We start from the raw sequence: 57231 nt of genomic DNA, 5'->3' as shown, positions 1-57231 counted from the left end.
GCGTGGTAGATGATCGTTAGGAGGGTAGTCATGCCCGATCGAAGGTCGTTGCCCGCTTCGCGTCGGTCCGTCCTGGCTGCGGGGCTTCTGGGACTGCTCGCGTCCGCGATCCGCGCGCGTGAGGCAACGGCAACCCTGGCCGTGCCACTGATCGACACGCTGACCCTGGCCGTGGTCGACGATGCCGCCACGTTTGGGCCGTTCCTGCCCAATCTCGATCTGCCGGGGATGACGGTTGTTCGCGCCGGCAATGGTGGCCCGCCGCACGCGCCACGCATGCTGCCGCGCGTGTTGATTGGCGAATTCGGCCTTTCGATCCTGGCCGAGTCCCGCAGCGCGGACCAGGTTCGCCGCGTTCTGGTCGACTTCGGCTATTCGCGCGAGGTACTCGCCAACAACCTGGCCCTGCTCGGGATTGATCCGTCTCGCATCGACGCCGCCGTGTTGAGCCACGGACATCTTGATCATTATGGCGGATATGCAGCGCTGTTCGGGGAGACCGCGCCGGGCGGGCATCGCCTCCCTCTGCTGGTCGGCGGCGAAGAAGCCTTTTGTGAACGGGTAGCGCTGATCGGGGACCCGCCGCCGGTCATGGGTACGCTGGATCGCGCCGCACTGGAGAAAGCGGGTTTTGACGTTCGCGTACGCGCAACACCGACGATCGTCGCCGATCACGCATTCACGACGGGTATGATCCCGCTCAACAGCTTTGAGCGCGCCGCCATCCCGACCCAGATGCGACCAGGCATCGGCTGCGATCGCAAACTGCTTTCCGGGGCCAAGCAGGCAGCCACTCAGTTGGCCGACGACGGCGAGCACGAACTTGCCACCTGCTACGCTGTAAAGGGCCTGGGCTTGGTCGTTATCGCCTCTTGCAGCCACCGTGGGGTCATCAACTCGGTGCGCCGCGCGCAAGCCGTGTCAGGGATCGAGAAGGTCCATGCGGTCGTCGGCGGTTTTCACCTCGTCCGGCCCCGAACCGATGCGGAGGCCCGGCGGACGGTTGCGGAATTGGCGCAGATCAACCCGACCTACATCATCCCGATGCATTGCACCGGCGAAGTGTTCATCGCCGAGGCGCTTCGCGTGATGCCCGACAAGGTGGTGCGTCCCTATGTCGGGTCGCGCTTCACCTTCGCCCGCGAAGCATAGACCCGTCCGGCGCCCGCCGATCCGTCCAGCGGCCTATCAGGCACCGCCGCTCGCGCGCAGCTGCCGCTCCTCATCGACCATGTAATCACGGATCTCCGGCACCGCCGCGCGGCTCTTGGCGAGTTGCACCTGGTAATTGACCATGCCTCCGGTCCGGAAGGCCGCGGCCGCGCCGGCGAGGTAAAAGGTCCACAGGCGAAAGAACCGTTCGTCGTACAGGGCGACGATCTGCTCCTTGCTCGCCACCGTGCGATCATACCAATGGTCGATCGTCCTCGCGTAATGCGTCCGCAGGATCTCGACGTCCGTCGGAAACAGCTTCGTGCCCTCATAGCCGCGCACGATCTCGGACAGGGCGGGATTATAGCCGCCGGGAAAAATGTATTTGGCCGTGAACTTGTCGGTGACACCGGGGCCGCCGATCCGGCCGATCGTGTGCAGCAACATCACCCCGTCGTCGGTCAGCAGCGAACGGCATTTCCTGAAGAAGGTGGCATAATGCGCGGGGCCGACATGCTCGAACATGCCCACCGACACGATCCGGTCGAAACTGCCGGTTACCGCGCGGTAATCGATCAGCTCGAACCGGACCTTGTCGGCAACGCCTGCCTCTTCGGCGCGCCTCCTGGCGACCTTGAGCTGCTCTTCGGAAAGCGTGATTCCCAGCACTTCGACGCCGGCGACCCGGTGCAGGTACAGTGCCATGCCACCCCAGCCGCACCCGATGTCCAGGACGCGCATGCTTGGCCGAAGCAGCAGCTTGGCGCCGATATGGGCCTTCTTGTCAGACTGCGCCTGTTCCAGCGTGTTCGCCGGATCGGTGAAGTACGCGCAGCTATATTGACGATCGGCATCGAGGAAGAGGTCGTAGAGGCGATCGGACAGGTCGTAATGATGCGCGACGTTCCGCTTCGACCGGCGGGCCATGTTGATCCTGTCGAAACGGTGCACGACCTGCCCCAGCAGGCGGATCGGCGGCGAAGGTCGCAGGCCACCACCTCGCTCCCAGGGGCTGTTGCCCTTGAGCAGGGTGACCAGGCCGCGGATGTCGCCCCGGTCGATCACCAGTCGCCCATCGATAAAGGCTTCTGCCGCGCCGAGCGCCGGATGCCGGACGATCCTCCCCGGCGTTGACGTGTCCGTGAACCGAATGGCGATGTCGGGCCAGGCGGGATCGGGAGCGCCAAAGTTCCGGCTGGTTCCATCGGCATATGTGACGGAAAGCCGCCCGCGTTTGACCTGCGCGGCCAGGAAACGATCAATCAGGCTCATAAGCCTGGCTAACAAAGCTGGACCGCGACTACCATGCGGAAAACCGGTCGGTCAGCCTAGGCGATATCGAAACAATCCGGTGTCCGTCTGGCGTTCCAAGCTTGTCGGGTGACGAACCGGCGCTTCAGGAAAAGCGGTTGTCGGCAAGGTCGTCCGCCATATCGATCAATCGGCCGCGAAGGCGAGCGCCCGCCAGCACATAGGTATTCCCCCCCGCAGACCAGGCCACCAGATCGGTTCCCCCGATCCTGTTCACCTTGGGCTGTCCCGGCGCGCCGGTGTCGGCATGGGTTGCAAACAGGAACAACGAACCGCCCTGCGCCGACCTGATCGACACCTGCACCGCAGGGCCGAAATCCGAGGGGAATAGCTGCACGTCCGCGATCTGCCAGCCATGAGGTAGAACGGGAATGCGGATGCGGGTTGCGGTTCGGATGTCCTTGGGATCCAGATCCGGCGTTTCCACCTGCGACACCATCGCCTGCCGAAGCAGCGCGACCCGCCGTGCCTCCAGCGCTTCCTCATAATAGCTCGGCAGGGTTGGCCTTCCCGGCCTGGGCGAACTCGGCATCACCGCAAGCGCCAATGGCCAGGCCGCCAGCATGGCTGCGGTGCCTGCGATCGCTGCGTGTCGCCATCCGGCCCGGCGGGGCTCTGCGCGGCGTTGCAGCCGTTTGGCGAGGAGGACTAGCCGGTCGGACGGCAGGGCCGCGCGTTCGGCAAGCGCCCGCATCACTTCACGGCTGCGCAGGTCGAGCAATGTCCGCCGGCAACTGGGCGCATCGTCGAGCAGGTGGGTCAGAACGTCGATGCGACCTTCGGTGTCGAGCTGGTCGTCGATGAATGCCTGGAGCTCCGCGTCCGTGATCTCCGCCGTCATCGGTCCTGCCCCTTGCCCACCAGCCGGAGTGCGGCGGGCGGCTGTTCCTGCTGTTCCTGGGCTTGGCGGAGGCACCGGCGTGCGCGCGATACGCGCGACATGACCGTGCCGACCGGCACGCCGAGCGCGTCCGCTGCCTGCTGATAGGTGAGCGCTTCCACGGCGACGAGGTGCAGCGCCTCTCGTTGCGGCACCGGCAATTCGGCAAGGGCAAGGTCCACTCGCCTCAGCTCTTCGCGTCGATCCTGAACCGGGCTCGCGGCCGATGGATGTTTCAGTTGCCCGAGATAATCCTGGCGAACGGCTTCGCGACATACATCGCTGATGAATTGATTGTGGATGATACCGAACAGCCAGGGCCGCATAGATCGGTTCACGTCAAAAGATGCCAAGTGGTTCAATGCTGATACCAGCGCATCGTGGACCAGGTCCTCAGCCGCCAGTGGGTCGCGGGTCAGTGATCGCGCATAACGAAGCAGCGCCGGCAGCAGGGCTACGAAATCCGGGCCTTGGTCGCCTACCATTGAAGCATTTGGGAGTCAGATCAGTTCTTGCGCCGCCACCAACGATCTTCTGTGTACGGGCGTGCCACTAGTCCGGGTCAACTCCGGAAACTAACCGCGCATAAGCCATTCCGAGATAAACGCCGCCACGATCCTGGGAATAAAGGGGGCACGCCGGCCGTATACTCGGAACGCGAAGGGCGAGGGGCGGGCGCATGGGAACACTTCGGGGCCACTTCCTACGAATGGGCCGTGACGCCCGCACTTATCAGGCGTGCAGGAGGTTGCGGAATTACAACCCCGACAAGTTCGGGCGCTGGTGGAGAGTTGCGGTCGACTGTCTTTGGGCTGGAGCGAGGAGCCCGACGGTGCGGGCCAACTATCTCTGCGGCTCGATCATCGGAGCGCTCCAGGCAAAGAAGCTCGGCTTGCGTAAGATTTACCTGATCGAATTCGGCGTGGCGACAGGCGGTGGCTTCAGGTCGCTTGTCGCGGTGGGGGATCTGATCCGATCGCACTTCGGCATCGAGGTCGAGGTTGTCGGCTTCGACAATCGGGACGGTCTTCCCGCCATCACCGACTATCGCGATCATCCGGAGATCTGGTCGTCCGCGCAGTTCGCGATGGACGACCTTTTCGACGGGCTTGATGATTTTGCGAAAGCGAACGGCGCCAGGCTCATCATTGGCGACATTGCCGACACATTGCCCGCGTTCCTCCGCGAGATGGGGGCGTCAGAGGCGAATGGTGCGGCGCTGGCGTTCTGCTCGATCGACGTCGATCTATACAGTTCGACGGTGCCGATTACCGCCTTTCTCGAACAGGTAGAGGCCAGCCGATTGCTGCCCGCGACTGTCCTTTATGTGGACGACGTGTTCGTCAACTGGACCTATTCGCGGTTCGCGGGCGAGGGGCTTGCGATAGACGAGTTCAACAATCGCAACGACAAGAGAAAGATCGAGCTCAAGCACAAAGGGCACAAGCTATTCGCGCTTCACGCCTTCGATCATGAGGCCAGGAGCGAGGTTGGACGGGTGAAAGAGCCGTTCGAGATCTATTACAAGGCCCTGTGCAACGCAGTGGGACGCAGATGATCGAGCCTGCACTGTCAACTGGCCCGGTCAGTGCGGCCAGCGTCGCCGGTACCAAGGCGCTACGTATGATCCCGTGACACCTCCCGCTGTCACGCGAGCGGTTGCTGAAATGGGGTTGCCGAGCAGGTAGAGTGGACGGCCTCGGTCCACGTCACGCGCAACCTGGATGAACACCGTGCGGTACGTCGCGCGGAGTAACCAAGCGTGTCTGGCGAAAGGAGGCATTGCGGCATTCGTGCAAGCGGTTACACCGCCTGCCGTGCGGATGTTCGCTGCCTTTAAGACGCTCCTTGTCTCGTTCCTTGCCTGCCTTGTCCTGTTCGGCGCGGGTCTGAGCACATTGCACGCGCAATCCGCTGCGTTCGATCTGTCGGGCCCGTCGCTTCGGGCAACGGTCACTCACGCCGGCGTCACGCTGCCCTTGTCCAAGGTTCCCAACCTGACGGCCGGTGATCGGGTGCGGATCGCCGCGGAGCTGCCGACCGACCAGAGCGCGCGCTATCACCTGGTGCTCGTATTTCTGCGCGGCGCGACTAACCCGCCGCTCAAGGGCTGGCTATTCGACGCAGAAACCTGGAAGCTTAAGAAGGCGACCCTCGACGTTGCCGTCCCGCCCGGTGCGCAACAGGCGCTGGCGCTGCTCGTGCCCGATGTCGGCGGCGCGGTGGACGCGGTGTTCAAGGCCGTGCGGGAAAAGCCCGGCGCCTTTGTTCGCGCGTCGCAGGAACTGAACCAGGCGATGCTCGACCGGGCACGACTGGAAGCGTTCCTGAACCATGTGCGCCGGGGCGAGGCGCAGGGCCGCACGGCCGCCGTGTCGCCGCAACTGGCCCAGAGCCTGGCCGTAAAGCTGGACGCCGATTGCCTGCTGCGCCAGCCGGACACGCAGGCAGCCTGCCTGACGCAGGGCAGCAACGCGATGGTCCTGGCTGACAGCCAGACCAGCTCGATCGCACAGACCCTGGCCGGCGCGCCCGCCGATATCGCGCTTCAGCTCAGCGCGACACCGCAGGGCGGCTTTGGCTATTACAGCCCCTATATCGGCGTCGTGCGGGACCTGGCGCGCATCCTTGGTGCGTTTCAGTCGGCGCAGCTTCAGTTCATCCCGGCGCTGAGCGTGCAGCAGGGCGCGGCGACGAAGCTCCTGCTCAACACCGCCCCGTCCTTTCGCAAGCCGCAATCGGTGTTGGTCGCCGCGCTGCCCACGGTAGCCGAGCCAAGCCTGCCGCCGCTGAAGTCGAAGGTGGAGGGCGGGATCTGCATCAGTCGGCCGGGAATGTTTCTTCCCGTGGGCGGTGCCCCGCTCGTCTTTGCGACGGATTATGCGCGGCAGGTGGCGTTGTCGGTTCCGCTGAAGAGCGGCCGCACGCTCGACTTTCCGCTTCTCGCCGACCCCGCGCGGGGCGGTTACGCCCTTGCCGAAGAGCAGATCAGTGCCGCGGGGATGGATGCGGTGATGACCGGTACCGTGCACGGCCTATGGGGTTTCCAGCCCTTCCAGAGCGCGCAGTTCCGCTTGGAGGCGCCGGTAAACCCGTGGCGGGTGATCGGCGAAGCCTCGCTGGTCGCCGGGCGCGACGGCAACTTGTTGTTGGGCGGAGGTGCGGCCTCCTGCGTCGCTGACGTCGTGATGCAGCGCGGCACCCAGACCAGTCCCGTTGAATGGGCAGCAGAGCCCGGTGGCGGCGTTTCGGTAAAGGTGCCGCTGGCCGGTGTTGCCGCTGGGCCTTTCACGATACTGGTTCGCCACTTCGGCGTGGAGCAACCCCAGCGTTTCGATCTGCGCGCGTTTGCGGAAACCAGCTCCATTGCGGCGTTCGCGATCCAGGCCGGCGATAACGAAGGCTTGCTGACCGGAACGCGCCTTGATCAGGTTGCGTCCCTCGACATCGGCGGTGTGACTTTTCGCCCGGGAGCACTGCGCCGCGTGAACGGCAAGGACGAACTCGTCATGGCGGGCGATCCGTCCGGCGTCGCTGCCCTGCGCGCGGGAGAGACGCGCGCGGTGGAGGCCACCCTGTCCGACGGGCGGGTGCTGCGATCACGCGCATCGATCGGTGCTTCCCGTCCGAAGATCGCGCTGCTGTCCAAATCCGCCGAGCGGGTAGAACCGGCTCCGGCCTTGGCCGTGACACTCGACGATCCGAACCTGATCCCCGCGGACTCCCGCCTGACGTTCTCGTTCAAGGCAGTGGGGCCGACCCGCTTGGCTGCCGGTGACCGGGTGGAGATCGCGATGGGGGAGGGCGACCCCCTTGCTGTCCCGCTGCAACTCCAGGACGCACAGGTTGCGATCGCCACGGTCGGGCCCAGCACCGCACTTGGTTCTTCCGCCTTTGGTCCACTCCGTTTCAGGGTCGTGCAGAACGGAGTAGCCAGCGCCTGGCAATCGGTTGCCAAGGTGGTCCGATTGCCGACGATAACTTCGTTCAAGTGCCCGGCCGGTTCGGGCCCGTGCACGCTGCAGGGCACCAACCTGTTCCTGATCAACAGCCTGGGTGTCGGCGGGAACCGGATGCTGGTGGCTGACGGTTTCACGGGATCGACCTTGCAAGTGCCGCGCGCGGCAGATGGGCGAGTGACCCTGGCCCTGCGCGACCAACCGGACGCGGTCGCATTCCTCGCCATGAAGGACTGAACGCTCGGGCCCTGCGGCGTCGGGGCAGTACGGCTGAGGCCCGGGCGAAAAGGGCATATCGGTACGCCGTCGTGCAAGCCGCTAAGGCCGGCGCGGAACTGACCTTGTCGGGCGCGATCCTGGTCTTTTGGAACCTCGCGCCGCCGGACAGGCGCGACCTTGCGCGCCGGTTCCTGCGGGTGCTGGTCGCTGGATACAGCGCCCTACCTGCCGCTGCAGCCATATCGGGGCTGGGTCGCGCGATCGGAGCAGACCGTTCGTGATCTGGGCAAGGCGCCGGGAGCGGCCATCCGCCATTTCGGCCAGCGCCACGTCCATCCCTGCACCGCGTCCAAGTCCTCAACGTCACGGTGCAGTTGCCGCCGATCTCCGCCCTCCACGACTGGACGCAGCGGCAATGCAGACTTCGAAAGTCTCGCCGGAAAGCTTCAGGTGGCAGCCTGATCTTAGGCGACGTCGATCGGATGGGTGACGATGATGGTGGGCGGGGCGGCCCACAGGTCGCCGGCAGCCTTGCCGAACGCCTTGAAATGGTCAGACGCCATATGCTGCTTCACCGCCGCATCATCGACGTACAATTCGTTGAAGACGACGCGCCGCTCGCCCTCCGGCTCTCGCCACAAATCATAGCGCAGGGTGCCTGCCTCCTCGCGAGAGGCCGCGGCACAGGTCATTGCCGCCGCTAGGAAGGCATCATCTGCGTCGGGCTTCACCGTCACGAACGCGACCACTTTGACGGGCATTCCGATCTCCCTTCGTGCCAGATGGCGGGGTGTGCCCGGGCATAACGGCAGTCGAGAGCTAAATGTCCGCCGGCAATCAGATACGGCAAGCCATGCCCGCCAGGAATTCCGCACCGGGCGAGGGAGGCAATCGCCACGCAAGCGCGGGCAATGCCTCCCTGATCACAAACTGTCCCGGCGAAGCCGCCGGCCTGGCTTACCCGGTTGCAATGCCGAGCTTGCGCCGGCCCCGCGTCGGAGCGGCAGCTTCGGGCGCTTGCGATGCTGGGTCGCCCGTCGCTGGTTCCCCGGCCTCGACCCGCGGCTTGCGTCCGAGCCCGATCTTCTTGGCCATGTCACGACGGGTTTCCGAATAGGTATCGGACACCATGGGATAGTCTGGTTTGAGATTGTAACGCGCCCGGTATTCGTCCGGGGTGAGCCCGTGCGTGCTCAGGTGACGACGCAACGTCTTGTACGGCTTGCCATCGATCATCGAGATGATGTGGTCCTTGGACGCAAGAGACTTGCGCACCGACACTGCAGGCATGTGCTCGGGATCGGTTGTAACTTCCGGCTCGGGCGCCGGAGCGGTCAGGCTCGAAACCGCATCATGCATGCGCTGGAGAAATGAAGGCACTTCTTCGGAACTGGCCCGCGTGTTGGGATTGGACAGCCAAGCGATCGTCAGTTCGGTAGCTAGTTCGACGTTGGTGCTGTCCTGCGTATCGGCCATCATTTCCCTCCAGAATGGAGGAGTGTCGATCAGCCATGGCGATCCGCGCGTCAACAAAGACTTGCCGTGCCAAACGCCGGTTCTGACCGGATTTGGTTCGCTTTTTGCGTCTGCCCCGACAATTTCCGCATTTAGGAGTCAGTGCCGGACTGCGGAGGGACAGACGAAACGGTTGTCATCGGGCCCGGCACAACTTGCGTCCCCTCACCACCACTTGGCCGGACCTGCCGCGATCAGGCGGCAACCCGAGCCGGCATCTCCGGACAATATCGGTCGAGAAAGCTCTGGTGCGAAGGTAGGTCCTGCACCGACCGGGCGATGCTGTCGCTCAAGCTTTTCATCACCGCCTTGAGTTGATCCGGTGGCATCAGCTTGATCAGCGGGTGGTGGGTGGCCGGCTCCAGCCTCTGGCCGAGCATCACCTGCAACCAGGACGCGATCCGGAACAGGTCGTGGTTCGCCTGGAACGTATTCGCGCTATCCCGGAACAAGGCAAGCCGGTCCGCGAGGGTGTCGGGGATGCTCATTTCGCGCCGGTCGCGCCAGAACGGCTCGTCACGCTCGTTCAGATGATAATGAAGGATGATGAAGTCGCGCACGCCCTCGATCTCGAGCGCGGCCTGTTCGTTGAAGCGAGCAACGGTGGCCGGGCTTGGGCGCCCAGCGGGGAAAAGCTGCAGAAAGCGCGTCAGCGCGATCATGATCAGGTGGATGCTGGTGGACTCCAGCGGTTCCACGAAGCCGCTGGCAAGGCTCAGCGCGATGCAGTTGCGGTGCCATGCCGCCCGGCGCCGTCCCGTGCGGAATTTGATCAACCGCGGCTCGATCAGATGCTCTCCTTCCACGTCGCGGAGCAGGCGCTCACGGGCGGCATCATCGTGGAGATAGTCGGCGCAGTAGACCAGGCCATTGCCCACCCGGTGCTGCAACGGGATCTTCCAGCGCCAGCCCGCATCATGCGCGATCGCGCGCGTATAGGGCACGGCAGGCTCCGTTGACCTGGTCTGCATCGCAAGCGCGCGATTGGTCGGCAGCCAGTGGCTCCAGTCCTCGAAACCGATGCCCAGCGTTTCGCCCATCAACAGTGCGCAAAATCCGGTGCAGTCGAAGAACAGGTCACCTTCGACCCGGGTGCCGTTCGCCATGACCAGCGCAGCAATGTCGCCGCTTTCGCCATCCTGCTCGACCCGGTCGATCCGGCCCTCGATGCGGGTCAGTCCATTCGCCTCACACCGGTGACGCAGGTAACGCGCGTAACGGCCAGCGTCGAAATGGTACGCGTAATTCAGCGCTGTGCTCTGCCCCGTCGCGAACCGCTTGGCGGCCGCCGCCTCATGCTCCAGGCAGTAGGCCCCTAACGGCTTGGCCAACCCCCTCTCGCGCGCTTCCAGCCAGAAATGCTGAAAATCGCTCATCCAGGTCGATTTGCCGACCTCGCCGAATGAGTGGATGTAGCGGTCACCCTCGCGTGCCCAGTTCTCGAACGAGATGGCGAGCTTGAAGCTGGCGCCGGTGGCACGCATGAACTCCTGCTCGTCGATTCCGAGCAGCGCATGAAACGCGCGGACGGTCGGGATGGTGGACTCGCCCACACCGACGGTGCCGATATCCTCGGACTCGACCAGCGTTACGTCGGCCAGCGCGCCCAATTGTCGCGTCAGGATCGCAGCGGTCAGCCATCCGGCGGTGCCCCCGCCAGCAATGACGATACGAGTTGGGGTCGCCGGTGTGGTCATCGGTTGATCCGTCGCAGGAGCTTAGCGCGCAACTGGCGCGCGGATCGGTCATCGAGCGGCGCCAGCGCGCCTGCTGCCCCCTGTGGCAGGTGGGCGATCGGGCGCTCGGCGGGGCCGAACACATAATAGTCGAACAGCGCCGCCCAGGCCTTCTTCTCGCCCTCCGGTCGATCGCGCAGGCTCAGCAGCCCGTGCAACAGCGTGTTCATGGGCGAGTCCATGAAACCGGGCGCCTCGTTCCACCAGAAATTGATCATCATGTTGAAGTCGGACAGCGCTTCCACATGATGCCACCATAGGGCCGGATAAATGACCGCGTCACCGGGCCCGAGTTCCGCAACCTGTGCCGCCTCCACCGCCTTGGCGAAATTGGGGAAGCGGTCGAGATCGGGCGCGCGGAAGTCGACGATCGACACCACTTGCCCGCCCGGCGTCGGTTCCAGCGGGCCGGGATACAGGTTCCCGATCTGGTCGGGCGGGAACAGGGTGAAACGCCGCTGGCCTACCGCAACACAGGCGATGTTGTTCGACATGTCGTGATGGGCAGACGCAATGGTGCGGTTGCCTATCCAGATGCTACGCAAGGCTGTCGCGAATGCCGGCCCGTCAAGCGGCAGGTCGTTTCCCGCCGCCGCCAGACCCGGAAAATAGCCGTCCAGATCGGTCGAGCCGACGTAAAAGGACGGGGATCTCGCATTGCCGAGATTGGCCAGCATCAGGGCGATATACTCGTCCAGCTGCACACGCGCCGCCTCAAAATCCAGGCGGGTCATGCTCTCGTCGTAGAAGTAACGACCGCCATGATCCGGCGATGCCGTGTAGCCGACGCCGGGCCGGCCATTATAGAACGACAACAGATACTCAGCGGCGGCCTGCGGTCCTTCCCGACCCGCGGCGACCAGCGGCCAATCGCGTGCCAGCCCGCGCACCACGACCGGCTCTCCTGCTGCGATCATCGCGCTGAAGTCGAGCGCAGCCGCCTCGGCGGCGTCAATCTCGCGAACGCGACGGGGCGTGATCGGCCGGGAGGCAGTCGGCTCGTTCACGCCGCCGATCGCTTCCTGTTCTTCAGCTCGATCAAGCGCTGTACGTTGCCGAGCGATGATGCGGCCAGCACCGCCCCTTCCAGCAGGCCGCGGCGGTGCAGCCTTTCGAGCAACTCGCCCGAAAGGTCGGAGAGCGCCTGCCGGTTGATCGTGAGCAGATCGGGGATCTTGTAGGTGCGCTCATCGTCCAGGCTCACCTCGATCGTGATCTGCTGGAACAGCCCGGCTTCCTGCCAGGCGGCATAGATCGCCGGCGCGGCCTCCAGGCCGTCATAGATCGTGCCCAGCACGCCGATCATATGGTCGAGAAGGGGAGCGTTGCCGCCATGTTCCCGAAAGACAGGCAGGCCATCGCTTGCCCCGACCCGCGGGTCGTCGAGGTCGACATGGATCATCGGCCCGTTCGTTTCTGCATCTCCGGGCTCCGCCTGGCCGAGCGCGATGGAGAAGGGCCCACGCCGCTGGAATGCGGGCACATAGGCGCTGTTCCACCGGTCGCCGTCGAGGAACAGGTTCTCGTCACGATCCAGGCCAAGCAGGGCATAGGCCTGAATCACATCGCCCTCTTGCCGGAAGATGATCGGGAAAGACCTCTGCACTTCCTCGAACTCGGCAGGGAAGATCGGCAATTGATTGACGCTGTCGCCGAACTCGGCCCCGGCGCGGATCGCAACGCGCAGGTCGGCATGGTCGACATTGTTGAGCAGAACGCGGTTCATCGACTCGGGGCATCTCTGGCTGGCCAACGGCATCTCTTGATGCTGCACGGGATTTTGATGAGCAACTAGCAACTGAGCGCTAGCAATTGGCAGAAAAAAGGCCGCCCGTGAGAGCGGCCTTAGGGGAGACTAGTTCAAACCTGACGCTTAGAAGCGGTAGCGCGCGCCGAGCAGAAGGCGTGGCTTGTTCTCTTGAGCGAAGAAGGTCTGATTCTTCGAGCGGCCATAGCTGCGGACCGACTCGCTGGTGAGGTTGATCCCTTCCAGCGACACCGCGATCCGCTGGTTGATGTCCCAGCTCACGTTCAGGTCCACCGTGCTATAGGGCGCGAAGAAGACCGGGTTGCGGTCAGTCGTGCCGCCGCGGCCTATTTCCGACAGGAACTTGTCGCGCCAGTTATAGGTCAGGCGAGCCGAAATGCCGTTCTTGTCGTAGATCAGCGACGCGTTCGCACTATCCGACAGGCCGAGCAGCGCGAACTGATCGGCGGTTGGGGCGGCGAGCACGTCGATGCCGACGTTACCACGAACCAAGGTATAGGACGCGGCGACGCCGATGCCGGTTTGGCCGAAGAAGTACTGGCCCGCGAATTCAGCGCCGTAGATCTCCGCATCGCGATTGTTGATCGGCGACGCGATGGAGAACACCGCAAGCGGGTCGTTGGCGTCAGGCGTGATGTCGACGGCGCGCGACAGGCTGTCGAAATAGCCCTGGTTGACCGCGGTTCCCGTGCTGTTGGCGCGGATGTCCGCATCGGTCTGCGTGACGTTGCCGCCGTTCTGGATCAACCTGGCCGTGTAGCTGAACAGGTTGATGTCGGACTGGTCCAGGCCCAGGCGGGTCAACGCGGACGTCGCTGTGCCCGAACGCGATCCGGGGGCGCCAGTCGTCGCATCGCGCAGGCCGAACAGGTTACCCGTCGAAAGCCCGGTGCCGACGAAGTTGCGGACGCGCTTGTCAAAGAACCCCGCCGAGAGATAGCTCGACGGCTTGAAGTACCATTCGGCGGACACGTCGAAATTGTCCGATACCAGTGGCTTCAAGTTCGGGTTGCCGGTCGAGCCGTTCGGCTGGCCGCCGAACAATGTTGCCCGGCTTCCTGCGCCGGCAGTCGAGCTGACGAACTGCTGGCCATAGGTGGGCCGCGCGATCGTCCGGCTGAACGACACACGGGTGATCACGTTCTCAAACGGCGAGATCTGGAAGTCGATCGCCGGCAGCAGGTTGTCGTAGCTGCCTCGGCCCGACAGCGGCGTTGCCGACGCCGACCCCGGCACGTTGAAGTCGTTGTCCGACGTCCAGACGATGGCGGCTGGCCCGTTGACCAGCGAGAAGGCGCGAACCTTCGTCACTTCGTACCGTGCACCGACGACCAGGGTCGCGTCCGCCCCGGCAATCTGGCCCTTCCAGGTCAACTGCCCGTAAACGGCTGCGATCTTCTCGCGGATGCTGTCGTCGTTTGCCGATCCGGCGGTGACGGGGTTGCCGCGACCGGCATACAGCGATGAGAAGAGGTCGGTAAGCGCGATGGCATTGCCGCGGAACGCGTTCAGGCCAGGGCCCGTGACGCCCGGTTCGAAATGGTCGAACTTGCAGACCAGGCAGAACGTCTTGATCAGGTCACCCGCCTGCGCAGCAACTTCGCCCGGATTACCGATGCTCCAGTCGCCGAGGGTCTGCGATGTCTGCGTCCGCGTGGAGCGCAGCTTGGAGTCGATGTAGCTGCCGCCGAAGTCGACCCGGCTGCCTTCGCCCAGATCCCAACCGAGCCCGAGCTGTGCCTGGTTGATGGTCTGGATCTGCCGAGCCGTGTTGGTACGCGCCACCTGAGTGCCGAGGTCGCCGACATCAAGCTGGTTGTTGCAGTTGCCGACAAGGCCGCCAGCAGCCGAACCATTGCGATCGAAGCAATCGTTGATCGTTTCGTTGATCTGCGGGAAGCCGCGTGACCAGTCGATGCTCTGGCCATTCACCACATTGGCACCCATCGAGAACAGGGTGGAACTCGCCCCGTTCGATCCGTTGGGCAGCGCCTGCGACTTGGAATGCTGCACGTCCGCGACGAGCTTGAACGTGTCCGTCACGTCCCACGCGGCGTTCAGGCCATATTCTTGAAGCTTGTCCTTGGTGGCGCGGAACTGCTGCTCATATCCCGTGTCCTTGGGATCGGGCACCGCCTGCGAGATCACCGCGGCGGTCGGAACCGGGCTGTCGTCGAAGGTGACGGTGCCGAACGGGCGATTGAGCCAGTTGGTCTGATCCTGCCGCGCTTCGCTCTGCTTGTTCTGCGCCCACAACACGTCGGCTGTCACCAGCAGCGTCTCGACGGGGCGGAATTGCAGGACGCCCGACGCGTTGATGCGCTCGCGGGTGGACTCAGAGAAGTGATAGCGCGCGTCGTTCGGGAATGCGATCAGGCTCCCTGCCGCCGGCCGGTTGTTGACCACCGTGTTGGCGCCGATGATATCGCCCGGATTATCGATCGTGCGAATGTTCCAGGCGTTGGACGTGGAGCTTGCGGCCGCCGAGTTACGCTTCTGGTAGCTGCCGAACACGGCGACGCCGAATGTGTCGCCCTCATTCTTCCAGTTCAGCAGGCCGGACACTTCGGGCGTGACCTTTGCAAGGCCATCCTCGTCCTTTTCGATGCTGGTATCGTACGACGCCTTGGCCCCGATCGAGCCCGAGAATCCGGCCTCGCGCGAATCGAGCGGCTTGCGGGTGATGACGTTGATGGTGGCACCGATGCCGCCCGTCGGGATGGCCGCGCGACCCGTCTTGTAGACCTCCAGCGTGCTGACACCTTCGGAGGCGAGGTTGCCGAAGTCGAAGGAGCGGCCGGTCGCGGTTGTGAAATCGACGCTCTGGTCGCCGCCAACGCCTTGCAGGTTGGTGGCCGGAAGCTGACGGCCGTTGAGGGTGACCAGGTTGAAATCACCGCCGAAGCCGCGAGCGGTGACTTCGGAGCCCTCTCCGTTCACGCGGTTGATCGACACGCCGGTCACGCGCTGAAGCGATTCGGCAAGGTTGGTGTCGGGGAACTTGCCGATGTCCTCGGCCGAGATCGCGTCAACGATGCCGTTGGAGTTACGCTTGATGTCGATGGCGCGGTTCAACGATGCACGGATACCGCGAACGACGACGTCGTCCTCAGCGCTTTCCGTCGCTGGGCTGGTGGTGGCGCCATCCTGGGCTGCGCGGGGCGCATCCTCGGAGCCCGGCTGCGCATTGGTGGCAGGAGCGTTCGTGTCATCGCCGCCGCCAACCACCTGAGCGGCGGCCGGGCTGGCAATACACAGCGCAATCGCGCCCGCAGACGTGCTGCGGACAAGCGTACCCACGAGTTTGGTAACCCCCATACATCCTCCCCTTGCGGCGTTGGCGCCGATTATCGTGAACAGCCGTAAGCCTTCCCGTTATGTGGAAGCTAGCACGAAAACCCGCCGTGTCAACGATGTCATGTTAGCGCGAACGTGGGCGCCGGACCTGACACAGATTTCCTGATCGTGGTTTCTACGAGTGGCTCAGGCCGGTGCGAATGTCACAAAGACGTTGGCGGTCAGGCGTCCATGGCGGGGGTTCTCCGTCAGCAGTTCTGGCGACGGAATCTGCCCGGAATGCAGCACGCAACTGCGGTATGCGACGAGGCGGTTCATGGCGGCGGATACCTGGCCGATCTGTTCAAACCATGGGCTGCCATCGCCGACATAGCCGGTCGGGGCACCTTCGGCAGAACGGATGGCGTTGTATCCAGGCAGCCGGCTCTCGTTCAATTTCTCAAAGCCTGTTGCGCGATGCCGGTAAAAGGCTGTTCCGCCAAAAGAGCTGTCGCAAAGGTAATGCAGAATAGCGAACTGCATCGGGTTGACCGAATCGACATGGGGCGCGCGCTGAGGGGCCGCCAGCGCGTTTTCAGGCAGCGTCACGATGGAAAATGCGCCCTGCGCGCTGATCGGCCGGATCGGCCCAAGCGCGAACGCCTCGGCCAGCGGCCGGGTCAGGACGTTGACCACGGCTTGGATATACTCGTTGGGCAGCGCTGCCCGCAGGCCGGGGTACCCGCCGGCAGGGCCGAAAGCCGGGCTGAAAATGGCCGTTGCCGCGAGCTCGACCAGCTCGTCGGGATTGGCAAAGGCCGCTTCCGCGTGGAGCAGCGGTTCATGGTCGGCGCCGATCAGCCTTGCGCTTAGTCGTGCGCCCGGCGCGAACCTGAATTGCGTCATCGCCTCACTCCGCCATCGCCCGCGTTGCCCAGTGCTGGTGGCGTCTCTTCTTCCATAGTGCAGCAGCGCTGTCATGGTGGTGAGTGAGCGGTCTTGGGCAACTGCGCGCACAACGGCGCGCATCCCTGGGACGCCCTGGACGTTGCAAGGCTGACCTCGCGAGCGGAACAGGATGCTGGAACTCAAGGCCGTCGCCCACACCTATCCCGACGGGACCTGCGCGCTAAATCAGGTGACACTGTCGATTGGACGCGGACTGTTCGGGCTGCTGGGCCCGAATGGCGCTGGGAAGTCGTCGCTGATGCGCGTCGCGGCGACCCTGCAGCCGCCCTCTTCGGGTGAGGTCTGGTTCGATGGGTTCGACGCGCTTGCGCATCCCCGCTCCTTACGGCGGCGGCTGGGGTACCTGCCCCAAGACTTCGGCGTGTACCCCGGCGTATCGGCGCAGGCGCTGCTCGAACAGATCGCCGTGCTAAAGGGGATCACCGACGCCGCCGATCGCAGCGGCAAGGTTGAACGGCTTCTGCAACTGGTCAATCTGTGGGATGTGCGTGACCGTGCCGTGTCCACCTTTTCGGGCGGCATGCGGCAGCGCTGGGGACTTGCCCAGGCGCTGATCGGCGGGCCGGACCTGCTGATCCTGGACGAGCCGACGGCAGGCCTCGACCCGGCCGAGCGCAATCGCGTCCACGAATTGCTGTTCGGCCTGGGCGCGCAGGCGACGGTGATCGTGTCGACCCATATCGTCGAGGACGTGGCAGACCTGTGCACGCGAGTGGCCGTGCTCGCAAAGGGCGCGATACAGGCCGAGGGTACACCGGCGGAGCTTGCATCGGCCCTGCAAGGGCGCGTGTGGCAGGGGCCGGCCGACGCATTCAACGGTGGCGCGACGCTGCTGTCGCGGCGGCTGTCCGGCGGACAACTGGTCGCGCGGGTGGTGGCTGAGGCCTGCCCGGGACCTGGTTTTAAGCGCGTGTCGGCGACCTTGGAGGACGCGTACTTCGCTGCGGTGGACGCCCGGGGCAGGGCAGGGGCGTGATCGCCCGTCTCGCCTGGCTGGAATTGCGTCAGCAAATCGGCAGCCGCGTCTTCTGGATCGTGTTCGCCGTGTCGGTGCTGATGGTGGGCGGTGCCATGGCGATCGACGAATTGCGCGTCGGGCTCCTGACGACGGGTGCGCGCACCGGTGCGGCAGCGATCGTGCGAACTCACCTGGTCTGGAGCTTGTTCTTCCTGTTCACGGCTGCCGCCCTGGTCGGCGAAGCGGTTCTGCGGGACCGAACCAGCCGCTTTGCGGATCTGGTCGGCGCGACGCCTGTTGACCCACGGGCTTATGCACTCGGCCGCTTGGCGGGCAGCATCGGAGCGCTGCTGGTGTGCTTCCTGTCCGTCCCTGCCGCCATGGCCATGGGCGGCCTGCTGCTGGGCGCGGGCACAGGACCTGTCGCAAGCTATGCCTTTGCCCTGTTTGCGCTGGCTGTGCCAAACCTGCTGTTCGCCGCCGCACTGTTCTTTGCGCTTGCGTCGGCAATGCGCTCCATGGCCGGCTGCCTGATCGGGGCGGCATGCATCCTGACGATATACGGATTGGTAGGTGATAGTGGGGCCGCGGCGGCGGGCCTTGCAGATCCGTTCGGCTTTGCCGCCGTCCATCGGGCAACGCTGGGATGGAGTGCTGCAAGGCTGGATGCGGCCGCTCCGCCGCTGGCCGGCGTGTTGCTGGTCAACCGCGTGCTGTGGATCGGGATGGCCGCGTTGCTGGTCGCGGTGGGGCTCGGATTGTCGGGGAGGGGCGGGCGGAGCTCACCGCGCGTGCACCCGCGCCCTACGGAACGAGTCACTTCTGTCAGCCCTCGCGCAGAACTGATACCGCGCCAGCGATCACAACGGACATCCGCGTGGCGCGAAGCCGCATTCCAGCTGTGGTGGCAGGTTCGGTTCGAAAGCGCGCGAGTGTTCCGCACCCCCGTTTTCGCCGTACTCGTCGGGCTAGGACTGGCGAACGCCGTGGCGGCTGCATCGCGGGTACACGGTACGCCGGCCATGGTGGAGGCGCTGCTGCGATCCTTTCAGCTGGTCCCGGTCGTGGTGGTCCTGTTCTTCGCGGGCGAACTGTTCTGGGCGGAACGCGAGCACAGGGTGGCGCCCCTGATCTCGGTCACTTCCGCCCGCCCTTCGGTGCTGATCCTCGCCAAGCTGCTTGCCCTCGCGATGATACTGTTCCTGCTGGGGGTGGTGAGCGGCGGGGCGGGTGCGGTGACGCAAGGCCTTCTTGGCGTCGTGCCTTCGCTGACTGCCTACCTGACGTGGTACGTTCTCCCGCAAAGCTTCGACTGGGTGCTGCTCGGCATATTGGCGCTGTTCCTCCAGTCGATCGCGACCAACAAGCTCGCCGGCTGGGGCTACATGGTCTTCTACCTGATCGGCTCGCTCGCGCTCAACAAGCTCGGCTGGCAGGATCCGCATTTTCGATTCGGAAGCTACCCGGGCGCGCCACTGCCGCCGGCGCTTAGCGGGGCGCAAGGCGTCGGATGGTACCGGCTCGGCTGGGGATCGGTCGCGCTGGTCATGGTTGTGCTGACCTGCAATCTACCTCGCCGCCACCCATGATGCCCCGACGGACGACCGTTGCTCCCCAGGCGAGCGTCGATTGCGAGTTGCGGTTCCTCAATCCAAGGGCAGGTTCAGAGAACGGGCGCGGACGTGCGGCGAACGTCGTCATCGGGGTGCGGCCCCTCGGGACTATGAAGGAAACCGTGGCTCGCCTGCGCCGACAGGTTGGCGGCCGGATTTCACGGTAGCGCGCACTGACCAACTGTCCATGCTCGGTCGCGCGAGTCCCAGCGGTCCTCGTCCGGTTCGGGTCCGGTGAACACCGATACCTCCAACTTCAGCCCCTTGTGGACGAGGTAAGCCGTGGCGACGCCGAACGCCACGTGCCTGCTGTCCAGCCAATGATGCGAGATCGGAGCTGCCGGCTTCGCAATGCCTGAGGAGCGGTCGCGGCGAGAAGCAGGTCACGCATACCGGGTCGCGGCTGCGGCCACGGTCCCTAAGTCACTGCTTCTCGCGAGCAGAGCGACGACTGGCCCTAAAAGGCCCTGGCTATGCGGGCGGCTGCGGTGTTTTGGGCTGAATGACCCTGAACTCGCCGGCCAGGTGCATCATGCTCATCAGATACAGCATGCCGTCGAAATAGCGCTGCTCGCCCGTCGGCAGCGGCGTGTCCCAAAGCTCCTGCAGGAACGCCTTCGACACCGGGCCAGGCGACGCTGCCAGGCTGCCCACCGCCGTGGCCGAAAGCATGCCGATCGAATGCCGGTCGGACATCGGCTGCCCGCTCAGGGTGTCACGGTCGCGAAAGGTCTTGATCCCTTGACCAAAAAGGAAGGCCTGGTTGCGATCGCTCAGCGTCCGCTGGCGGGCGTCCTTGCCGAACCATGCCCAATCGACCGACCAGTTGCTGACCGTGCGCCAGCTGTCATAGGCGAACTCGACCGGCTTCCCGTCGCGGCCGATGACCCGGGACCCGTCGAAATTGCTGCGTTCGGGAGACAGCCCGGTTTTCGGATCTGTGACCCTGACCAGGAAGTCGCGGCTGACGTCCGCAGCCTTGGCCCAGAACGCCCGATCCGCCTGCGGCCCCCAGCGTGCCCAAAGCTCATAGAAGTGGGGCAGGTGATAAGAGGCATCGGTCGTGTTGATGTTCGTTTCCGGCACGAACCGGATCATGTTGTGCGACTCTTCCACCATGGGGCCGACCGTCATCGTGCCTGCCGGGCCAGCGGCGCCGAACCAGGCGGGGGGCCATTGCTCGCCTTTCTTTGCCGCTTCGGCCGCTTCGCGCCGGTTGTTGGGGCTTGGCCACGGGGCAGCGGGCGGAACAAAGGCTGGCCCGCCGGGGTGGATGCGGAACGGCGGCTTGCCCGCCATCACCGCGCGGTGGCGCATGCCGGTCAGGATCTTGTCGGCTTCGGCCCGGTAGTTGTAGATCCCTGTGCCGTTGCCCCACCGATTGGCCGCGAAGTACAGCGCCGTGGCGTAGAATTCTTCCCCGTCGGGCGCCGCGCCGACCGAGCGGGGGGAGCCGTCCGTGCTCATCGACCAGGCGAAATATCCCAGCGACGGATTGGCGGGATCTGTCACCTGCATGTGCGTCTTGGACCAGTTCCACAACGCATCGAACTCGCGTTTCTTGCCGAGTTGTACGGCGATCATCATGCCGTAGCTCATGCCTTCGGAACGGGCGTCGTTGTTGGCCCAGTCGGTGACATAGGCGAGGGTGCTGTTCGCGTTCGCACCGGTCTCGAAATAGACCCGCTCTTCCTGGCCGTCGCCGTGGAAGAAGCGGTTGAACGCCTGCTCGATCCTGGCGTGCGTTTCCGCCGGTGTCTTGCCGAGATGCTCGGCGAACATGTTGCGGTAACGGCCGCTTGCAAAGGCGCCCTTGCCGGCGCCGGGGAAGCGCGGAACATTGCCCAGCGGCGCGTTGACATGGGCCTGCTCGCCCCAGGCGTTGGTCGATGGCGCGGGCTCTGCGGCCGGCTGTTCCGTCGTTTGCGCCAGGACGGGACAGGTCGCCAGCAGTGCCCCAAGCGCAATCCCGTAAAGGCTTGTTCGTCCCGCCATATCGGTCTCCACCCCTCTGGCCGCTTTTCGAGCCCGAGGGCGTGATGGCATGCTTTTGACGGGAGGGGCACCCTCCTTTGCGCTCGCCAGGGCCGCCGGTGATCAGCCCGCGATCTGCGTCACATGATCGCGATAGGTACGCAGCGGTCGGCCCAGCAGCTCGACCAGGCGCTCGGTATCGCCGCCGTCGGGGATCATGCCATCGGTCCCGAAGCGTTCGGCCATCAGGCGCATGTCATAGGCAGACCAACTTGGCATGAACTGGCGCAGATTCTGCTCGAAAGCGCCCGTGTCGTCCCCGGGAAAGACGATGGTGCGCCCGAGCACGTCGGACCAGATCGCGGCAGCGTCGGCGCCCGTCAGCGTGTCCGGGCCGACCAGGTTGACGCGGGTCAGCGGCAGGGGCGTGGGCGACTGCTCGCGGCGGACCAGTTCGATCGCGGCAACCTCGCCGACGTCGCGGGCGTCGACCATCGCCAGGCCCTTGTTGCCGATCGGCATCGGATAGATGCCATGGCCGGTCACCACGTCGCGGATCGTGATCTCGTTGTCCATGAAATAGGCGGGGCGCAGGACGGTGGCGTTGATGCCCATCGCCTCGATCATGCGCTCGACGGCGAACTTGCCGGCGAAGTGCGGCACGTTGACGTAGATGTCGCTGTGGATCACCGACAGGTAGACCACCCGCTCGATACCCGCTTCCCGCGCCAGATTGAGGGCGATCAGCGCCTGGGTGAATTCGTCCGCGACGACGCCGTTGAGCAGGAACAAGGTAGACGCGCCCGACATCGCGGCGCGAACCGAGTCCACGTCGAGCAGGTCGCCCGGCGCGATCTCGACACCCGCCGGCAGATTGGCGTTTGCTGTATTGCGGACAAGCGCGCGCACATCCGCACTCCGGCGCAGCAGTTGGTCGACGACGTTGCGGCCGATGGTACCGGTGGCGCCGGTTACGAGAATGGTCATGGGGGCACTCCTTTGGTTGAGCTGGTTGGCATCCTGGAAATTGGTGACCCACGTTCGCGGCAACAGTCTGTATATCTGGACGCACCGTCTCACGGGTGGAACGTATGGACCTTCTTGCGCTTGCCGACTTCAACCTCGTCGCTCGCCATGGCGGCTTTGGAAAAGCATCGCGCGCCGCCGGCCGGCCCAAGGCGACGCTGTCCCGCCGTGTGGCTGAGCTGGAGGCCAGCCTGGGCCTGCGGCTGTTCGACCGGGGGCGGCGTGACCTGAAGCTGACGGAGGAAGGGCGCGCGTTGTTCGAGCGCGCCGGGCAGCTTCTCACGGATCTGGAGGAAACCGCTGCCGCCATCGCCTCGGGCGGTGAGCGACCGCGAGGGCGGCTGCGGATCAGCGCGCCGCTGCTGTTCTGCCAGACCGCGATGGGCAGGCTTGCCGCCGATTTCGCCCTCCGCTACCCGGAGGTGTGGCTCGACGTGACCACGGAAGACCGTGCGGTGGACATGGTCGAGGACGGCTTCGATCTCGTCATCCGCGTCAACCCCGATCCGGACGAGAGCCTGGTCGGCCGCGCCTTTCTGCGGGATCGGTTGGTGGTGGTCGCGGGGCCGAGGCTGGTGAGGCCTGAAAACGGCGTCGCCGCGCCTGCCGTGGTGCGGGCGGGCGGGGAGCGCGGGCCGTGGCTGGTGAAGGCGCCGGCCGGTCAGGAGCGTATCGGGATCGAGCCGGTGCTCACCCTGTCATCGCTTATCATGGTTCGCGACGCGGTGCGGACGGGGGTGGGCGCGGCGCGACTGCCAATTTCCCTGGTCAGTCACGATCTGGCCGATGGAACGCTGGTGGAGTGGGGCGAGGTGGACGCGCCGGAGATCGCACTGTGGACGCTTTACCCCACGCGGCGACTGCTCAGCGCGCGCGTGTCGGCGTTTCTCGATCACCTGAAACGCGCCTTTCCCAACGGGACGCCGGACGAACTCGCCGCCTTTATCGGCAGGTGAGCCGTCCGCCTGAAGCGCCTCCGATCGCGGCGCCGTTCACCACGCGATCAACGGCGCGCGATGGACCCATGTGTCGTCCGCGACTTGATCGACCACGAAGCGCGCGACATCCTCCCGCGCGATCGTGCCGCCATGAAATCCGGACAGGTCCTCGATCGCGCGAACCGAGCGGCGGCCACGCTTGTTGTTGAGAACGGCGGGACGAACGAGCACCCAGTCGAGCCCGCTGTTGCGGACCAGCGCCTCCTGCCGGTTCTTGTCGGCGTAGACGCGGGCCAGCAGCAGAGGAAAGACCAGCCGGTCGAACAGGAAGCCGCCGTGCCCCGCACTGTTCCCGGCGCCGATGCCGGTGATGGCCACCAGCCGCGACACGCTTTCGGCCTTCATCGCGGCGATCAGCGCCCGTGTCGCGGTCGAGAGGGTGGTCACCTCACGAAACGGGCTCGCCGGTGTGCCGAGCGCGCTCACCACGGCGTTCTGGCCTGCAAGCGCCTGACGCAACGACGCCTCGTCGCGGGCGTCGCCGGTCACGATCCGGGCTCCCTTCAGGTCCACCTTGTCCGGCGAGCGGACAAGGGCGGTGACCTGATGGCCGCGCGAAAGAGCGTCGGCAACGATCAGCCGGCCTGTCCCGCCGCTTGCACCGAGGACCAGGATCTTTCGTGCTACGGGTGATGAGTTCGCCATGACCGCCTCCATCTGTTCGACTGAAGGCAAGGTAGCGATCCGGCGATGGGCGATAAGCCGCGCAGTTTGGACAGAGCGTCTCGTAAGCGGAACAGACGCTCCGCTGGGGGCGAAGTCAGATAATCAGGAAATCGGACGCGTTCACCGTCACGCCGAACGGCAAGAGGGCGAACGCCACCGCAGCGACTGCGCCACTACCGTCCGCATCGTAGCTGATCACGCCGGTGGTCGGGTCAAAGAGGACGTGCGTATCGGGTCGAGTCGCGACTGCTCCGATCTCGAACATCGTTGCCGACAGGGCACCATTGGCGCCCAGCGCCTGAAAAACGGCGTTTTCAAGGACGATCCTGTCGGTGCCGCTCTCGAAGTCGGTAAGCGTGTCCACGTTCCCGGCCCCGGGCACCGTGTCGAAGACGAACTGGTCGCTCCCCCCGCCGCCCGTCAAAATGTCGCTGCCGCCCTTGCCGAACAGAACGTCGTTGCCGCCCAGGCCGGACAGGATGTTGGCGCCGGAGTTGCCCTCCAGTCGGTTGTCCGACGCGTTGCCCGTTCCGTTGAGGCTGGCCCCGGTTCGCAGGACCAGGTTCTCGATCTCGGCCCCAGTTGGAACGAGATGTCGCTGTTGACCGTGTCGGTGCCGCCGCCAGCCTCCTCGACCAGCACATCGCCGGCATTGTCGACGAAATAGGTGTCGTTGCCAGCGCCGCCACGCATCAGGTCGGCACCGGCATTGCCGTTCAGCTTGTCGTTCCCCGCACCACCATCGAGTATGTCGTCGCCGCCAAGGCCGTTCAGGACATCGTTTCCGCCAAGGCCGACGATATGGTCAGCAGCAGCGGTTCCGTTCAGCGCGTCCGCGTCGCTGGTGCCGCTGATCTCGTTGATCTGGCTCGCCTCGATCGACACGGCAAAGCTGCCGAGGTCGACGGCATGATCCACTGTGTTGCCCGCCTGGTCCCTGGCGCTTCCGGGGACCAGGGTGATCAGGTGCTGGCCATTGTCGGCCGCCGTGAAGCCACCTGGCGAGACCAGCCTGTAGGTGGCCGCCACCGTGCCGTTCCCCAGCACCTGCACCGACACGCTCTCGACGGAAATATTGCCGGGACGGGTGACCAGCAGGTCGTCGGTTCCGATCGTGCCTAGCGCCAGTCCCGATCCCGGATCGGTATAGGTGACGATCACATCTGCCGTGGTGGCGGCCACCGTCACGTCCGCGACCTGCGCGCTTGCCTGGGGAGGCGCGGAATCCGCCGCTCCCGACACCTTGCGGATGACGAACGAGCCGATCAGCGCATTGTCCCTGTCGTCTGCTCCACTCGCGTCAAAACGCAGGTTCAGCGTGCCGTCGGTCACGGTGACCACTCTGGACAGGTCGAGTGCTACGTTCTTGCCGCCGCTGGCCGAATAGATGTCGAGGTCGGACACGATCTCCTGTCCCTCGGCCAAAATGTCGAAGACACGCTTGCCGGGCGCGGTCCAGTATGACTCCGCGAAGCTCAATTCGACCAGATAATCCCCGGCCGCGAGCCCGGCGATGTCGTAACCAAAGCTCTTCCCGTATCGGTAGGTCTGGTAAAGGGAGTCGTCGTCCGTTCCCGCGATCTGGCTGGTGAAGCTGGTGATCTTGGCGGGGCCGATAAGGGAGGCGATCGGGCTGGATGCCGTGTCCGGGGCGTAGGTCGTCGCGCCGGAAACATAGCTGCCTCCGCCCGCATTTATCGCCGCGACGATCCCGCCCGCGGACCAGGGCGGGGCGATGTTGACGGCGAAGCTCGCAAGCGACGGCGCCCCGCCCACGCCATTGCCGGCGTGATCGGTCACGGCATCGGCGGCCAGGGCGATGGTGTAGGTTCCATTGTCCGCGTCATTGAACCCATCGGTCGATCCGAGCCGATAGGTGGCCGTGACCGATCCGTCGAAGTTGGTCACGAGCGACACCGCTTCGACGGCCACATTGGTCGGCCCCGAAACCAGCAGGTCCTCGACGCCGATCAACGCGAGGTCGATGCCCGTTCCCGTGTCGACATAGGTGACCTCTACCTGATGGGCCGCGACCGGGCTCGTCAGGTCGGTGACAGCCGCCACCGCGGTCGGCCCCGTCACGTCGCGCGAGACGCCCTCACCCAACACGGCGAAATCGGCGAGTTTAGGACCACGCCGGGCTTGAACACGGCCAGCGCAGTTGGCCGGTCAGGGCCCAACCCGTCCGCATCCCAGAACAGGGTCGCGCTGGGTGCATCGAAGACGAATTGGCCATGCCCTGCGGTAGCGCTGCCTCCGGCCGCGAACCAGTCGGGATCCAGCGACCCGCCGCCTGCCATGCCGAAACCGATGCCAAGGCCGAACGCGAGCGAGTCGATCCCGACACGGTCGATGCCGGGCGCGAAGTCGGTGACCTGATCGGCCGCGGTATCGTGGGGCACGTCGAACACGAACAGGTCGGACCCGGCGCCGCCAGTCAGCACATCCTGCCCGATCCCGCCGATCAGGATGTCGTTGCCACCACCGCCGAGAAGCGTGTCGTCGCCGGCATTGCCGACCAGCCTGTTGTTGCCTGAATTGCCTTCGATCCGGTTCCTCAGCGCATTCCCGGTGCCATCGATGCCCGCGCCCGTCCGCAACAGCAGGTTCTCGACATTGTCGCCCAGGTGATAGCTGATCGTGCTTTGAACCGTGTCGGTGCCGCCGCCGAACCCTTCATACACCTGGTCGCCCGGGTCATCGACGGAATAGGTGTCGTTGCCCGCCTCCCCCCACATTTCGTCCGCGCCGGCGCCGCCGTCCAGCCGGTCATTGCCGCCGCCACCGACGAGGCGATCGTTGCCGCCAAGGCCATTCAGGGTGTCGTTGCCGGCGAGGCCGTACAGGGAGTCTGCTGCTGCCGTACCGTTCAGTACGTCCGCCGCAGCCGTTCCGGATACCGACCCCGGCATCGGCGAGGGTGGGCTTGGATCGGCATACGGGCGATCGGTCACCCAGTTAGTGATTGCGGACTCGCTGACGAGTTTCAGGCCGCCCGTGAAGCTGCCGATCCGGATGTCGGTGTTTTCCTGGTTGCCCTCGGCCCAGGACGCCTTGTCGATCAACTCGACCACGCCGTCGATCCGGGTCTGGCGGCTCAGGGTGAAGCTGTACGTGCCCGGCGCCAGGGTAATCGTGCCGCGCAGCGGCGTGATCTCCGTATAGGTCGCGCCTGCCGGCAGGGCGGCCGCGAAGTCCGCCGCCAGGCTGTGCTCGAAATCCTCCGCGTCGATGGCGCTTTGCTGCCAGAAGTCGAAGGTCTGGCCGGCGACCGCATTCCTGACCGAGAAGGTCAGCTGCATCGCCTCCCCCTCGTTGATCACGGACGGGGCATCGATCGCGCGCGTCATCGCGATCCCGTCGGGCAGTGGTGGGGGCGGGCTGATGTCCGGAACGGGCGTGCTGGGGTCGAGGTCGTATTTCTCGAGAACGTCCAACTGAACCTTGTCGACCGGGTTCGCCAGGTTGTCCGGCTCTACCGAGTACATGTAATCGCCCCAGCTCGGCCCCGCCGCCCAATAGGTCGCGCCGACCCACACGGCGGCGTTCTGCTCCATGAACTGCAGCATGCGATCGAGCGCGACGACCGCGGTGGGATCGTTGGACACGCCGAACTCGCCCAGGAACAGGGTGTGGCCGGTGTCGATCGCCCATTGGGTGACGGCGGCGAGCCGTCTCACCCCGACGTCCTCCGACGCGACGGTGCGGCTCGTCCCGGAATTATTGGCGTCGAGATACTGGTGCACCTCGAAGCTGTAATTGTTGAGCGGATCCACCACGCCCGCGCCGACCACGGTATCGTTGTCGGACGAAATCCAGTCATGCGCGCCCGTATGATAGGCCCCTGGCACAAGGATGCGCTGTTCGGCGCCGGCATCGCGGATCGCGGCGATGGCAGCGTTGGCGGAAAGGACCCATTGGCTCGATGACTGGGAATTGGGCTCGTTCATCAGCCCGAACAGGACCTGCGAACTGTCCCTGAAAGTGGTCGCGAGCTTTCCCCACAGGTCGGCAAAGGCCGTATCGGGGGTGGCGGCGCTGCCGATGACGTTGCCGTAGCCAGAACCGAAATTGTGGACGTCGAGAACGACGTTGATGCCCTTGCTGCCGGCGTAATCGACTACCGCCTTGATCTGGGCCAGCTCCGCCTGATCCAAGGGGCCGTTCTGGGTGGGTTGCAGCCGTTCCCATTTGAAGGGGAGGCGGATGACCCCCATTCCCTTTGATGCGAAGTAGTCGATCTCCGCGGTTGTGGGGTACACGGCGTTGGTGGCGAATTCGGCGCCGGCCAGGTTGACGCCGATCATCGGGAACGGCCCTTGATTGCTGGATTGAGCTCGGCCGCAGGACGCATGACACTCCCATCATCGACAGGGCGCTCACGGCTAGTCACCGCCGGCCGCCAGATCATCTGCAAACCTCGTCGGAGAGACCGCCTGTATGTGGCGGGTAAACCCCGACCCTGATTATCATCCGGAGCAGGCGCGATCAGTCCGGACAATTACCCGGGGACTTGGCGGCGCCGGGGCAGTCCCGTCACGACGGCAGGGCCGGGTGATTGCACTTGGCGGCCATGGCTCTACTGACGCCGGTTCCCATGACGCTTTCCACATCCGCGCCCGCCACCCCGCCCTATGCGGGGCGAAGCTTCGCTGCTTTCCTGTTCGACATGGACGGCACGCTGATCACCAGCATCGAGTCCGCCAATCGCGCCTGGACCCGCTGGTCGCAGATGCATGGGTTCGACCCGGCCTATGTCATCTCCATCATGCATGGCGTGCGCACGGTGGAAACGATGAAGCGGCTGGGCGTCGACGATCCGGAAAAGGAAGCCGCCTGGATCACAAGCACGGAGATCGACGACACGGAAGGCGTCAGCGCCATTGCGGGCGCAAAGGCGTTCCTGGCCGGCCTGCCGGCAGATCGCTGGGCCATCGTGACATCCGCATCGCGCCCGCTGGCCGAAGCGCGGCTTGCCCGGGCCGGCATCGCGCTGCCGCGGATATTGGTCACGTCGGAGGACGTGGAGCGCGGCAAGCCCGATCCCGCCTGCTTCCTGCTCGGCGCGAAGAAGCTGGGCGTCGATCCGACGGAGTGCCTGGTGTTCGAGGACACTGTCGCCGGGCTGACGGCAGCAGATGCCGCCGGGGCCGCCGGCCTGGCGATCACGGTCACCCACAGCCATCCGATCGGCACCGGTCATCCGGCGATCGTCGACTATCGCGGGCTGGCGATTTCGGCCGACGCCGCCGGGCTCACCATTACCGGCTCAGCTCCGACCGACGGTTAGCCCCGTCGTTCGCGCCGACTCAGGCTGCGGACCGAGACCGGACGTCCCGGATCATGAGCCAGCCCGTCAGCATCAGGGCGACGCCCGAGGCGAGGAAGACATAGTCCCAGACCGACTGGCCCAGCCGTTCATAGACGTGGTGGATGTTCAGGACATGATGGTCGATCAGACCCTCGACCAGGTTGAACAGACCAAAGCCGAACAGGATCGATCCGAACAGCGCCGTGCCGGACAGCAACACGTCCGGCCGCTTGATCGCCTTCCATAGCAGGGTGATGCCGATGGCGGTCGCCATCCAGACCGCGGCGTGGAAGATCCCGTCCCACACCATGTTGACCTTGGCGCCCACCAGCGTGTCGGTCGCGATGCGGGCTGACAGCATGTTGTGGATCTGGAGGATCTGGTGAAAAACGATCCCGTCCACGAACCCACCCATGCCGATCCCAATCGCCATGCCCGCGGTGGTGAGTGGCCCGGTGGTCTTTGCTGGTTGTGACATGAGTCTCGCCTCACAGTAGATATTTGCGGGCCGCGAGAACGGCGGCGACCAGCACGGGCACGGGTAGGGCCAGCGCCGCGACGTTGCCCAGGAAGTCGGCCCCGAAGATCGCGGCCCGAACCTCTTCCGCGGTCCGGCTGTGGCAAAGCGTGCACGCCCAGGCCGGCGCTGCCGGAAAGACCAGCGCAAGGGGGATCAGGGGAGCGGCGATCTTCATGATGTCCGTACCCACACGTCCGCCGGCCGGTTCCGTTCGTCGGGGCAAGCCGGCCGGGATGACGGCGCGGCATCTGTGTCGTTCGATATCCAACACTTTCCTACAGGAGCCCAGATTGGCTACCGGGCGGTCCATGGTGGCGATGCGGCACGTTCGGTGGTGGTGGGCAGCTTTGGTCTGCTTGATGCTCGGTTGGTCGACGATGGCCGCGGCGCAGGCAACGCCCGTCGCCACGCTGTCGCGCCAACTGGGGCAGGCCGAGGCTGACCTGACGACCGTGGATCGCGCGCTGGACGCGCGCGTCGATGCGGAGGAGCGCCAGTTGCTCAGGAGCCGGGCCCTGGCGGCGAAGGCGACGGCCGATGACGTGACCCGCCAGCTTCAGGAGCAACTGACGCTGGTGGACGCGCGCGCCGGCCAGCTTGGCGCCGCAGCCGACGCCGAAGCGGCCGACATCCGCAACCAGCGCACAAGCCTGGCCCGCCAGCACAGCGCACTCGATTCGGCCGTGAAGAGGGGCCGCCTGCTGGGGATCACCGCTGCCCAGCTGGTTGACGAGATCGAGCAAAGTCAGGTGGAGCAGTTCGGGCAGAGGCTGTCGACCCGCGTGCCGTCGCCGCTGTCGCCGGCATTCTGGCGGGCGGTGCTGGTGTCCGTGCCCCGCGATACCCGCCACATCGCCCAATTCGCGTCCACGGGATCCCGGCAGGTCGCGGCGCAATGGCGGGGCGGGGTTCCCTGGCAGGCGCTGGTGGGACTGCTGCTTGCGCTGATGTTCCTGTTCCCCGGCCGGTCGGCCGCCCAGCGCTTTGGGCAGCGCTGGCTGGTGGAAGGCGCGCCGGGCCATCGCGTCCGGCGGTCGGGTTATTCGCTGTGGCGGATCATCACGGGCACGCTGTCCCCGCTTCTGGCCGGCCTGGTTTTTGCGCAGGGACTGCGCTGGTCGGGCTTGCTCGCGCCGAGCTGGAGCGGGCTGCTCGATGGGCTGGTGATCGCCATTACGTTCAGCGGCATGATCGCGGCGATCGGGGGCGCGCTGCTGATGCGGCGGCAGCCGTCCTGGCGTGTCGCGCCGATCGCCGACCCGACGGCGGAGCGGCTTCGCCCCTTTTCGCTGCTGCTCGCCGGGCTCGCCTTCGCGACGATCATGATCGATGCGTTCAACCGCGCGGTTGGGGCCAGTGGCGCGGCGCGGATTGCGACGCAGGCCGCCGAGGCGATGCTCCACGCGCTGTTGATCGGCGCTACCCTGTTTGCCCTGGGCCGCATCCGTGCGGCGCAAGGGGAGGGCGTGGACGGCGAAACCCGACGGGCCGGGCTGGGCGCGCTGGCGCTGCTCGCCTGGCTGGTCGTGGCGATCGCGGTGCTGTCAGTGCTGGTCGGATTTGTAGGGTTCGGCCTGTTCCTGGTTCAACTGCTCACCTGGGCCGTGGTGCTCGGGTCGGGCGCGTACCTTGCGATGGCGGCGGTGGATGACCTCGCCACGACCCTGTTCACGCGTGACAGCGCGGTTGGCCGCGCCCTGACCGGTGGGCTGGGCCTGCGGGGCAGCACCGTGGACCAGTTCGGCGTGCTGTTGTCCGCGGTGCTGCGGGTCCTGATCGGGACGGCGGCGCTGGGCATGGTGTTGTCGCCCTTTGGCGCGGGCAATGGCGTGGGTACGGTGTTCGGCCGGCTGGGCGTGCTGGCCCAGGGCGTCGACGTCGGTGGCGTGACCATCTCTCCCGCCGCTATCGTGCGGGGGATGATCGTGCTGGGCCTGGGCCTTGCACTGGTGCGCGGCTTCATGGGCTGGCTGGAGCGGCGATTCCTGCCCGCGACCGATCTCGACGGGTCGGGCCGTAACTCCGTCGGCCTGATCGCCCGCTATGTCGGGATCGCGCTGGCCGTGATCTGGGCGCTGGCGTCGCTGGGGATCGGCGTCGAGCGGATCGCGCTGCTGCTGTCGGCCCTGTCGGTTGGCATCGGTTTCGGCTTGCAGGCGATCACACAAAACTTCGTATCGGGCCTGATCCTGCTCGCCGAGCGGCCGGTGAAGATCGGCGACTGGGTCCGCGTCGGCACGGACGAGGGCGACATCAAACGGATCAGCGTGCGGTCGACCGAGATCGAGCTGGCCGATCATTCAACGCTGATCGTCCCCAATTCTGAATTGATTACCAAGACGGTGCTCAACAAGACGCTGGCGAACCCGCTGGGGCGCATCCAGATCGAGTTTTCCACCCTGATCGGGGTGGACGTGGACCGGGTGCTCGCCATCGTGGCGGAGTGCTTCGCGGCAGAGCCGGCTATCCTGGATCAGCCCGCGCCCGCGGTGTTCATCGACGGGCTGGCGAACGGACGCGTGTTGTTCAACTGCTTTGGCCACGTGGAGACGCCCCGCGCCGCCTATGGCGCGCGCAGCAACGTGCTGGCCGACCTGTTGCGCCGGTTTCGGGCGGAGAAGGTGGACGTCGGCACCGTCCCGCAGCGGATCGAGTTCGGGGCGCCGGAGGCCGCGCCAGCCCCTGCCGGGCAGGGCTGACGAGCGGCTGAACGGCGCGTCAGTTGCGCGCAGGTTGATCGCGCCAGATCCAGCGCAGGACATCGGGCAGGATCGCGCCGCCATCGGCGTCCGAATGGGTGCCTTCAGTCCAGGCATGTTTCACGTCATAGCGCGGACCGGCGACCTTTTCCGCGTCGGCATGGCTGTTGGCCCATTCCAGGCTTTTCAGCATCTGCTGGTTGGCCAGGAACCAGTTGCCATGTTCGTTGTCGAGATCATGGGTTCCGTCCTGAAGGAAGACGCGGATGGGGCGGATCGGGCTTTTGCGGATCAGGCCGGGATAGGTGTCCCCGCCATAGGCGACCGGCGCGCCGTCCGGCCCGAGCTTCAGGCCGATCGAGGTATAGCTGCCGATAAAGCTGATGACGTTCCCGAACGCGTCCGGGTGCCGCCACGCCACCGTCCACGAAGCAATCGCGCCACTGGATGTGCCCCCGATCGCCCGCCGCCTGGGATCCGCCGCGAACCGCCACCGTTGCGCTACCGCGGGCAGCAATTCGTCCAGCGTCATGCGGGCATAGTCGTCCGACAGCGCGTCATACTCCTGCGGACGGTGATTGGGATTCTCCATCCCGAGGTCGTCCGGGTAGCGGGCGGACAGGTTGCCCGGCGTCACAAACACGCCGAGCGTGGCCGGAATGGCGCCCTGCGCGATCAGGCTGTCGAGCACCGCCGGCACCTTCAGCGATCCTTGTGCAGCAACGGCGCGTTGCCCGTCCTGGAACAACAGCAGGTTTGGCGGCCGCTTCGGATCATAGTTCCGGGGCACGTACACCCAGTATCGCCGCACCGTGCCGGGATAGAAGCGGGAATGAAGTTCAAACGGGCCCTCAAGCCGCCCCTGTAACGCGGGGGCCGGCGCGGGCGGCGCGACCTGCAACATCGGCTTGGTCGCCGCCATGCCCGACGATCCCACCAGCAACGCCGCCGCCCAGCCCAACGCCCGCATGTCCGCTCTCCCTTGTCAGCGACGACCTACCACAACAATCCCGGCGGCACACTGCTGACCGCGACAAAGTCGTCGTCAAACATGTACCGGCGATAACAGGTCGGTTCAGGCTGCGTGATAACAGCACCGCCTAAATAAGCGTCATGCCCGCTTCCCGGGTGAAAGGAGTCGACATGAAGATCGCTCGCTTGTTTGCTGCCGCTGGCCTGGTCGTTGCCAGCCTGGGTGTTACCGCGACTGCCGATGCCCAGCGTTATGGGCGCGACAATTACAGCAACCATGACCGTGATTATCGCGACAATGGGCGTGGTTACGACCGGAACCATCGCGGAGACGATCGCCGCTATGGCCATGATCGTGGCCGGCACGTGGGATGGGACCGGGGTCGTGGCCGTGGCCACCAGCGTTGCTGGGTCGAATACCGGCATCACGACCGCGTGACGGTCTGCCGCTAAACCAAGGGCAGGGCAGGGTGCGAACCCTGCCCTTTCTGTGTGGCGCGTCAGTTGGTGGGACTATCCGCAGTGAACGGCGAACAGCATGGCTTCATCACCGGCTGGAACTCCATCAGCTCGACCCGGGTGCCGTCCGGATCATAGAAGTTCGCCTGCCACTTGCCATCGAGGCCCATCTGCGGGCCGTCATGGCGCGGGCTCAGCCGATCCTCCCGGTAGAGCGTGGTGACCGCCGCCTGCATGTTGGGAACGCCCAGCGACAGGTGATTGAGCACGCCAAGCTGATTGGCATCGACCTTTTCGAGCGGAACGTCGGAGCCTGGCCCGACCATCATATATTCCAGCCAGTCGCGCCCGTCCGGCGCTTGCTGTGAGATCCAGTCGACCTTGTCGGGCTGAAACGCGCCGTACCAATAGGGGCGAAAGCCGAGCAGGCGCCGATAGAAGCTGTCCTGCTTCGCCCGGTCATGCACGGCGTATCCGACATGAATGATGCGCCCGCTGATCGCGCCGGGCACCGCGGCCGTGTCCTTTGTCGCGGCTTGCACGAATTGCACGGCGTTGCCCTCTGGATCGCGAAGGGCGAACCATTGCTCGCCGTCCGCGCCGCGCTGAACGGGGCCAAGCCCGGCCATGCCCCCCTTTGCCAGCCATGCGCGCAGGCCCGGGGCATCCGCCGTCAGATAGGCGACGTGCGCCATCATGCTGGGTCCTTGGCCCGCGGGGGCGGGCAGGACCTCCACGAACTGTTGCGCGCTGAAATAATAGCGGGCGCCGGCCGCGTTCTCCGGATCAACACCCTTTTTCGCGCCAAGCACGTGCGTGTAGAAATGATCCGTCTTTGCAAGGTCGCGCGCATACACGGCGAGGTGCGAAATGCCCGTGATCGCGGGGCGCGCAGCCGGAACCGCGGGTGGCGCCTTCGCGCCCACCAGAGCAAAGGCAGTGGCAGCAAGGGCGATCTTCCAGCGCGACATCGGCTTCTCCTTCAGAACGCCGCTATCCCTGCGGCTCAAGGCGCAGCGTAGACAGCGCGCCCGACCCTGTCACCCGCCGCGTGGCGAGATCAACTGACAAGCGCCTGTTGCAACGTTAGAAGCAGGCGCACGGCCGACACGCTGGCCCATGAAGGAAATGCCAATGAGCCTGTCCCGTCGTGACCTGATCGAACTAGGCCTGGCGGGAACGTCCGCGGCCCTGATCACCAACGTGGCGTCGGCCCAGCCCGCGGTTCAGCAGCCCGCGGCCAAGCTGCCCGAAGGCGAGCGCATCGGCGTCGCCGTCGTGGGCCTGGGCAAGTTGTCGCTGGAACAGATCATCCCGGCGCTGCGCAAGACGACGGGCGTGAAGCTTGCCGCGCTGGTCAGCGGCCATCCGGACAAGGCGCGCCGTGTCGCTGCCGAGAACAACCTGCCCGCCGACGCGATCTATTCCTATGAGGATTTCGACCGCATCGCGCGCGATCCGCGGGTCGGCATCGTGTACATCGTGCTGCCCAATTTCCTGCACAAGGAATACACGATCCGTGCCTTCAAGACGGGCAAGCACGTGCTGTGCGAAAAGCCGATGGCGACCACGGTGGCCGACGCGGAGGCGATGATCGCGGCGGGCAAGGCGGCGAACCGGCAGCTCATGATCGCCTATCGCTGCCATTACGAGCCCAAGAACCTGGAAGCGATGCGCCGCATCCGCTCTGGCCGTTATGGCAAGCCCCGGCTGGTCGTGACGGACATGCTGCGAGGGTCGGACCTGAACGACCCGTCGGATGCCTGGCGGCTGGACATGGTGAAGTCGGGCGGCGGGGCGCTCGCGGACATGGGTATCTATGGCATCAACGGCGCACGATACCTGCTGAACGAAGAGCCGGTCGAGGTGCGGGCATGGGAGCACACCGATCGCAGCGATCCGCGCTTCAAGACGGTGCCCGACCTGGTCGCCTGGCAATTCCGCTTTCCGTCGGGCGCGATCGCGAATGGCTCGACCAGCTTCTCTGTCGGCGGCACGATGCGGTGGGACGTTTTCTGCGACAAGGCGCGGCTGCGCGGCGATCCTGGGGCTTATTACAACGGCAACCACCTGGAGATCTTCAGCAGCCCAGACGAGGGGGAGGTAAAGATCGCCGAGGTGGACCAGTTCGCGCGCGAGATGGACTGGATGGGCGATGTGGTGCGCGGGCGCGTGCCATTGGTTTCGCCGGGTGAAGAAGGGCTTCAGGACATGCGTCTGATGGCCGCGATCCTGCAATCAACAAGGGAAGGCGGGCGCACGGTTACCGTGGACTGGCAGTACAAGCGTGCTCACGACCCCGCCGTGGCCGTGCCGGTCGCGTGACGCGCACCTTCTTTTCTGGTGCGCGGCGACAGGCGGCCACGCCCTGTTAACCGGGCCGACCTAGGGCGGTGCAACCCTACCGATTGTGCACCCGCCTATGTCCGACGAAACTCCTCCCGACGCAGAGCCCACCCGTGAGCGCGCCGAGCGCGTCCCGCGGGCAAGCGTGCTGCTGAAGGCGACCGTGGAGCAGTTCGGCGCAGCGGCGGTGACCACGCATCGCGTCCGCGACCTGTCGACCGGCGGCATGCGGATCGACCAGGCTCACCTGCTTCGCCACGGCGCAACCATCCTGGTGACCGTGGGGGCACTGGAGGCGGTCGGCGCCACCGTGGTGTGGCTGGCCGATGGCTGGGCCGGCCTGAAGTTCGCGACCTCCATCGATCCCGATGCTGCCCGCGCGCGCGCCGTTATCACGCCAAAGGCCGACCAGAAGCAGCGGACCCTGCGCCCGTCCGCCGCGGCGCCGCTGAAGGCGGGCTGGGCCGGGGACATGCGCAACCCCTACCGGCGCTGACCCCATGTCGCCGTTCCGCCCGATATCCCACCTCGTGTGACGAAGCGTTACCGTGTCGCATCTTGCCTGACCCGGTAGTGGCAGGCGCGGCGGAGGTGGTATATCGCGGCGCTGCGATATTCGACGGCCAGTAAAGGCCGACCAGTTCCGGAAGAGGATGCTTGATGATCCGTAAGCGACGCATCGGTTTGATGACGGCAGGCGCCGTGCTGCTAGGCCTGCCCCATGGCGGCACCGCACAGGTGTATCGTGACCCGGCCGCGAAGCCCGACGTGCGCGCCGCCGATCTGGTGCGCCGCATGACGCTGGACGAAAAGGCAGCGCAGATGCAAAACGCCGCGCCGGCGATCCCGCGCCTGGCGATCCCGCCCTATGACTACTGGAACGAGGCCCTGCACGGCGTCGCCCGCGCAGGCGAGGCGACCATCTTTCCGCAGGCGATCGGCATGGCCGCCACCTGGGACCGCGACCTCCTGTTCGCCGAAGGGCAGACCGTCGCGACGGAAGGGCGCGCCAAGTACAACCAGGCGCAGGCCGAGAAGAACTATGCCCGATATTACGGGCTCACCTTCTGGAGCCCGAACATCAACATCTTCCGCGACCCGCGCTGGGGACGGGGGCAGGAAACGCTGGGCGAGGACCCGTATCTGACGGGGACGCTGGGCACGCAGTTCGTGCTCGGCGTGCAGGGCGACGACCCGCGCTATTACAAGGCGGTCGCAACGCCCAAGCACTTCGCGGTGCATAGCGGGCCCGAGCGGTTGCGCCACGGCTTCAACGTCGATCCGACGCCGCGCGACCTGGCGGAAACCTATCTGCCGGCGTTTCGTCGCACGGTGATCGACGGGCGCGCGGAGTCGGTGATGTGCGCCTATAATGCCGTCGACACCAAGGCGGCCTGCGCCAACTCGGACCTGTTGCAAAAGACGCTGCGCGGGGATTGGGGTTTCAAGGGCTTCGTCACATCCGATTGCGGCGCGATCGACGACATCACGACCGGCCACAAGAACACGCCCACCAACCCGCAAGGCGCGGCGCTGGCGGTGAAGGCGGGGACCGACACCGGGTGCGACTTCAAGGACGAAATGCTCGACCTGCCCAAGGCGGTGAAGGCCGGATACCTGCGCGAAGCCGACATGGACCAGGCGCTGGTGCGCTTGTTCACCGCCCGCATGCGGCTCGGCATGTTCGATCCCGCGGCCCAGGTGCCCTTTTCCAGCATCGGCATCGACCAGAACCATTCGGCCGAACACCGCGCGCTGGCCCTGCGCGCGGCGCGTGAGTCGATCGTGCTGCTGAAGAATGACGGCGCCCTGCCGCTTGTGAAGCAGGCGCAGAAGATCGCGGTGGTGGGGCCGACCGCGACTTCGCTGATCGGGCTGGAAGGCAATTACAACGGCACGCCGATCGGCCATGTGCTGCCGCTCGACGGGATGGAGCAGGTGTTCGGCGCCAACCGCGTCAGCTACGCCCAGGGTGCTCAGCTGACGGCGGAACTGCCGGTCGCGGTGCCGCGGACCGCCTTCCCGGGCGGGCTCACCGTTCAGTATTTCAACAACACCACCCTGACCGGCGCGCCGGCAACAACGGCCCGGGCCAAGGAGATCGACGTCAACTGGGCGCAGATCGCGCCGGCACCCGGTGTCGGTCGCGGCGGGTTCGGCGTGCGCTGGACGGGCCAGCTGGCCGTGCCCGCGCCCGGCGACTACCAGTTCGAGCTGGAAACCCGGCGCGGGTGCGACATCGGCAATGGCGGCGGCAGCTACCTGATCCGGATCGAGGGCGCGCCCGAACAGCGCGTCGCCATCAACTGCAAGAGCGGCGAGAAGCCGGCGCCGTTGCAGGTCCGCTTCACCGACACCCGCCCGCGTGCGTTCACCCTGGAACTCGCCAACAACGCGAGTGGCGCGGGCGACGTGACCTTCTCCTGGCGCCCGCCGGCCGACGCCCTGCGCGCAGAAGCGGTGCGCCAGGCCCGCGGCGCAGACGTGGTGGTCGCGTTTGTCGGGCTCAACGCCTGGCTGGAAGGTGAAGAAATGCCGCTTCAGATCCCCGGCTTCGACGGCGGTGACCGGACCAGCATCGCGCTGCCCGCGTCACAGCTGAAGCTGCTGGACGACCTGGCGGCGACGGGCAAGCCGCTGGTGATCGTGCTGCAAAGCGGTTCGGCCGTGGCGCTGGGCCAGGCCGGCCGCTCCGCGCGCGCGGTGCTGGAGGCATGGTACCCCGGTGAAGCGGGCGGCCAGGCGATCGCGGAAGTGCTGGCGGGCAAGGTCAACCCGAGTGGCCGCCTGCCGGTGACCTTTTACGCCTCCACCGACCAGCTGCCGGCGTTCACCGATTATTCGATGAACAACCGCACCTATCGCTACTTCACCGGCAAGGCGGAATATCCGTTCGGTCATGGGCTGAGCTACACCAGCTTCGCTTATGGCGCGGTGCAGCCGGCGACGCCCAGCGTGGCGGCGGGCCAGGGCACCAGTGTCACGGCCACGGTGACGAACACCGGCCGTGTCGCCGGTGATGAGGTCGCACAGCTATATATCTCCGCATCGGGCCGGGACGGCGCGCCGATCCGTTCGCTGAAGGGGTATTCGCGCGTTCACCTGCAACCGGGCGAGGCAAAGACGGTGACGTTCAAGCTCGACCCGCGCGACCTGGCGCTGGCGGACGCGGACGGGGTCATGCGGGTCAAGGCCGGCAGCTATCGCCTGTGGGTCGGGGGTGGACAGCCCGGCACCACAGCTCCCGGACGCGAGGCGAAGCTGCAGGTTACCGGGCAGGCAGTGCTGCCCCGCTGACGGGAACGGGGCGGCCCGTGCTGGCGACAGCGAGCAAGGGCCGCCCATCCCATGTGAAGGGCGGCTGAGGACGGGCAGGCTGTGAGGCGTTAACCCGACACCGTCCTGAAACCTTTTCATCGGCCCGTTGTCATTCATCTGCAACGGAGCGGTCACGAAACTCTCGCGTGGCCGCCCTAGTCGGCCCCCGACACTGCCGCACGCATCGCGGCAGAATGATGGGGGCAATAATGGTTCGATCGTCGGTTTCGCTGTTCGCCTTGGCCATGTCGCTGGCTTTGCCCGCTGCCGCCGAGGCACAGGACATGGCCGCTGCCCAGGCGCAGGAAACGGGCGCAGCTGTTGTCGCGCAGGATGTGGAAGCGGCGGGCGGTGACGCCGATGCGGCCGCGCCGACGGTGGTCGTCACCGGCCGGGAAACCCGCACTTCCGTCGCGCTGCCGGGAGCCGAGATGCAGAAGATCCTGCCCGGCGTCAGCCCGCTGCGCGCGATCGAGACACTGCCCGGCGTGCTTTACATCACTGCCGATCCCTGGGGTTACAACGAACAGAACGCCCAGCTTTTCATCCACGGTTTCGCCGCTAACCAGCTTGGCTATACCATGGACGGCCTGCCGCTGGGCGACCAGAGCTATGGCAACTACAACGGCCTGTCCCCGCAGCGTGCGGTGATTTCCGAGAATGTGGCGCGCGTGGTGGTGTCGGCCGGCGCGGGCGACCTTGCGACCGCGTCGAACAGTAATCTGGGCGGCACGATCGAGACCTTCTCGTCCAATCCGCTCGACAGGCCGGGCATCCAGGCGTCGCAGACCTTTGGCAGCTACGACACCTCGCGCAGCTTCGTCCGGGTCGACACGGGCAGTTTCGGCGGCAACAATTCGGCCTACATCTCCGGCGCCCGCCAGCATGCGCGCGCCTGGGACTTCCGCGGCATCCAGGGCGGCTGGCAGGCCAATGCGAAGTTCGTGCATGACGACAGCATCGGCAAGCTGACCGTGTATTTCGACTATAACGACTTCGCCCAGCCGAACGAGGACGCCACCGTCTTCTTCAAGCCGTCCACCGGCGGCACGGCGACCCCGGTCCAACTCTACACGCCCTATACCAAGCCGTTCTTCTACCCGGACTTCGCGGGCTATCGGAACAACTACCTTTCCGCGCAGGGCAACTCGCCCGCCGCGGAGGGCAGCAACTATCGCAACTATTATTCGGACGCGCAGCGGACCGATTACCTCGCCTATGCTCGCTATGACGCGCACCTGGCGAGCTGGGCGAACCTGTCGACCACCGGCTACTACCACCATAATGACGGTGCGGGCGTTGTCGCGGGGCCGCTGGGTCAGTCGATCACCACCGCCCAGCCTTACCTCGACCCGGCCTATGCCAGCCTTCCCGCCAACTGCCGGTTCGGCGGGAACGCGAATGGTGTCAGGCCGGCCGCCTGCACGGCGCTGACGGCGGCACAGGCTGCGGCCTCAGGCGCGGCGCTGGTGGCGGCAACGGGCGGATCGGGGCTGATCACCCGCACCACCGAATACCGGATCGATCGCTGGGGCGTGATCTCCGCGCTCAACCTGGATCTCGGCGCGCACAAGGTGGAGCTGGGCGGCTGGTTCGAGCATAACAGCACGACCCAGTGGCGACGCTGGTACGGCGTGGACGTCACCAACCCGGCCTCCAGCACGCCCTATATCCGCCCGCTCGATGCCGCGCAGCCGCTCTTCACCCAATATCAGGGCGACGCGACGATCGAGCAATTGCAGCTGCACATCCAGGATAGCTGGCAGGCGACCGACAAGCTGGTCGTCCAGGCGGGTTTCAAGACAAGCGCGCAATGGGCGAATGGCCGTTATCCGGTTCAGCCGCGCGCGGGGTCGCTGTCGGGCCTGTCGGGCGGACTGCCGCAGGGGCGCATAGATACCAAGCGCTGGTTCCTGCCGGCTGCCGGTGCGACCTATGACTTCAACGGCCACGAGCAGCTTTACTTCAATGTCCAGAAAAACCTGCGCCAGTATCAGGCGTACCTGGCCGGCGGTGGCGGCCCATGGTTCACCGGCAGCCAGGCAGCCTTTGACGCGTTCCGCGACGATGGCAGGCCGGAAAGCAGCTGGACCTATGAAGCCGGCCTTCGCACCAACCGCACCTTTGACAACGGCTTTGGCCTCAGCGCGCAGGTCAATTATTACCATGTCGACTTCAGCGACCGCCTGCTCGCCATCTCGACCAACCCGGGCGGTATCGCCGGCAGCGGGATCACGGGCGGTACATCGATCCTGGTCAATGTTGGCGACGTGAAGACGAACGGGGTCGATGCGGCGTTCACCTTGCGGCTTGGCCGGGCGCTGACGCTGTACAATGCGGCGTCGTACAACCTGTCCAAATACCAGAGCGATTACACGTCCGCGGCATCGGGCATCGGCGCGGCGACCGACTCCTGTATCGGCGGCTACCTAGTCACCGGGGGTGTCGTGCCGACCTGTGGCAAGGAACTGCCCGGTGTGCCCAAATGGCTGAACAAGACGGTCGCGACCCTGTCGGTGGCGCCGTTCGAGGTGCAGGTGATCGGCGACTATGTCGGCCGCCGCTATGCGACGTTCAGCAACGACGCCACCGTGCCGTCCTTCTTCCAGGCGTCGCTGCGGGTCGCGGCGCGAATGCCCGACGACTTCATCGCACCCCTGCGCAAGGCGGAGATCGCGCTGAACGTCACCAACCTGACGGACAAGAAGGGCTGGTCCACCGTTTCGATCGGATCAGCCACCAACAGCTATTCGGCCTATCCCATCGCGCCGCGCCAGTGGTTCCTGACCCTGTCGGCGGCCTACTGAGATGAGGATGGTGGCGGCCGGTGGCCTTAACCGGCGAGAGGTCATCGCCGCCATCGGCGCGGCCGCGCTTGCCCCGCGCGCGCTGGCGGCGGAACGGCGGGTCGAGGTGTTCGGGCATCGGGGTGCGTCAGCACTTCGCCCCGAACACACGCTGGCGTCGTACGAGAAGGCGATTGCGGACGGGGCGGACTTCATCGAACCCGATCTGGTCATCAGCAAGGATGGCGTGTTGATCATCCGGCATGAGCCCAACATCGCCGAAACCACCGACGTCGCCCGGCATCCAGAGTTTGCTGGCCGCAGGACCGAAAAGGTGATCGATGGTGTCGGCCAGGTCGGCTGGTTCGTCGAGGATTTCACGCTGGCCGAGCTAAAGACCCTGCGGGCGATCGAACGGCTGCCGCAGCTTCGCCCGCAAAACGCGGCGATGGACGGGCGCTTTGGCCTGGTGACGTGGCAGGAGATGATCGACTTTGCCGCAGCCGCGTCGCGGGCGCGGGGTCGGCCGATCGGGCTGGTGCCCGAACTGAAGCACTCCACCTATTTCCGTGCCCTCGGACTGCCGCTGGAGGATCGCTTCCTTTCGACGCTGGACGATGGCTTCGTGCGGCGCTGCCCCTTGGTCATCCAGTCGTTCGAGGTCGGCAACCTCCGGCATCTGCGCCGCAAGCTTGGCCGGCGCGCGAACCTGCGGCTGATGCAGCTGATCGATCCGGGCCACCCGCCGGCCGATATCGTCAAGCAGGGCGGGAGCCTGACGTCAGCGTCGATGATGGAGGCAGCGGGCCTCAACGATATCGCCCGCTATGCCGACATTCTGGCGCCCGATACGCGCAGCATCATCCCGCTTGGACCCGACAAGAAGCTGCTGCCGCCGAGCCCGGTCACCGCGCTGGCGCACAAGGCCGGGCTGAGCGTGATGCCCTATACCTTCCGGCCCGAAAACTACTTCCTCGCCGCGGACTTCCAGAATGGCGACGGCCCGACTGCGCGAAACCCGGCGGGGTCGGTTGCGGAGATGCGCGCTTATCTGGCCGCGGGGATCGACGGATTCTTCACCGACGATCCGGGGCTGGGGCGGCAAGCGGCGGATCAGGCTAAGGCCGGGCCTGTCCGGCGGGCAAAGGCGGCGTAAGACGCGCGCAGGTCAGGAGCGCACGTAAAACAGGTGCGAGTCGACCCGGGCGACCTTGGTCAAGGTGTCGCGCCAATAGGGCACCATCCAGTCCGTGTGGTAATGCGTGGCCTTGCCCACCTCGGCAAAGACATAGCCGTCCAGCGCACGCCGGCCCGCCCGGCGCGCCGCCGCCCAGCCGCTGTGCACCGTGCGTCGCTGTATCGACCCGTCGCAGGTGAACGAGAACTGGCATCCGGTCGCGCGCGCATGGCCCTGGTACACGACACCGCAGACTGTCTTGGGGAAGCCCGGCGCGCGCACGCGGTTCAGGATGACCTGGATCACGGCCCGTTGCCCGCGGCGGTCGTCACCCGCCTCGTACAATGCCGCGGTGGCGAGGCACTCGGCCGCCTGCTCCCGTGATGCCGCGCCGCCGTGGAAGCGGAATGGGGCCGCCCGGCCACGCCGATCGCGCTGCACCGGTACGGCGGCGTTCGACACCCGCGCCTGGGCCATGGTCAACGGCACGGTTCGAGGAGGCTCGATCGCGCGCGGCCATGGGCCGAGAACCCCGATCGCGATGGCGATCCCGGCGACGACCAGCAGGAAGAACAGCCATTGATCGGCCGCGGCATCGCGAGCGCCGCGTGCGGACGAACGGGAGGAGCGCGGGGCCATGGTGCGGCGATCTAGCGGAGAGGACGCCCCCGGCCCACCCGTTCCGGCAAACGGGCAAAGCGGGGGGCGGCAAGGGCGACTCCGCTACCGCGCGGCTTTCGCGGTGCCGGGGCGGGCCGTCGCATACATCTGCCACGCGATGTCGCGCAGCAACGCCATCCGGTCGTCACCCCGCTGGAACAGGTCGAAATGCGTCTTGCCCGGGACGTAGGTGAAGGACGATCGCGCGCCCAAACCGTCCATCACCGATTGCAGCCGATGGGCGGCGGCATCGAGGTAGAATGTGTCGGCTGTTCCGACGATAACATGGACCTTGCCGTCCAGGTCGGATCGCAACTGCGGCCAGTCGCGCTGCACCCGGTACGCAATGTCGTAATTGTCGCGCCAGTACCGGACCACCTCAGGATCGACACGGCCGGTGGCGCGGTCGAACAGGGGCAGGGGGCGCCCGTCCGGCCCCTTGGGCGAGAACACCCATTCGAACGACGCGTTCTGCCCGCCATAAACGCCGAGCAGCTGCTCCACCCGCCCGACCTGCCGCTGGGTCGCGGTGACCTGGCCCTTGTCGCGCGACAGCGGCAGTTCCTTGCCATCCGGGCCGGTATAAGCGTTGGCGTTGGGAGCGTAGATGTCGACGTTGGTGAAGGCGTGAAAATCGCTCGGGTCGGGCGACGTCGACCAGGTGCCGCCAAAGACCGACGGGTAGCGCGTCTGGAGCCACAGGGTCGCCCAGCCGCCCGACGAATGGCCGGTCAGGAAACGCGACCCCGGCCGCGCGTCCATCGCATAGCGGCCCTCGATCCAGGGCAGGAACTCCGTCGTCAGCGCCTGTCCCCAGGGGCCGTTGTTGACCGAGTCCGCGAACTCATGCGTGCCGGTGGGAGAGCTTTCGTCCAGGAAGACCCAGATCATCGGCGGCGACTTGGCCGACGTCATCTCCACCGTCATGCGCGCGGCGGACCCTTGCGCGGACGCAAGATTGCTGCCGAACCCGCCTGTCGAGAACACGGTAGGATAGGTCGCGCCATCGCGGCCATAGCCGGGCGGCAGCGCAACCCAGCCACGGATATGAGTCGGCCGTCCCCAGAAGGCCGACAAGGCCGGGCTGGTGAAGTCGACCGCCTGCACCTTTGCCAGCGCGGCGCGCATCGCCCCGCGCTCCTTTTCGGGCACCCGGGCGAGGTTCTGCTCGATCGTGCGGGCCGGAACGGCGGTGGTCAGCACCAGCCGCGGTTGGGCGCCGGGCAGCGCCGCTTCCACGACGGGTGACAGCAGGTCGCCTTCACCGCGACCGCCATAAGCATAGTCGTGATTGCGATCGAGCACCGCCTGGAACCGATAGCGCCCGGCGGGCAATCTGGAGAAGGCGGACGGGAACACGTCCGTTGCCGTGTCCACCGTCGCGACCTCTCCCGGCGCGAGCGAGGCGACCTCACGCGCGGCAAGCACGGTGTCGCCGGGCGCATAAGCGTCGATGTCGACGCCGTCGGCATCAGCCTTGTCCTCCTTGCTGTCTGGCTTGGCGGCAGGGTCGATACGGCGAGCGAACACGAGCAGGCGCCCCGATTGCGCCTGAGTCAGCGACGGCGCGAGCGTAACCGTCACCGTGTCATTGGACTGGATCTGGGTTTGGGTCTGAATCTGGGTTTGGGGCTGAACCGGCACCTGCGCCGTCGCTGGTGCCATGCCCGCCAGCAGCGCGGCAGCCGTCATCAGTCCAATCTGCCCCATGTTCCTGCCCCCAGATCAGCCGCCCATTTGCCCCAGTGCTAACGTGACGGCCCGCCCGCTGGCAAGCGCGTGCCCGTGGCGGAGGATTGGTGATGGAGCCTTGTCGAGTACGGTTGTCGTGACGACCCAAGCTGCACAAGCGGTTGGAGCCGGCGCGAAGGGCTGACGGATAAAAATCATGGCATGGCGCACGTCAGCCCGCTCTTGCTTGCCGGCCCGGCCATGGGGCTCGCATGGTCGAGGAGGTCGCAGGGGCGGAGCCGGGCAGCAAGGTTGTCCGTGCGCGCGTCCGGTTACGGCACCGGTCGCGAAACGCGGCGAGCGTCAGCGGGCTGGGGCTCCTCAACCTGGTCCAACGCCCGCAACAGGTCGTCGAACGGGTTGTCCTGGCTGACGCGGAACAGCCGCTGGAAGCCACTTCCCAGCGTGTCCAGGTCACGCTGGGTGAGCAGTCCGACGGCAACGATTTTTTCTCTTGGCACTGCACATCCTTTCCGGCGGTACCAACCGAGGCCAACCCATTTTGTGCCAAATGTTACGCCTGCGTTAGCCTTCATGGACGTGGCGGCGCAAATGGGGCATAGGGAACAAGGCCGCTTGCGCGACGGATCACCCGAATCTGTCCCGGCCTTGCCCCGACCTGCAACGGAAGGGCATGTCAGATTGTTCTTGTGGTTCGCAGGTCCAAGCGGCAGCGAACAAGCAGTTCAGATTACCAAGGATCATACGTGGCGTTCAAAGTACCTTCCTTTCAAGATCGTATCGCGCTGGCCCAGGAGGCCAAGCAAAAGGCGCTGGAGAAGCTGAAGGCCAAGCCTCCGGTTGATGAAGCGGTGCTGGCGGAGCGTCGCCAGGCCTGGGAAGCGGAACAAGCGGCCCTGGCAGAGGCTCGTGCGGCCAAGGCGGCGGCTCTTGCCGAGGCAAAGGCCGAAAAGGCAGCGGCGATCGCTGCCGCCCGTGCAGAAGCCGAAGCGGCTGCTGCCAAGAAGGCTGCTCGTCTGAAGCCCGCCACGGCTGAAGAAATGAAAGCGGCCCGCGATGCCCGCTATGCCGCCCGCAAGGCGCGCAAGTAGTTCTGACCCGGCGCGGCGCCTGATGGCGCAGTCGGCTGGACAGAAACGCCGGGCCGTCGCCCGGCCCTGCCGCTGACGCGCCTCTTTCCATCAAAGCGAAGCATGGTCCCGGCCGGCCGTGCTTCGCGCCCATGTAAGAGCGCCGACGGCGTCAGCGGGCGCGGATAGGAGCCTCGGCCGCAAGCTGGTCATGCGCGACCTGCTGCAACGCGGCGGCCTGGTCGGCGGAAATGCCCAACTCGTCCGCCGCACGCTCGCTGCGCCCTAACACCAGCGGGTCGATCCCCGTGACGCGGCCAAACACCACCAGCGCTTCGAGATAATAGCCATAGGCGCTGGCATGGTATTGGTCGTGCGCCCACAAATCGACCTGCCCGAAGGCCTTCCCGTCGTAAGGGTTCGGGTCTGCGAGGCCGGCAGCAAAGGCGCGGTTCCAGGCCTGCCCGACCGGCAGCACCCCGGCGATGCCGGATGTGGTCGCAACGGCCCGGTCGGCGGCCGCGCGCAGGTCGACGGCCATGCGCGTGACGGGCTGGCCAAACCATCGCCCGCCCGGCTTGTAGGTCTGATCCGCGCGGGTCCAGGTCGCCATCAACCAGGTCTGCACCGCAGGATTGCGCGCTCGCACCAGCGCGGCAAGCCGCCCGGCATCACGCAGATAGTTGGTCGGATCGCCTGCGCGATCGGGATCGAGCGTGCTGTATTCCTGCAGCACCACCACATCCCACGCGCGGTCGATCAGCCGGCGGCGCTGGTCATAATGGAAGCCAAGGGTCTTGCCGCCCTGTGTTTCCAGGCTGACGGCATAGTTCAGCCCGGCCTGAAGCGTGAACTGTTTGAACAGGGCCGGGACCCCGCCATAGCCGGCGCCATTGAGGTCGGTGACGGTCGCCGCGTGCCAGTTGCGCACGGGGGAGGAGGCACCCTGCGTGAAGCTGTTGCCGACGAACAGGATGGAACGCGGCGCTCCGGTTGAAGCGGGCGGGGCGGCGACGGCGCGCTGCTGGGCGGGTGCTGTGGTGGCGATCAGCGCGGCCATCCCGGCCAGAATACGTCCGATCATGCTCTTTCCCAAACACCCTTCGCCTGCCAGCGCGTGTAGGGGCGGCGCAAGGGCGCGTACAGCGCCACCTTTGCTCCCCCAATCAGGCGGGCACAGCCTCCATGCCGTTGTCGACCAACATCGTCAGGCCCCAGATGGCAAGGCCGCCCAGCGCCAGGGCACAGCCGACCCAGCCGGTCGAGGCCCAGCCATAGCCGCCCGCAACGGCCAGCCCGCCGAGCCACGGCCCCAGCGCATTGGCCGTGTTAAACGCCGAATGGTTCAGCGACGCGGCCAGCCCCTGCGCCCGCCCGGCGACGTCCATCAGCCGGGTTTGCAACACCGTGCCGAGCGCCCCGCCAATCCCGATGGCCAGCACCGCGACGCAGATCGCCCACAGCGACGTGGTCGCGACGGTGTACAACGCCAGCGACGCCGCGCTCCACAACAGCAGCCCGCCCGCGGTCGGCATCAGCGCGCGATCGGCGAAACGCGGCACGATCAGGTTGCCGAGCGTCAGTCCTATGCCAAAGATCGCCAGCACGAACGGCACCGCCGCGGGTCCCACTCGCGTCACTTCCAGCAAGGTGGAGGCGAGATAGGTGTACACCGCGAACAGGCCGCCAAAGCCGATGGCGCCGATCGCCAGCGTCAGCCAGACCTGCCCGTTCTTCAGCGCGCCCAGTTCCTGAAGCGGGCTGGCGCCAGGCTCCGGCCGGTCATGAGGCGCCACGAACCACAGCGCGGCGGCGGTTGCTGTCGCCAGCAGCGCCACCACCGCAAAGCCCCATCGCCAGCCCAGCGCCTGGCCCAGCGCGTTGGCGAGCGGCACGCCGACAATGGTGGCGACGGTCAGTCCCAGCATTACCCGGCCCACCGCGCGGGTGCGCTGCTCGGCGGGCACCAGCGATGCCGCGACCAGCGCCGAGATGCCGAAATAGGCGCCATGCGGCAGCCCGCTCGCGAACCGGGCGACCAACATCCAGCCATAGGTGGGGGCGAGTGAACTGGCGGCGTTGCCCAGCGCAAAGGTGATCATCAGCCCCAGCAACAATGTTCGCCGGGCGACCCGCGCCGACAGGACGGCGATCAACGGCGCCCCGACGACAACCCCGGAAGCATAGGCGCTGATAACATGGCCGGCCGTGGGTTCGTCGATACCAAGGCCCTGCGCCAGAAAGGGCAGCAGGCTCATGGTCGCGAATTCGGTCGTTCCGATGGCGAACCCGCCGAGCGCGAGGGCGAGGTGGACGATGCCGGCGGGAAAGGTTCGTTGCTGCGTCAAAAAGTCCTGCACTTTGCTGGAGCTACCGATAATCGCACGGGGTCGGGCCCTATGGGGGAAGACGCCTCGAAACTCCCCCATGTTTTTACTTCGGGGCACGATAGGACGCGGCGGCACCGGCCAGCCGCCTGCGCCCGGTCAGCCAGAATTGCGCAGGGCGGTGGCGATCGCGTTGATCGACAACAGGATACCTTCCGCCACGCGGGGATCGTCCTCACCCGCGCGATGCCGCTTCAGCAGCTCTATCTGGAGCAGGTTCAGCGGCTCCAGATAGGGCAGGCGCAGGCGGATCGAGTTGTCGAGCGCCGGATGGTGTTCCAGCAGCCGTGATTGCCCGGTGATGGCGAGCAGCCCGTCATGGGCCTGCTGCCACCCGTCGCGGATGGTGCCAAAGATCGGGCGCAGCGCGCTGTCCTCGACCAGCTCGGCATAGCGGCCCGCGATGCTCATGTTCGACTTGGCGAGCACCATCTCCATGTTGGCGAGGGTTGCGGCGAACAACGGCCAGCCCTGCGCCATCTCGGACAGCAGGCCGCGATCGGCCGCCGCAATGGCCTGACCGACACCATACCAGCCCGGCAGCATGATCCGCGCCTGTGCCCAGCTGAACACCCAGGGGATAGCGCGCAGGTCCTCGATCGCGTCCGACTTGGTCCGGCTGGCGGGACGGCTGCCGATCTTCAGCCCCGCAATCTCCCCAATGGGCGTGATCTGCCGGAAAAAGGTGCGAAAGCCGGGCGTCTGGTAGACCAGGTCACGATAGGCCCCGAACGCTGCCGCGGACATGGCATCCATCGCCGCGGTGAAGCTTTCGTTCTCGGCGTTGGACAGCGCCTCTGGCTCCAGGCTCGCGAGCAGGGTCGCCGACGCCATCGCTTCCAGGTTGGTGATCGCGCTGTCGCGGGTGCCGTATTTGCCGGCGATCACTTCGCCCTGTTCGGTGATGCGGATGCGGCCCTGGACGGTGCCGGGCGGCTGCGCACGGATCGCGGCAAAGGAAGAGCCGCCACCGCGCCCCACCGCGCCGCCCCGGCCATGGAACAGCTGCATGGTCACGCCAGCTTCCTCGAACACCGGCCGCAGGGCGGTGGATGCGCGCGACAGCGACCAGGTGGACGTCAGGTAGCCGCCATCCTTGTTGCTGTCCGAATAGCCGATCATCACCTCCTGATGGCCGCGCGCGCGGGCGAGGGCGGCGGCTTCGGGCAGGGCGAACCAGGCGGTCATGATCGCGGGCGCCGCCTCCAGGTCGCCGATGGTTTCGAACAGCGGCACGGCCTGGATCGTCGCGGACGGCGGGTCGCCTGCGCGATACAACCCGACCTCCTTCAGCAGCAGATTGACTTCCAGCAGGTCGGACACGGACTTCGCCATCGACACGATCGAACGCTGGATGCAATCGGGACCAAGCCGCGCCTGCGCCTCGGCGGCAGCGGCGAAAATCGCGAGTTCGCCTGCCGTCTCCTCGCTGTAGGAGGCGAAGCGGCTGGATAGCGGGCGGGCGTTGGCGAGTTCGCGCCGCAGCAGCGCAACCCGTGCGTCCTCGTCCAGCGCGGCATAGTCGTCCTCAACGCCAGCAACGCGGAACAGCTCGGCCACCGTCCGCTCGTGAACCGCGCTGTTCTGGCGCAGGTCGAGCGTGGCGAGGTGGAAGCCGAACGTGTCCACCGCGCGGATCAGCCGGCCGAGCGCCCCGCTGCCCGCCAGCGCCCCGTCTCCGCCACCCGCCAGGGCGCGGGCGATCGCAACCAGGTCACCGCGCAGGGCGGCCGGATCGGCATAAGGCTCACCTGTCAGTGCGCCGGGCCGGGGCGCCGCCTTGCCGGTCAGCGCACGATGGGTGGCGACCAGGCGCGCGTAGATGCCCGACAGCGCCCGGCGATACGGTTCGTCCGCGCGGCTTGGCGCATTGTCGCCGCTCGCGTCCGCCAACGCCTGCACCGCCGCGTCGGCCGGTTGGTGCTCGGTCGAGATCGACAGCTCGGCGCCCAGCGCGTGCACGGCGTCGAGGTAGTGGCCCAGCACCGTCTCGCTCGCCCGGGACAGGGCGGTGCGGAGCGAATCCGCGGTGACGAACGGGTTGCCATCTCGATCGCCGCCGATCCAGCTGCCCGGCTTCAGGAACGATGGCACGCGCTCGCCCAGTGCGCGGTCCCAGCGCTGGTACAGCGTCGGCAACGCGGGCAGGAAGACATCGCGCAGATAGGACAGCGCGGTTTCCACCTCGTCGGTGACGTACAGCCGTTCACGACGCAGAACCCGGGTCTGCCACAACAGCGCGATCTGGCGCCGGATCGCCTCATCCACCGCGTCACCGTCCGGGGTTTCGGTCGCCCCCGTGTCGCGGATCGCCATCAACTGCGCGATGCGGTTGCGGTGATCGATCATGCTCTTGCGGCGCACTTCGGTCGGGTGCGCGGTGAGGACGGGCGCAACCAGCGCGCCGGACAGCAACGCCAGCACCGCCTCTCGCGTCACGCCATGTTCGTCCAACCGGGCGAGCGCCGCCGCGACATCGGCGCCCGGTTCCGCGCTGATGCCCTGCCGATCTTCTGCCAGGTTCGCGAGCATCGAGAACAGCATGAACCCGCGCGTGAATTCCAGCGTGGCGTCGAGGTCGAGCCTGCCCAGCTCCAGTTCGGCCGCGCCCGCATCGCCGCCCCGGTGCCCCTCGACCGACGCGCTGCGGATTGCCTCCGTCGCCTCGAACAAGGGCTCCCCGCCATAAGCGCGGATCACGTCACCGAGGAGCGCGCCCAGGAAACGGACGTCGGGATTGTTGGCGAGGGGTGCGGGCTGGGTCATCGTGCGCCGATGCTGCAGCGCAAGATAGCTCCGGTCAACGCTTCATCCGGCCTTCGGCGGCGCGCTCATCGGTGGTCAGGGAGCCGTCGCGATTGGCGTCGAGCCGGTCGAACCGTCCGATCATGCCCTGGCCCCACTCCTCGGACGAGATGCGCCCGTCCTTGTCCTTGTCGAGCGCCGTCAGCCTTGAATCCTGACGCGGCAGCTCATCGGCGGAAACCATGTTGTCGCCGTCGCGATCAAGCGCGTGAAAGCGCCGCTCGACCATGGAGCCATAGTCCAGCCGTGACATGACCGATGGCGGCACGAAGCCCGCGGCGCGCTTGTCGGCTTCCGCCTGCTCTTGCTTGGCGGTGTTGCCGCACGCGGTCAGCGCGGCACAGGCAGACAGGAGAAGTGCGGCAGGAATGGATCGCATGGTACCTCGCATGGCTTAAACGGTGTTAAGCGGCGGACCGGCCGCTGGTTCCACCCCGCCATCCGCGCAACCGATGACAGGTGGTCAAGCTTCCAGCTCGATGTCCCAATACAGCCAGTCGCGCCAGGTCTCATGCAGATACCCCGGCGGGAAGGACCGGCCATGTTCCTGCAATTGCCAACTGGTCGGGCGGATCGGTTCCAGGTGCAGCGGCATTGCGGCCTGACGCGGGGTGCGCCCGCCCTTGCGCAGGTTGCAGGGGGCGCAGGCGGTGACGACATTCTCCCATGTGGTGCGGCCACCCTGGGCCCGCGGCACGACATGGTCGAACGTCAGGTCGCGCCCGCGGCCGCAATACTGGCACTCGAACCGGTCGCGCAGGAACAGGTTGAACCGGGTAAAGGCCGGAAACTGCGACGGCTTCACGAATTGCTTGAGCGCGATCACCGAGGGCAGCTTGACGGCGATGGTGGCGCTGCGCACCTCGCGTTCGTAATGCGCAATCACGTCGACCCGGTCGAGGAACATCGCCTTGATGGCGGTCTGCCAGGGCCACACGCTCAGCGGGTAATAGGACAAGGGCGTGTAATCGGCGTTGAGCACGAGTGCGGGACACGAATCTGGATGTCGGATCAGGTCGGGATGAAACACGACTTCTCCCTCGTTCTCGGCCTGGCGAACGGCCCAGCATACGGCGGCGTTCCAGGTCCGGGTGACCCATTGCCGATGCGAATGACGACCGCATGACAGCACGACCGGCGATTCAGGGTCAAGCGGATGTTGCCGCGCCCGTCGTGAGCCGCTTTGCGCCGAGCCCGACGGGGCGCCTCCACCTCGGCCACGCGGCTTCCGCTATCCGGGCGCACGACCTGGCGCGGTTGGCGGGCGGGCAGTTCCTGCTGCGGATCGAGGACATCGACGGTACCCGCAGCAGGCCCGAACATGTCGAGGCGATCCTGGCGGACCTGCACTGGCTGGGGCTGGAATGGGACGGGCCGGTCACCTTTCAATCGGCCCGGCTGGATCGCTACGCGGCGGCACTGGAAAAGCTGAAAGCGCGCGGCCTGGTCTATCCATGCTTCTGCACCCGCGCAGAGATCGCGGCCGCGAGCCTCCACGCGCCGCACGGGGCCGAGCCGACCTACCCCGGCACCTGCCGCGCCCTCACCACGTCCGACCTGTCGCGACCGCACTGCTGGCGCCTCGACATGGCGCGGGCGGCCGAGGAGGCGGGACCGCTCGATTGGCACGACGAGGCGGCGGGCCGGGTCGAAGCGGACCCGCTTGCCGCGGGTGACGTGATCCTCGCACGCAAGGATGCGCCCGCCAGCTACCATCTGGCGGTCACGATCGACGACGCGGCGCAGGGAGTGACCGATGTGGTACGGGGGCTAGACCTGTTCCGCGCGACCGATGTTCATCGCCTGCTCCAGGCGCTGCTCGGCCTGCCGACGCCCCGCTACCATCACCATCCGCTGCTGGTCGGTCCCGATGGCGTCCGTCTGGCCAAGCGCCACGGCAGCCCGACGCTGGAGGCGATGCGGCAGGCGGGGCGGGATGGTCCTGCGCTCGCGAACTCACTCCGGGCCGGCGGACCACCATTGGAATTAACACCGCTCAATACTAGATAGCGGACATGCAAACGCTGCTTATCCTCATCCTCGTCGGTCTGATGATCGCGACGGTGGTCGCCCTGGTCCGCGGCATCATCGCCTTTCTCCAGGACCAGACCAATGAGGTGAAGGGCACCGGGCCCAGCGCCAGCGCGGTGAAGTCGAACAAGATGATGCAGATGCGCATCATGTTTCAGGCGCTGGCGGTGCTGGTGGTGGTTGTGCTCCTGTTTGCCGCCGGCCGCACCTGACGAGTTCGAACGCTGGTTAAGCTCAACCGCATCTACACCCGCACGGGGGATGACGGCACGACCGGCCTTGTTGATGGGTCGCGCGTGGCGAAGAAAGATGCGCGGCTGATGGCGATCGGTGAAGTCGACGAGGCTAACTGCGCCATCGGCGTCGCGATTGCCACGCTGGGCAGCCACCCGCTTACGGCCGAACTGCTGACGATCCAGAATGACCTGTTCGACCTTGGCGCAGACCTGGCAACGCCGGGCGACCAGCCGGGCGCGCTACGGGTGGTGGAGGCTCAGGTCGACCGGCTCGAAGCGGCCATCGACACCGCCACGGCGCAATTGCAGCCGCTGACCAGCTTCATCCTGCCCGGCGGCAATGCGGGTGCCGCTGCGCTGCACCTGGCCCGCGGGGTGGCTCGGCGGGCAGAGCGGGCGGCGGTGGCGGTTGTCGGGCTCAATCCGCTGGCGCTCGCCTATCTCAACCGGCTGTCGGACTATCTGTTCGTCGCCGCCCGCCTTTGCAATGACGGGGGTGCCGCCGACGTGCTGTGGCGCCCTGGCGCGAACCGCTGATCATGGCAGAGGTCGCCCCCGCACCGCACGCGGCCTCCCCCCCGACCTTGTTCCAGAAGGTCCGGCGCTTGTCGCTGGAGCTTGCCGCGCACCTGTCGGATGCCGACGCGACGGTGCAGTCCATGCCGGACGCGTCCCCAGCGAAATGGCACCTCGCGCACACGACCTGGTTCTTCGAAACATTCGTGCTGCGCGACCATGTCCCCGGCTACCAGCTTCACGACCCGCGCTGGCCGTTCCTGTTCAACAGCTATTACGAAGCGGAGGGGGAGCGTCACGCGCGTGACCGCCGCGGCATGATCACCCGGCCGACGCTGGATGAGGTCAGGGCCTATCGCGCCCATGTCGACCACGCGGTGCTTCGCGCCTGGCCCGACCTGCCCGACGAGGCGCGGGCATTGGTCGAGCTCGGCTGCCACCATGAACAGCAGCATCAGGAGCTGCTGCTGACCGACCTTACCCACCTGTTCGCGCAAAACCCGTTGGAGCCGGCGGTGTGGCCCGCATCGACACGGGCACCCGTTGCCGTGCCCGGACCCGCCAATTGGATCGAGCATGGGGGCGGTGTGGCCGAGATCGGTCATGGCGGGGCGGGCTTTGCATTCGACTGCGAAACCCCGCGCCACGCCGTGCTGCTTCAGCCCTTCGCGGTTGCCGACCGTGCCGTCACCAACGCCGAATGGGCCGCGTTCATCGCGGACGGCGGCTATGACTCGCCCGGCCACTGGCTGGCGGACGGCTGGGCATGGGCACGCGCGAACGCAGTGCGCGCGCCGCTGTATTGGGAGGGGGATGGCGAGGGCTGGACCAGCTTCGCGCTCGACGGCCGCCGCCCGGTCGACCCTGCCGCCCCGGTCGCGCACATCAGCTTCTACGAAGCGGATGCTTATGCCAGCTGGGCGGGCGCCCGCCTGCCGACCGAAGCGGAGTGGGAAGTGGCAGCGGCGGGAGCGGACCCACTCGGCGGTGACCAGCTCGACGGCCCCGGACCGGCTACGCCCGCCCCGGTCCGGCCCGGTGCCCGGCCCGGCTTTTTCGGCGGCACCTGGGAATGGACCGGCAGCGCCTTTCGCCCCTACCCCGGCTTTCGTACCGCAGCCGGTGCCGTCGGGGAATATAATGGCAAGTTCATGAGCGGGCAGTTCGTCCTGCGCGGCGGGTCGAGCGCCAGCCCGCGCGGTCACCTGCGCGCCAGCTACCGCAACTTCTTCGCGCCCGACAAACGCTGGCAGGTGACAGGCCTGCGCCTGGCCCGAGATCGGTGAGCGCGGATCCGGCCTTCCGCGCGGACGTGCTGGCAGGGCTGGGGCGTCGGCCCCGGGCTATTCCGGCGCGCTGGTTCTATGACCGGCAGGGGTCCGAGCTGTTCGAAGCGATCACCGGACTGCCCGAATATTACCCGACCCGCACCGAAACGGCGATCCTGCATGCCGCCGGTACCGCGGTCGCTGCCGCGGTCGGCCCGGCACGCGCGGTGGTGGAGTTCGGGTCGGGATCATCGACCAAAACGCCTATCCTGCTCGGGGCGGTAGCGCCGAGCGCTTATGTGCCGATCGACATATCGGGCGATTTCCTGCGCAGCTCCTCGGCCGCGCTGGCCGCCGCGCATCCGGAACTGTCGGTGCTGCCGGTCGAAGCCGACTTCACCCATGCCGTGACCCTGCCCGCCGAAGTTACGCCGCTCGGCAAACTCGGCTTCTTTCCCGGCTCCACTATCGGGAACCTGCGGCCGTCCGAAGCGGTCGACCTGTTGCGTTCGATGCGCGACACGCTGGGGCAGGGCGCGTTCCTGCTGATCGGCATGGACCGGATCAAGGACACCGGTCGCCTTGTCTCCGCCTATGACGATGCCGCCGGTGTCACCGCTGCCTTCAACCTTAACCTGCTCGCCCGGATCAACCGCGAGCTGGCCGGCACCCTACCGCTCGACGCTTTTCGTCACCGCGCGCTCTGGAACGAGGCGGAGGCGCGGATCGAGATGCATCTGGAAACAACGCGTGACATCGCCTTCCAGGTCGAAGGGCAGCCATTCGCCATGCACGCAGGTGAGACGATCCACACCGAGAACAGCCACAAATATGGCGATCGCGATGCCCGGCTGCTGCTCGCGGCGGGCGACTGGACGCCTGTTGCGGCCTGGACCGACCCCGACGACCTGTTCGCGGTTTATCTTGCCCAGGCGCAGCCGGCGCCGCTCGCGCCCTA

The 57231-nt window shown here is 66.3% G+C and carries 51 protein-coding genes (2 of these 51 cut by a window edge); 21 read left to right on the top strand and 30 right to left on the bottom strand.

Annotated features, from left to right (window positions below; translation table 11 throughout):
• Positions 1-30: 30 nt before the first annotated feature.
• Positions 31-1152 carry an MBL fold metallo-hydrolase gene (locus FHS94_RS09940; RefSeq protein ID WP_184057268.1) on the top strand — a complete coding sequence of 374 codons (1122 nt, stop codon included), beginning with the start codon at positions 31-33 and terminating at the stop codon, positions 1150-1152.
• Between the two features lie 36 nt (positions 1153-1188).
• Here the strand turns inward: FHS94_RS09940 and FHS94_RS09935 are convergent, their stop codons facing one another.
• From FHS94_RS09935 to FHS94_RS09925, 3 genes are all read right to left on the bottom strand, one after another.
• Positions 1189-2424, bottom strand: a complete 1236-nt coding sequence (locus FHS94_RS09935; RefSeq protein ID WP_184057266.1) for an SAM-dependent methyltransferase — start codon at positions 2422-2424, stop codon at positions 1189-1191.
• Between the two features lie 124 nt (positions 2425-2548).
• The gene (locus FHS94_RS09930; protein WP_184057264.1) at positions 2549-3304 is read right to left on the bottom strand and encodes an anti-sigma factor family protein; all 756 of its coding nucleotides are present in this window, start codon (positions 3302-3304) and stop codon (positions 2549-2551) included.
• Positions 3301-3828 carry a sigma-70 family RNA polymerase sigma factor gene (locus FHS94_RS09925; RefSeq protein WP_184057262.1) on the bottom strand — a complete coding sequence of 176 codons (528 nt, stop codon included), beginning with the start codon at positions 3826-3828 and terminating at the stop codon, positions 3301-3303. Before FHS94_RS09925 ends, FHS94_RS09930 begins: the two co-directional genes overlap by 4 nt.
• Positions 3829-4175: 347 nt before the next feature.
• On the opposite strand from FHS94_RS09925, the gene FHS94_RS09920 reads away from it, so the two are divergent.
• From FHS94_RS09920 to FHS94_RS09910, 3 genes are all read left to right on the top strand, one after another.
• The gene (locus FHS94_RS09920) at positions 4176-4901 is read left to right on the top strand and encodes a hypothetical protein (RefSeq protein WP_221234677.1); all 726 of its coding nucleotides are present in this window, start codon (positions 4176-4178) and stop codon (positions 4899-4901) included.
• Between the two features lie 265 nt (positions 4902-5166).
• Positions 5167-7539 carry a hypothetical protein gene (locus FHS94_RS09915; RefSeq protein WP_246348529.1) on the top strand — a complete coding sequence of 791 codons (2373 nt, stop codon included), beginning with the start codon at positions 5167-5169 and terminating at the stop codon, positions 7537-7539.
• A 71-nt stretch (positions 7540-7610) separates the two neighbouring features.
• Positions 7611-7802 (top strand): hypothetical protein, encoded by a 192-nt coding sequence (locus FHS94_RS09910; RefSeq protein WP_184057258.1) that lies wholly within the window; start codon positions 7611-7613, stop codon positions 7800-7802.
• Between the two features lie 183 nt (positions 7803-7985).
• Here FHS94_RS09910 and FHS94_RS09905 read toward each other — a convergent pair whose 3' ends face one another.
• From FHS94_RS09905 to FHS94_RS09875, 7 genes are all read right to left on the bottom strand, one after another.
• Positions 7986-8282, bottom strand: a complete 297-nt coding sequence (locus FHS94_RS09905) for a putative quinol monooxygenase (protein ID WP_184057256.1) — start codon at positions 8280-8282, stop codon at positions 7986-7988.
• Between the two features lie 196 nt (positions 8283-8478).
• Positions 8479-9000: a Ros/MucR family transcriptional regulator gene (locus FHS94_RS09900; RefSeq protein WP_184057254.1), complete on the bottom strand. Its 522-nt coding sequence runs from the start codon at positions 8998-9000 to the stop codon at positions 8479-8481.
• A gap of 230 nt (positions 9001-9230) precedes the next feature.
• A complete protein-coding gene (locus tag FHS94_RS09895) occupies positions 9231-10733 on the bottom strand; it encodes a tryptophan halogenase family protein (RefSeq protein ID WP_184057252.1) in 1503 nt (500 codons plus the stop codon).
• The gene (locus FHS94_RS09890) at positions 10730-11779 is read right to left on the bottom strand and encodes a cupin-like domain-containing protein (protein ID WP_343055231.1); all 1050 of its coding nucleotides are present in this window, start codon (positions 11777-11779) and stop codon (positions 10730-10732) included. Before FHS94_RS09890 ends, FHS94_RS09895 begins: the two co-directional genes overlap by 4 nt.
• Positions 11776-12498, bottom strand: coding sequence for a SapC family protein (locus FHS94_RS09885; protein ID WP_184057250.1), 723 nt, complete (start codon positions 12496-12498; stop codon positions 11776-11778). Before FHS94_RS09885 ends, FHS94_RS09890 begins: the two co-directional genes overlap by 4 nt.
• Before the next feature lie 147 nt (positions 12499-12645).
• Positions 12646-15858 (bottom strand): TonB-dependent receptor, encoded by a 3213-nt coding sequence (locus tag FHS94_RS09880; RefSeq protein ID WP_184057248.1) that lies wholly within the window; start codon positions 15856-15858, stop codon positions 12646-12648.
• 165 nt (positions 15859-16023) lie between these two features.
• Positions 16024-16722 (bottom strand): DUF6445 family protein, encoded by a 699-nt coding sequence (locus tag FHS94_RS09875; RefSeq protein ID WP_184057245.1) that lies wholly within the window; start codon positions 16720-16722, stop codon positions 16024-16026.
• A 172-nt stretch (positions 16723-16894) separates the two neighbouring features.
• Between FHS94_RS09875 and FHS94_RS09870 the strand changes: the two genes are divergently transcribed.
• Positions 16895-17761, top strand: coding sequence for an ABC transporter ATP-binding protein (locus tag FHS94_RS09870; protein WP_184057243.1), 867 nt, complete (start codon positions 16895-16897; stop codon positions 17759-17761).
• Positions 17758-19332: an ABC transporter permease gene (locus FHS94_RS09865; RefSeq protein WP_184057241.1), complete on the top strand. Its 1575-nt coding sequence runs from the start codon at positions 17758-17760 to the stop codon at positions 19330-19332. Before FHS94_RS09870 ends, FHS94_RS09865 begins: the two co-directional genes overlap by 4 nt.
• Before the next feature lie 495 nt (positions 19333-19827).
• On the opposite strand, the gene FHS94_RS09860 is transcribed toward FHS94_RS09865, so the two are convergent.
• On the bottom strand, positions 19828-21351 hold the full coding sequence (locus FHS94_RS09860; protein ID WP_184057239.1) for a family 8 glycosyl hydrolase: 1524 nt from the start codon (positions 21349-21351) through the stop codon (positions 19828-19830).
• A 102-nt stretch (positions 21352-21453) separates the two neighbouring features.
• Complete coding sequence (locus FHS94_RS09855) at positions 21454-22317, bottom strand: SDR family oxidoreductase (RefSeq protein WP_184057237.1); 864 nt, start codon at positions 22315-22317, stop codon at positions 21454-21456.
• A gap of 104 nt (positions 22318-22421) precedes the next feature.
• Between FHS94_RS09855 and FHS94_RS09850 the strand changes: the two genes are divergently transcribed.
• The gene (locus FHS94_RS09850) at positions 22422-23312 is read left to right on the top strand and encodes a LysR family transcriptional regulator (protein ID WP_184057235.1); all 891 of its coding nucleotides are present in this window, start codon (positions 22422-22424) and stop codon (positions 23310-23312) included.
• 36 nt (positions 23313-23348) lie between these two features.
• Here FHS94_RS09850 and FHS94_RS09845 read toward each other — a convergent pair whose 3' ends face one another.
• The 4 genes from FHS94_RS09845 to FHS94_RS09830 form a co-directional block, all read right to left on the bottom strand.
• Positions 23349-23999 carry an NAD(P)-dependent oxidoreductase gene (locus FHS94_RS09845; protein ID WP_246348493.1) on the bottom strand — a complete coding sequence of 217 codons (651 nt, stop codon included), beginning with the start codon at positions 23997-23999 and terminating at the stop codon, positions 23349-23351.
• Between the two features lie 115 nt (positions 24000-24114).
• A complete protein-coding gene (locus FHS94_RS09840; RefSeq protein WP_425506177.1) occupies positions 24115-24498 on the bottom strand; it encodes a calcium-binding protein in 384 nt (127 codons plus the stop codon).
• Positions 24441-26129 (bottom strand): malectin domain-containing carbohydrate-binding protein, encoded by a 1689-nt coding sequence (locus FHS94_RS09835; protein ID WP_221234676.1) that lies wholly within the window; start codon positions 26127-26129, stop codon positions 24441-24443. The genes FHS94_RS09840 and FHS94_RS09835 overlap by 58 nt, the downstream gene beginning before the upstream one ends.
• Entirely contained in the window at positions 26099-28327 is a 2229-nt protein-coding gene (locus FHS94_RS09830; protein ID WP_184057229.1) for a cellulase family glycosylhydrolase, read from the bottom strand. The genes FHS94_RS09835 and FHS94_RS09830 overlap by 31 nt, the downstream gene beginning before the upstream one ends.
• A 290-nt stretch (positions 28328-28617) precedes the next feature.
• Here FHS94_RS09830 and FHS94_RS09825 point away from each other — a divergent pair, with 290 nt between their 5' ends.
• Positions 28618-29310: an HAD-IA family hydrolase gene (locus tag FHS94_RS09825; protein WP_184057228.1), complete on the top strand. Its 693-nt coding sequence runs from the start codon at positions 28618-28620 to the stop codon at positions 29308-29310.
• A gap of 19 nt (positions 29311-29329) precedes the next feature.
• Here FHS94_RS09825 and FHS94_RS09820 read toward each other — a convergent pair whose 3' ends face one another.
• Positions 29330-29809: a DUF2243 domain-containing protein gene (locus FHS94_RS09820; RefSeq protein WP_184057225.1), complete on the bottom strand. Its 480-nt coding sequence runs from the start codon at positions 29807-29809 to the stop codon at positions 29330-29332.
• Between the two features lie 10 nt (positions 29810-29819).
• Positions 29820-30041 (bottom strand): hypothetical protein, encoded by a 222-nt coding sequence (locus FHS94_RS09815; protein WP_221234675.1) that lies wholly within the window; start codon positions 30039-30041, stop codon positions 29820-29822.
• A gap of 187 nt (positions 30042-30228) precedes the next feature.
• Between FHS94_RS09815 and FHS94_RS09810 the strand changes: the two genes are divergently transcribed.
• On the top strand, positions 30229-32550 hold the full coding sequence (locus FHS94_RS09810) for a DUF3772 domain-containing protein (RefSeq protein ID WP_246348492.1): 2322 nt from the start codon (positions 30229-30231) through the stop codon (positions 32548-32550).
• Between the two features lie 19 nt (positions 32551-32569).
• Here the strand turns inward: FHS94_RS09810 and FHS94_RS09805 are convergent, their stop codons facing one another.
• Positions 32570-33520, bottom strand: coding sequence for an alpha/beta hydrolase (locus tag FHS94_RS09805; protein ID WP_184057222.1), 951 nt, complete (start codon positions 33518-33520; stop codon positions 32570-32572).
• Between the two features lie 26 nt (positions 33521-33546).
• Positions 33547-33801, bottom strand: coding sequence for a hypothetical protein (locus FHS94_RS19155; protein ID WP_221234674.1), 255 nt, complete (start codon positions 33799-33801; stop codon positions 33547-33549).
• Here FHS94_RS19155 and FHS94_RS19150 point away from each other — a divergent pair.
• Positions 33800-33961 (top strand): hypothetical protein, encoded by a 162-nt coding sequence (locus tag FHS94_RS19150; protein ID WP_221234673.1) that lies wholly within the window; start codon positions 33800-33802, stop codon positions 33959-33961. The genes FHS94_RS19155 and FHS94_RS19150 overlap by 2 nt on opposite strands.
• 61 nt (positions 33962-34022) lie before the next feature.
• Here the strand turns inward: FHS94_RS19150 and FHS94_RS09795 are convergent, their stop codons facing one another.
• Positions 34023-34952: a VOC family protein gene (locus tag FHS94_RS09795; protein WP_184057219.1), complete on the bottom strand. Its 930-nt coding sequence runs from the start codon at positions 34950-34952 to the stop codon at positions 34023-34025.
• 163 nt (positions 34953-35115) lie between these two features.
• On the opposite strand from FHS94_RS09795, the gene FHS94_RS09790 reads away from it, so the two are divergent.
• The 5 genes from FHS94_RS09790 (at position 35116) to FHS94_RS09770 (ending at position 43587) form a co-directional block, all read left to right on the top strand.
• Positions 35116-36306: a Gfo/Idh/MocA family protein gene (locus FHS94_RS09790; RefSeq protein WP_184057217.1), complete on the top strand. Its 1191-nt coding sequence runs from the start codon at positions 35116-35118 to the stop codon at positions 36304-36306.
• A gap of 97 nt (positions 36307-36403) precedes the next feature.
• Positions 36404-36823 carry a PilZ domain-containing protein gene (locus FHS94_RS09785; RefSeq protein WP_184057215.1) on the top strand — a complete coding sequence of 140 codons (420 nt, stop codon included), beginning with the start codon at positions 36404-36406 and terminating at the stop codon, positions 36821-36823.
• Positions 36824-36987: 164 nt separating this feature from the next.
• Positions 36988-39624: a glycoside hydrolase family 3 C-terminal domain-containing protein gene (locus FHS94_RS09780; RefSeq protein ID WP_246348490.1), complete on the top strand. Its 2637-nt coding sequence runs from the start codon at positions 36988-36990 to the stop codon at positions 39622-39624.
• Between the two features lie 230 nt (positions 39625-39854).
• Positions 39855-42452, top strand: coding sequence for a TonB-dependent receptor (locus FHS94_RS09775; protein WP_184057213.1), 2598 nt, complete (start codon positions 39855-39857; stop codon positions 42450-42452).
• Position 42453: 1 nt separating this feature from the next.
• The gene (locus FHS94_RS09770; protein WP_343055229.1) at positions 42454-43587 is read left to right on the top strand and encodes a glycerophosphodiester phosphodiesterase family protein; all 1134 of its coding nucleotides are present in this window, start codon (positions 42454-42456) and stop codon (positions 43585-43587) included.
• A 12-nt stretch (positions 43588-43599) separates the two neighbouring features.
• Here the strand turns inward: FHS94_RS09770 and FHS94_RS09765 are convergent, their stop codons facing one another.
• From FHS94_RS09765 to FHS94_RS09755, 3 genes are all read right to left on the bottom strand, one after another.
• Entirely contained in the window at positions 43600-44247 is a 648-nt protein-coding gene (locus tag FHS94_RS09765) for a cell wall hydrolase (RefSeq protein ID WP_184057211.1), read from the bottom strand.
• An 84-nt stretch (positions 44248-44331) separates the two neighbouring features.
• Complete coding sequence (locus FHS94_RS09760; RefSeq protein ID WP_246348488.1) at positions 44332-45978, bottom strand: alpha/beta hydrolase; 1647 nt, start codon at positions 45976-45978, stop codon at positions 44332-44334.
• A 293-nt stretch (positions 45979-46271) separates the two neighbouring features.
• On the bottom strand, positions 46272-46460 hold the full coding sequence (locus FHS94_RS09755; RefSeq protein WP_184057209.1) for a hypothetical protein: 189 nt from the start codon (positions 46458-46460) through the stop codon (positions 46272-46274).
• A gap of 246 nt (positions 46461-46706) precedes the next feature.
• Between FHS94_RS09755 and FHS94_RS09750 the strand changes: the two genes are divergently transcribed.
• Entirely contained in the window at positions 46707-47051 is a 345-nt protein-coding gene (locus FHS94_RS09750; protein WP_184057207.1) for a DUF6481 family protein, read from the top strand.
• Positions 47052-47202: 151 nt separating this feature from the next.
• Here the strand turns inward: FHS94_RS09750 and FHS94_RS09745 are convergent, their stop codons facing one another.
• The 5 genes from FHS94_RS09745 to FHS94_RS09725 all read right to left on the bottom strand — a co-directional run bounded on the left by FHS94_RS09745 (position 47203) and on the right by FHS94_RS09725 (position 53252).
• Positions 47203-48114, bottom strand: a complete 912-nt coding sequence (locus FHS94_RS09745; RefSeq protein ID WP_184057205.1) for an SGNH/GDSL hydrolase family protein — start codon at positions 48112-48114, stop codon at positions 47203-47205.
• Between the two features lie 82 nt (positions 48115-48196).
• Positions 48197-49378, bottom strand: a complete 1182-nt coding sequence (locus FHS94_RS09740; RefSeq protein WP_246348486.1) for an MFS transporter — start codon at positions 49376-49378, stop codon at positions 48197-48199.
• A 138-nt stretch (positions 49379-49516) separates the two neighbouring features.
• A complete protein-coding gene (gene ppc, locus FHS94_RS09735; protein ID WP_184057201.1) occupies positions 49517-52183 on the bottom strand; it encodes a phosphoenolpyruvate carboxylase in 2667 nt (888 codons plus the stop codon).
• Positions 52184-52217: 34 nt separating this feature from the next.
• Entirely contained in the window at positions 52218-52601 is a 384-nt protein-coding gene (locus FHS94_RS09730; protein WP_184057199.1) for an EF-hand domain-containing protein, read from the bottom strand.
• A gap of 84 nt (positions 52602-52685) precedes the next feature.
• Positions 52686-53252 carry an HNH endonuclease gene (locus FHS94_RS09725; protein ID WP_184057197.1) on the bottom strand — a complete coding sequence of 189 codons (567 nt, stop codon included), beginning with the start codon at positions 53250-53252 and terminating at the stop codon, positions 52686-52688.
• Between the two features lie 92 nt (positions 53253-53344).
• Here FHS94_RS09725 and gluQRS point away from each other — a divergent pair, with 92 nt between their 5' ends.
• The 5 genes in view from gluQRS to egtD are tightly spaced (at most 12 nt apart) and all read left to right on the top strand, a layout consistent with a single transcriptional unit that may run on beyond the window.
• On the top strand, positions 53345-54232 hold the full coding sequence (gluQRS, locus tag FHS94_RS09720; protein ID WP_184057195.1) for a tRNA glutamyl-Q(34) synthetase GluQRS: 888 nt from the start codon (positions 53345-53347) through the stop codon (positions 54230-54232).
• Positions 54233-54237: 5 nt separating this feature from the next.
• Positions 54238-54465, top strand: a complete 228-nt coding sequence (locus FHS94_RS09715; RefSeq protein ID WP_184057193.1) for a twin transmembrane helix small protein — start codon at positions 54238-54240, stop codon at positions 54463-54465.
• A gap of 12 nt (positions 54466-54477) precedes the next feature.
• Positions 54478-55026: a cob(I)yrinic acid a,c-diamide adenosyltransferase gene (locus tag FHS94_RS09710; RefSeq protein WP_184057342.1), complete on the top strand. Its 549-nt coding sequence runs from the start codon at positions 54478-54480 to the stop codon at positions 55024-55026.
• 2 nt (positions 55027-55028) lie between these two features.
• On the top strand, positions 55029-56291 hold the full coding sequence (egtB, locus tag FHS94_RS09705) for an ergothioneine biosynthesis protein EgtB (protein ID WP_184057191.1): 1263 nt from the start codon (positions 55029-55031) through the stop codon (positions 56289-56291).
• Positions 56288-57231 carry the 5' portion of an L-histidine N(alpha)-methyltransferase gene (gene egtD / locus FHS94_RS09700; protein WP_343055228.1) on the top strand. 1 nt of this gene lie beyond the right edge of the window, so 944 of the gene's 945 nt are visible here — the first part of the coding sequence; the start codon lies at positions 56288-56290; its stop codon straddles the right edge of the window (only 2 of its three bases are visible, at positions 57230-57231). Before egtB ends, egtD begins: the two co-directional genes overlap by 4 nt.
• Positions 57229-57231, bottom strand: the final stretch of a protein-coding gene (locus tag FHS94_RS09695) for a CPBP family intramembrane glutamic endopeptidase (protein WP_184057189.1). 858 nt of this gene lie beyond the right edge of the window; only the last 3 of its 861 coding nucleotides appear in the window; its start codon lies beyond the right edge, outside the window; it ends in the stop codon at positions 57229-57231. The two genes, egtD and FHS94_RS09695, sit on opposite strands and share 4 nt — an antisense overlap.

Origin of the sequence: Sphingomonas aerophila (assembly GCF_014199305.1) — a bacterium.
In the GTDB taxonomy this organism is placed as follows: Bacteria; Pseudomonadota; Alphaproteobacteria; order Sphingomonadales; family Sphingomonadaceae; genus Sphingomonas; species Sphingomonas aerophila.
This window is presented reverse-complemented; position numbering and strand designations above follow the sequence as displayed.

Coding starts and splice junctions, on each gene's coding strand:
- FHS94_RS09745 (WP_184057205.1), bottom strand. CDS start 48,114: ATGATCGGACGTATTCTGGCCGGGATGGCCGCGCTGATCGCCACCACA.
- gluQRS (WP_184057195.1), top strand. CDS start 53,345: ATGACAGCACGACCGGCGATTCAGGGTCAAGCGGATGTTGCCGCGCCC.
- FHS94_RS09790 (WP_184057217.1), top strand. CDS start 35,116: ATGAGCCTGTCCCGTCGTGACCTGATCGAACTAGGCCTGGCGGGAACG.
- FHS94_RS09760 (WP_246348488.1), bottom strand. CDS start 45,978: ATGGGGCAGATTGGACTGATGACGGCTGCCGCGCTGCTGGCGGGCATG.
- FHS94_RS09895 (WP_184057252.1), bottom strand. CDS start 10,733: ATGACCACACCGGCGACCCCAACTCGTATCGTCATTGCTGGCGGGGGC.
- FHS94_RS09930 (WP_184057264.1), bottom strand. CDS start 3,304: ATGACGGCGGAGATCACGGACGCGGAGCTCCAGGCATTCATCGACGAC.
- egtB (WP_184057191.1), top strand. CDS start 55,029: ATGGCAGAGGTCGCCCCCGCACCGCACGCGGCCTCCCCCCCGACCTTG.
- FHS94_RS09805 (WP_184057222.1), bottom strand. CDS start 33,520: ATGCGGGCGTTGGGCTGGGCGGCGGCGTTGCTGGTGGGATCGTCGGGC.
- FHS94_RS09765 (WP_184057211.1), bottom strand. CDS start 44,247: ATGGCCCCGCGCTCCTCCCGTTCGTCCGCACGCGGCGCTCGCGATGCC.
- FHS94_RS09830 (WP_184057229.1), bottom strand. CDS start 28,327: ATGATCGGCGTCAACCTGGCCGGCGCCGAATTCGCCACCAACGCCGTG.
- FHS94_RS09845 (WP_246348493.1), bottom strand. CDS start 23,999: ATGGCGAACTCATCACCCGTAGCACGAAAGATCCTGGTCCTCGGTGCA.
- FHS94_RS09885 (WP_184057250.1), bottom strand. CDS start 12,498: ATGAACCGCGTTCTGCTCAACAATGTCGACCATGCCGACCTGCGCGTT.
- FHS94_RS09795 (WP_184057219.1), bottom strand. CDS start 34,952: ATGTCGCGCTGGAAGATCGCCCTTGCTGCCACTGCCTTTGCTCTGGTG.
- FHS94_RS09820 (WP_184057225.1), bottom strand. CDS start 29,809: ATGTCACAACCAGCAAAGACCACCGGGCCACTCACCACCGCGGGCATG.
- ppc (WP_184057201.1), bottom strand. CDS start 52,183: ATGACCCAGCCCGCACCCCTCGCCAACAATCCCGACGTCCGTTTCCTG.
- FHS94_RS19155 (WP_221234674.1), bottom strand. CDS start 33,801: ATGGTTGCTGTAATTGTCGCGCCCATAACGCTGGGCATCGGCAGTCGC.
- FHS94_RS09855 (WP_184057237.1), bottom strand. CDS start 22,317: ATGACCATTCTCGTAACCGGCGCCACCGGTACCATCGGCCGCAACGTC.
- FHS94_RS09785 (WP_184057215.1), top strand. CDS start 36,404: ATGTCCGACGAAACTCCTCCCGACGCAGAGCCCACCCGTGAGCGCGCC.
- FHS94_RS09905 (WP_184057256.1), bottom strand. CDS start 8,282: ATGCCCGTCAAAGTGGTCGCGTTCGTGACGGTGAAGCCCGACGCAGAT.
- FHS94_RS09915 (WP_246348529.1), top strand. CDS start 5,167: ATGTTCGCTGCCTTTAAGACGCTCCTTGTCTCGTTCCTTGCCTGCCTT.
- FHS94_RS09935 (WP_184057266.1), bottom strand. CDS start 2,424: ATGAGCCTGATTGATCGTTTCCTGGCCGCGCAGGTCAAACGCGGGCGG.
- FHS94_RS09925 (WP_184057262.1), bottom strand. CDS start 3,828: ATGGTAGGCGACCAAGGCCCGGATTTCGTAGCCCTGCTGCCGGCGCTG.
- FHS94_RS19150 (WP_221234673.1), top strand. CDS start 33,800: ATGACCGTGATTATCGCGACAATGGGCGTGGTTACGACCGGAACCATC.
- FHS94_RS09900 (WP_184057254.1), bottom strand. CDS start 9,000: ATGATGGCCGATACGCAGGACAGCACCAACGTCGAACTAGCTACCGAA.
- FHS94_RS09850 (WP_184057235.1), top strand. CDS start 22,422: ATGGACCTTCTTGCGCTTGCCGACTTCAACCTCGTCGCTCGCCATGGC.
- FHS94_RS09870 (WP_184057243.1), top strand. CDS start 16,895: ATGCTGGAACTCAAGGCCGTCGCCCACACCTATCCCGACGGGACCTGC.
- FHS94_RS09875 (WP_184057245.1), bottom strand. CDS start 16,722: ATGACGCAATTCAGGTTCGCGCCGGGCGCACGACTAAGCGCAAGGCTG.
- FHS94_RS09775 (WP_184057213.1), top strand. CDS start 39,855: ATGGTTCGATCGTCGGTTTCGCTGTTCGCCTTGGCCATGTCGCTGGCT.
- FHS94_RS09715 (WP_184057193.1), top strand. CDS start 54,238: ATGCAAACGCTGCTTATCCTCATCCTCGTCGGTCTGATGATCGCGACG.
- FHS94_RS09770 (WP_343055229.1), top strand. CDS start 42,454: ATGAGGATGGTGGCGGCCGGTGGCCTTAACCGGCGAGAGGTCATCGCC.
- FHS94_RS09880 (WP_184057248.1), bottom strand. CDS start 15,858: ATGGGGGTTACCAAACTCGTGGGTACGCTTGTCCGCAGCACGTCTGCG.
- FHS94_RS09940 (WP_184057268.1), top strand. CDS start 31: ATGCCCGATCGAAGGTCGTTGCCCGCTTCGCGTCGGTCCGTCCTGGCT.
- FHS94_RS09860 (WP_184057239.1), bottom strand. CDS start 21,351: ATGGCGGGACGAACAAGCCTTTACGGGATTGCGCTTGGGGCACTGCTG.
- FHS94_RS09825 (WP_184057228.1), top strand. CDS start 28,618: ATGACGCTTTCCACATCCGCGCCCGCCACCCCGCCCTATGCGGGGCGA.
- FHS94_RS09730 (WP_184057199.1), bottom strand. CDS start 52,601: ATGCGATCCATTCCTGCCGCACTTCTCCTGTCTGCCTGTGCCGCGCTG.
- FHS94_RS09810 (WP_246348492.1), top strand. CDS start 30,229: ATGGCCGCGGCGCAGGCAACGCCCGTCGCCACGCTGTCGCGCCAACTG.
- FHS94_RS09780 (WP_246348490.1), top strand. CDS start 36,988: ATGATCCGTAAGCGACGCATCGGTTTGATGACGGCAGGCGCCGTGCTG.